The 57671-nt window shown below is 60.1% G+C and carries 49 protein-coding genes, 1 tRNA gene and 1 riboswitch (1 of these 51 only partly in view); of the genes, 30 read left to right on the top strand and 20 right to left on the bottom strand.

The window, feature by feature from the left end:
* The 3 genes in view from HMPREF2836_RS07910 to HMPREF2836_RS09335 are tightly spaced (at most 33 nt apart) and all read right to left on the bottom strand, a layout consistent with a single transcriptional unit that may run on beyond the window.
* Window positions 1–164 carry the beginning of a hypothetical protein gene (locus tag HMPREF2836_RS07910; protein WP_049346138.1) on the bottom strand. It extends 949 nt beyond the left edge of the window, so the window shows 164 of its 1113 coding nt (coding positions 1–164); it begins with the start codon at window positions 162–164; the stop codon falls past the left edge of the window.
* Window positions 165–197: 33 nt separating this feature from the next.
* Window positions 198–860, bottom strand: coding sequence for a sugar O-acetyltransferase (locus HMPREF2836_RS07905; RefSeq protein WP_070630035.1), 663 nt, complete (start codon window positions 858–860; stop codon window positions 198–200).
* Window positions 860–1009, bottom strand: a complete 150-nt coding sequence (locus HMPREF2836_RS09335; protein ID WP_005504480.1) for a hypothetical protein — start codon at window positions 1007–1009, stop codon at window positions 860–862. Before HMPREF2836_RS09335 ends, HMPREF2836_RS07905 begins: the two co-directional genes overlap by 1 nt.
* A 147-nt stretch (window positions 1010–1156) precedes the next feature.
* Between HMPREF2836_RS09335 and HMPREF2836_RS07900 the strand changes: the two genes are divergently transcribed.
* The 4 genes from HMPREF2836_RS07900 to HMPREF2836_RS07885 all read left to right on the top strand — a co-directional run bounded on the left by HMPREF2836_RS07900 (window position 1157) and on the right by HMPREF2836_RS07885 (window position 6030).
* Window positions 1157–2923, top strand: coding sequence for a long-chain-fatty-acid--CoA ligase (locus HMPREF2836_RS07900; protein WP_070630034.1), 1767 nt, complete (start codon window positions 1157–1159; stop codon window positions 2921–2923).
* Between the two features lie 324 nt (window positions 2924–3247).
* The gene (locus HMPREF2836_RS07895) at window positions 3248–4132 is read left to right on the top strand and encodes a MetQ/NlpA family ABC transporter substrate-binding protein (RefSeq protein WP_005507550.1); all 885 of its coding nucleotides are present in this window, start codon (window positions 3248–3250) and stop codon (window positions 4130–4132) included.
* 146 nt (window positions 4133–4278) lie between these two features.
* Entirely contained in the window at window positions 4279–5334 is a 1056-nt protein-coding gene (locus HMPREF2836_RS07890) for a methionine ABC transporter ATP-binding protein (RefSeq protein WP_070630033.1), read from the top strand.
* A complete protein-coding gene (locus HMPREF2836_RS07885) occupies window positions 5335–6030 on the top strand; it encodes a methionine ABC transporter permease (protein ID WP_012902834.1) in 696 nt (231 codons plus the stop codon).
* A gap of 1250 nt (window positions 6031–7280) precedes the next feature.
* Here the strand turns inward: HMPREF2836_RS07885 and HMPREF2836_RS07880 are convergent.
* The 3 genes from HMPREF2836_RS07880 to HMPREF2836_RS07870 all read right to left on the bottom strand — a co-directional run bounded on the left by HMPREF2836_RS07880 (window position 7281) and on the right by HMPREF2836_RS07870 (window position 10620).
* Window positions 7281–8036: an HAD family hydrolase gene (locus tag HMPREF2836_RS07880; RefSeq protein ID WP_070630032.1), complete on the bottom strand. Its 756-nt coding sequence runs from the start codon at window positions 8034–8036 to the stop codon at window positions 7281–7283.
* 203 nt (window positions 8037–8239) lie between these two features.
* On the bottom strand, window positions 8240–9658 hold the full coding sequence (locus tag HMPREF2836_RS07875; protein ID WP_070630031.1) for an FtsX-like permease family protein: 1419 nt from the start codon (window positions 9656–9658) through the stop codon (window positions 8240–8242).
* Complete coding sequence (locus HMPREF2836_RS07870; protein ID WP_070630131.1) at window positions 9658–10620, bottom strand: ABC transporter ATP-binding protein; 963 nt, start codon at window positions 10618–10620, stop codon at window positions 9658–9660. The genes HMPREF2836_RS07875 and HMPREF2836_RS07870 overlap by 1 nt, the downstream gene beginning before the upstream one ends.
* A 228-nt stretch (window positions 10621–10848) precedes the next feature.
* Between HMPREF2836_RS07870 and HMPREF2836_RS07865 the strand changes: the two genes are divergently transcribed.
* From HMPREF2836_RS07865 to HMPREF2836_RS07830, 8 genes are all read left to right on the top strand, one after another.
* On the top strand, window positions 10849–12138 hold the full coding sequence (locus HMPREF2836_RS07865; protein WP_070507226.1) for a histidine phosphatase family protein: 1290 nt from the start codon (window positions 10849–10851) through the stop codon (window positions 12136–12138).
* A 34-nt stretch (window positions 12139–12172) separates the two neighbouring features.
* Window positions 12173–12607, top strand: coding sequence for a VanZ family protein (locus tag HMPREF2836_RS07860; RefSeq protein ID WP_141744454.1), 435 nt, complete (start codon window positions 12173–12175; stop codon window positions 12605–12607).
* Between the two features lie 400 nt (window positions 12608–13007).
* On the top strand, window positions 13008–13799 hold the full coding sequence (locus tag HMPREF2836_RS07855) for a DeoR/GlpR family DNA-binding transcription regulator (RefSeq protein WP_005504500.1): 792 nt from the start codon (window positions 13008–13010) through the stop codon (window positions 13797–13799).
* Window positions 13799–14749, top strand: a complete 951-nt coding sequence (locus HMPREF2836_RS07850) for a 1-phosphofructokinase family hexose kinase (RefSeq protein WP_005508167.1) — start codon at window positions 13799–13801, stop codon at window positions 14747–14749. Before HMPREF2836_RS07855 ends, HMPREF2836_RS07850 begins: the two co-directional genes overlap by 1 nt.
* Window positions 14750–14940: 191 nt before the next feature.
* A complete protein-coding gene (locus tag HMPREF2836_RS07845) occupies window positions 14941–16947 on the top strand; it encodes a PTS fructose transporter subunit IIABC (RefSeq protein ID WP_070630030.1) in 2007 nt (668 codons plus the stop codon).
* A gap of 99 nt (window positions 16948–17046) precedes the next feature.
* Window positions 17047–18741, top strand: a complete 1695-nt coding sequence (gene ptsP, locus HMPREF2836_RS07840) for a phosphoenolpyruvate--protein phosphotransferase (protein WP_070630029.1) — start codon at window positions 17047–17049, stop codon at window positions 18739–18741.
* Between the two features lie 233 nt (window positions 18742–18974).
* Window positions 18975–19253 (top strand): HPr family phosphocarrier protein, encoded by a 279-nt coding sequence (locus HMPREF2836_RS07835; RefSeq protein WP_005504506.1) that lies wholly within the window; start codon window positions 18975–18977, stop codon window positions 19251–19253.
* A 416-nt stretch (window positions 19254–19669) separates the two neighbouring features.
* A complete protein-coding gene (locus tag HMPREF2836_RS07830; RefSeq protein WP_070630028.1) occupies window positions 19670–21814 on the top strand; it encodes a threonine/serine exporter family protein in 2145 nt (714 codons plus the stop codon).
* Between the two features lie 139 nt (window positions 21815–21953).
* Here the strand turns inward: HMPREF2836_RS07830 and HMPREF2836_RS07825 are convergent, their stop codons facing one another.
* Window positions 21954–22625, bottom strand: a complete 672-nt coding sequence (locus HMPREF2836_RS07825; protein ID WP_070593154.1) for a uracil-DNA glycosylase — start codon at window positions 22623–22625, stop codon at window positions 21954–21956.
* Window positions 22626–22764: 139 nt separating this feature from the next.
* On the opposite strand from HMPREF2836_RS07825, the gene HMPREF2836_RS07820 reads away from it, so the two are divergent.
* The 4 genes from HMPREF2836_RS07820 to rlmC all read left to right on the top strand — a co-directional run bounded on the left by HMPREF2836_RS07820 (window position 22765) and on the right by rlmC (window position 27279).
* A complete protein-coding gene (locus HMPREF2836_RS07820) occupies window positions 22765–23052 on the top strand; it encodes a DUF3263 domain-containing protein (RefSeq protein ID WP_070604174.1) in 288 nt (95 codons plus the stop codon).
* 261 nt (window positions 23053–23313) lie between these two features.
* A complete protein-coding gene (locus tag HMPREF2836_RS07815) occupies window positions 23314–23904 on the top strand; it encodes a LytR C-terminal domain-containing protein (RefSeq protein ID WP_012902849.1) in 591 nt (196 codons plus the stop codon).
* A 411-nt stretch (window positions 23905–24315) separates the two neighbouring features.
* Complete coding sequence (gene groL / locus HMPREF2836_RS07810) at window positions 24316–25938, top strand: chaperonin GroEL (protein ID WP_005504512.1); 1623 nt, start codon at window positions 24316–24318, stop codon at window positions 25936–25938.
* 207 nt (window positions 25939–26145) lie between these two features.
* On the top strand, window positions 26146–27279 hold the full coding sequence (gene rlmC / locus HMPREF2836_RS07805; protein WP_070630027.1) for a 23S rRNA (uracil(747)-C(5))-methyltransferase RlmC: 1134 nt from the start codon (window positions 26146–26148) through the stop codon (window positions 27277–27279).
* 204 nt (window positions 27280–27483) lie between these two features.
* On the opposite strand, the gene HMPREF2836_RS07800 is transcribed toward rlmC, so the two are convergent.
* On the bottom strand, window positions 27484–28845 hold the full coding sequence (locus tag HMPREF2836_RS07800; RefSeq protein WP_246824527.1) for an MFS transporter: 1362 nt from the start codon (window positions 28843–28845) through the stop codon (window positions 27484–27486).
* Window positions 28846–29057: 212 nt separating this feature from the next.
* Window positions 29058–29585, bottom strand: coding sequence for a mycothiol transferase (locus HMPREF2836_RS07795; RefSeq protein ID WP_070630026.1), 528 nt, complete (start codon window positions 29583–29585; stop codon window positions 29058–29060).
* A 247-nt stretch (window positions 29586–29832) separates the two neighbouring features.
* On the opposite strand from HMPREF2836_RS07795, the gene HMPREF2836_RS07790 reads away from it, so the two are divergent.
* The 4 genes from HMPREF2836_RS07790 (at window position 29833) to HMPREF2836_RS07775 (ending at window position 34181) form a co-directional block, all read left to right on the top strand.
* Window positions 29833–31242, top strand: coding sequence for an FAD-dependent oxidoreductase (locus tag HMPREF2836_RS07790; RefSeq protein WP_070599685.1), 1410 nt, complete (start codon window positions 29833–29835; stop codon window positions 31240–31242).
* Window positions 31243–31548: 306 nt separating this feature from the next.
* Window positions 31549–32250, top strand: coding sequence for an isochorismatase family protein (locus tag HMPREF2836_RS07785; RefSeq protein WP_070630025.1), 702 nt, complete (start codon window positions 31549–31551; stop codon window positions 32248–32250).
* Window positions 32247–33014, top strand: coding sequence for an SDR family oxidoreductase (locus tag HMPREF2836_RS07780; RefSeq protein ID WP_070630024.1), 768 nt, complete (start codon window positions 32247–32249; stop codon window positions 33012–33014). The genes HMPREF2836_RS07785 and HMPREF2836_RS07780 overlap by 4 nt, the downstream gene beginning before the upstream one ends.
* A 63-nt stretch (window positions 33015–33077) precedes the next feature.
* Window positions 33078–34181, top strand: a complete 1104-nt coding sequence (locus HMPREF2836_RS07775; RefSeq protein WP_070630023.1) for an isochorismate synthase — start codon at window positions 33078–33080, stop codon at window positions 34179–34181.
* A 120-nt stretch (window positions 34182–34301) separates the two neighbouring features.
* Here the strand turns inward: HMPREF2836_RS07775 and HMPREF2836_RS07770 are convergent, their stop codons facing one another.
* On the bottom strand, window positions 34302–35291 hold the full coding sequence (locus HMPREF2836_RS07770) for a 4'-phosphopantetheinyl transferase family protein (RefSeq protein WP_070630022.1): 990 nt from the start codon (window positions 35289–35291) through the stop codon (window positions 34302–34304).
* A gap of 159 nt (window positions 35292–35450) precedes the next feature.
* On the opposite strand from HMPREF2836_RS07770, the gene HMPREF2836_RS07765 reads away from it, so the two are divergent.
* Window positions 35451–36860, top strand: a complete 1410-nt coding sequence (locus HMPREF2836_RS07765) for an RNase H family protein (RefSeq protein ID WP_070630021.1) — start codon at window positions 35451–35453, stop codon at window positions 36858–36860.
* A gap of 232 nt (window positions 36861–37092) precedes the next feature.
* On the opposite strand, the gene HMPREF2836_RS07760 is transcribed toward HMPREF2836_RS07765, so the two are convergent.
* The 4 genes from HMPREF2836_RS07760 to HMPREF2836_RS07745 all read right to left on the bottom strand — a co-directional run bounded on the left by HMPREF2836_RS07760 (window position 37093) and on the right by HMPREF2836_RS07745 (window position 40337).
* Window positions 37093–37383: a WXG100 family type VII secretion target gene (locus HMPREF2836_RS07760; RefSeq protein ID WP_005504526.1), complete on the bottom strand. Its 291-nt coding sequence runs from the start codon at window positions 37381–37383 to the stop codon at window positions 37093–37095.
* Window positions 37384–37784: 401 nt separating this feature from the next.
* Window positions 37785–39284: a sensor histidine kinase gene (locus tag HMPREF2836_RS07755; RefSeq protein WP_070630020.1), complete on the bottom strand. Its 1500-nt coding sequence runs from the start codon at window positions 39282–39284 to the stop codon at window positions 37785–37787.
* A gap of 1 nt (window position 39285) precedes the next feature.
* On the bottom strand, window positions 39286–39990 hold the full coding sequence (locus tag HMPREF2836_RS07750) for a response regulator transcription factor (protein ID WP_005504528.1): 705 nt from the start codon (window positions 39988–39990) through the stop codon (window positions 39286–39288).
* Window positions 39991–40064: 74 nt separating this feature from the next.
* A complete protein-coding gene (locus HMPREF2836_RS07745; RefSeq protein WP_005504529.1) occupies window positions 40065–40337 on the bottom strand; it encodes a hypothetical protein in 273 nt (90 codons plus the stop codon).
* A 141-nt stretch (window positions 40338–40478) separates the two neighbouring features.
* On the opposite strand from HMPREF2836_RS07745, the gene HMPREF2836_RS07740 reads away from it, so the two are divergent.
* From HMPREF2836_RS07740 to HMPREF2836_RS07730, 3 genes are all read left to right on the top strand, one after another.
* Window positions 40479–41228 (top strand): DUF3027 domain-containing protein, encoded by a 750-nt coding sequence (locus HMPREF2836_RS07740; RefSeq protein ID WP_239661599.1) that lies wholly within the window; start codon window positions 40479–40481, stop codon window positions 41226–41228.
* Between the two features lie 209 nt (window positions 41229–41437).
* The gene (locus HMPREF2836_RS07735) at window positions 41438–42142 is read left to right on the top strand and encodes an iron-dependent transcriptional repressor DtxR (protein WP_070630019.1); all 705 of its coding nucleotides are present in this window, start codon (window positions 41438–41440) and stop codon (window positions 42140–42142) included.
* Between the two features lie 608 nt (window positions 42143–42750).
* Window positions 42751–42910: riboswitch (cyclic di-AMP (ydaO/yuaA leader) on the top strand.
* Window positions 42911–43597: a C40 family peptidase gene (locus tag HMPREF2836_RS07730; RefSeq protein WP_049346093.1), complete on the top strand. Its 687-nt coding sequence runs from the start codon at window positions 42911–42913 to the stop codon at window positions 43595–43597.
* 167 nt (window positions 43598–43764) lie between these two features.
* On the opposite strand, the gene HMPREF2836_RS07725 is transcribed toward HMPREF2836_RS07730, so the two are convergent.
* Window positions 43765–44793 (bottom strand): DUF4031 domain-containing protein, encoded by a 1029-nt coding sequence (locus HMPREF2836_RS07725; protein ID WP_070630018.1) that lies wholly within the window; start codon window positions 44791–44793, stop codon window positions 43765–43767.
* A 119-nt stretch (window positions 44794–44912) separates the two neighbouring features.
* Between HMPREF2836_RS07725 and HMPREF2836_RS07720 the strand changes: the two genes are divergently transcribed.
* A tRNA-Arg gene (locus HMPREF2836_RS07720) sits at window positions 44913–44985 on the top strand.
* A 110-nt stretch (window positions 44986–45095) separates the two neighbouring features.
* On the opposite strand, the gene HMPREF2836_RS07715 is transcribed toward HMPREF2836_RS07720, so the two are convergent.
* Window positions 45096–45956 (bottom strand): VOC family protein, encoded by an 861-nt coding sequence (locus HMPREF2836_RS07715; RefSeq protein ID WP_070630017.1) that lies wholly within the window; start codon window positions 45954–45956, stop codon window positions 45096–45098.
* Between the two features lie 143 nt (window positions 45957–46099).
* Here HMPREF2836_RS07715 and HMPREF2836_RS07710 point away from each other — a divergent pair, with 143 nt between their 5' ends.
* From HMPREF2836_RS07710 to HMPREF2836_RS07695, 4 genes are all read left to right on the top strand, one after another.
* Complete coding sequence (locus tag HMPREF2836_RS07710; protein ID WP_070630016.1) at window positions 46100–49084, top strand: UvrD-helicase domain-containing protein; 2985 nt, start codon at window positions 46100–46102, stop codon at window positions 49082–49084.
* 461 nt (window positions 49085–49545) lie between these two features.
* Complete coding sequence (gene sucC / locus HMPREF2836_RS07705; RefSeq protein WP_005504561.1) at window positions 49546–50712, top strand: ADP-forming succinate--CoA ligase subunit beta; 1167 nt, start codon at window positions 49546–49548, stop codon at window positions 50710–50712.
* Window positions 50713–50741: 29 nt separating this feature from the next.
* Window positions 50742–51659, top strand: coding sequence for a succinate--CoA ligase subunit alpha (gene sucD, locus HMPREF2836_RS07700; RefSeq protein ID WP_005504562.1), 918 nt, complete (start codon window positions 50742–50744; stop codon window positions 51657–51659).
* A 237-nt stretch (window positions 51660–51896) separates the two neighbouring features.
* Complete coding sequence (locus tag HMPREF2836_RS07695) at window positions 51897–52844, top strand: amino acid oxidase (protein WP_070630015.1); 948 nt, start codon at window positions 51897–51899, stop codon at window positions 52842–52844.
* Between the two features lie 225 nt (window positions 52845–53069).
* On the opposite strand, the gene HMPREF2836_RS07690 is transcribed toward HMPREF2836_RS07695, so the two are convergent.
* The 4 genes from HMPREF2836_RS07690 to HMPREF2836_RS07675 all read right to left on the bottom strand — a co-directional run bounded on the left by HMPREF2836_RS07690 (window position 53070) and on the right by HMPREF2836_RS07675 (window position 56756).
* A complete protein-coding gene (locus HMPREF2836_RS07690) occupies window positions 53070–54248 on the bottom strand; it encodes a VIT1/CCC1 transporter family protein (protein WP_070630014.1) in 1179 nt (392 codons plus the stop codon).
* Window positions 54249–54567: 319 nt separating this feature from the next.
* Complete coding sequence (locus HMPREF2836_RS07685) at window positions 54568–55065, bottom strand: Dps family protein (protein WP_070507180.1); 498 nt, start codon at window positions 55063–55065, stop codon at window positions 54568–54570.
* Between the two features lie 332 nt (window positions 55066–55397).
* Window positions 55398–56054: an HAD family hydrolase gene (locus HMPREF2836_RS07680; protein WP_070630013.1), complete on the bottom strand. Its 657-nt coding sequence runs from the start codon at window positions 56052–56054 to the stop codon at window positions 55398–55400.
* 18 nt (window positions 56055–56072) lie between these two features.
* Window positions 56073–56756, bottom strand: a complete 684-nt coding sequence (locus HMPREF2836_RS07675; RefSeq protein WP_070630012.1) for an NAD(P)-dependent oxidoreductase — start codon at window positions 56754–56756, stop codon at window positions 56073–56075.
* Between the two features lie 274 nt (window positions 56757–57030).
* Here HMPREF2836_RS07675 and HMPREF2836_RS07670 point away from each other — a divergent pair.
* Window positions 57031–57671 (top strand): Clp protease N-terminal domain-containing protein (locus HMPREF2836_RS07670; RefSeq protein WP_305793663.1); only part of this gene is annotated, 641 nt, incomplete at its 3' end.

Below are 57671 nucleotides of genomic sequence, written 5' to 3'. Positions count from 1 at the left end.
TCGCGCGCCTTTTCGTGGGCGCGGCGTGCCGCGTTCAGCTCCTCATCGGTCAGAACCACGGTGGGGTCGTCGGAGGAGAATGCCGCCTCCCACAGGTCACTTTCGGTGGGGGAGGACGCCGCGGCGGCCGGATGCTGCTGCGGGGTGTTGTTCTGTGCGTTCATTAAATCCTTTGGATTCTAGTCCTGGGTGCTGATTTAGCGGTTGCGGTCAGCGTAGAAGGCGCGTGCTTCTTCCAGGGCTTCTGCGGAGTAGGTGTGCGGGTATGCCGGGCGTTCGTTCTCGTCCAGGGTACGGACCACGCGGCCGGGGTTGCTCACCACGAGGGAGTTAGCCGGGACGTCCTTGGTGACGACGGTGCCCGCGCCAATCACGGAGTTCTTGCCGATGGTCACACCGCCCAGGATGATGGCGCCGCCACCGATCCAGACGTTGTCTTCAACGGTGATGGGCTCGCCACCTTCCCAGTATGCGGCGCGGTCGATCGGGTTGAGCGGGTGGGTGGGGGTGAGGAACTGTACGTTGTTGCCGACGAGCACGGTGGAGCCGATGCGGATCGGGCAGACGTCCAGGAAGACGCAGCCAAAGTTGAAGAAGGAGCCGTCACCAATATAGGTGTTCACGCCGTAGTCGAAGCGTGCGCCGGGGCGGATGTGCGAGTGCTCGCCCAGGTGGCCGAGGTGTTCACGGTAGACGTGCATTGCCTGTGCCTGCTCGCCGCGTGCGTAGTGTTCTTCGGCGAGGACGGTTGCAGCGTGGATGCGCTTAGTCTGCGCGACGCATTCGGCGTCGGGCATGTAGGCGGCGCCGGAGACCATGCGGTTGAAGATGTCGCCGTTGGGGCGCTGCGGGGTGTGCATTAGTGGGCTCCTCCCAGAAGGTAAGCAAGTGCGATGATGGCCATTCCGAACAGGATAACGACTCCTCCGGCGATAGCGAATCGTTTGGAAATTTCGCGGAGGAGCTTCTTGAACTGCTCGTCAGTGATGTCTTGCTGTCGTTTACTCATGCTTTAAGTATCCCAGAGTTGCGGGGTTCTGCCTTAGTGTTTCGATGTTTATTGCGGTATCTGGGGCGGGTGTACCGTGTGATTTTCAGCGTGGAAAGAAACGGTGCTGAGTTGAAGCGTGAGGGTGTGGGAAGGCACAATCAATGCATGACTGAGGCTCAGAAGAACACGAATCTGCAGGATGCGGCGGCACCTGCATCCCCCGCTGGCGTATCGGCTGGTGCGCATCCGTTGGCGCATCGCCCCTGGTTGAAGAATTATTCCCCGTGGACTGCCCGCGATATTGAGCTGCCCGAAACCTCGCTGAGCCACCTCATTGACGAGGCGGTTCGCACCGTACCCCACAAGGTGGCGCTGGAGTTCTTTGGCGCGACCACGACCTACGCTGAGTTGGGGGACCAGATTGAGCGTGCTGCGGAGGGTCTGCGTGTGGCTGGTGTGCAGGCGGGTGACCGTGTGGCGCTGATTTTGCCGAACTGCCCTCAGCATATTGCGGCGTTCTACGCGATTCTGCGCCTGGGCGCGATTGTGGTGGAGCATAACCCTCTGTACACGGGCGCGGAGCTGCGCCACATGTTTGAGGACCACGGCGCGAAGGTCGCGATTGTGTGGGATAAGATCGCCTCGCATATTACGGGTCTTCCGGCGGATATCCGCCCGAACCATATTTATTCGGTGAACATGATTTCGGCGATGCCCGCGCTGATGCGTACCGCGCTGAAGCTGCCGTTGAAGAGTGCGCGTGCTTCGCGTGAGAAGCTGACCGGTCCTGCGCCGGGTACGGTGCCGTGGACTCAGCTGGTGAAGAGCGAGCGTATTGACCCGTCGCATCGCCGCCCGACCGCGCACGATATTGCGCTGCTGCAGTACACCTCGGGTACGACTGGCCTGCCGAAGGGCGTGATGCTCACGCACCGCAACCTGGAGTCTAACGGTCGCATGGGTGAGGCATGGATTAACCCGGGCGATGACGAGGTGATTTACTCGGTTCTGCCGCTGTTCCACGCGTACGGTATGACCCTGGGCGTGACGATTGCGTCGTTGTGCCGTGCCCGCCTGGTGCTGTTCCCGACCGTGGACATGGACCTGATTTTGAAGGCGATGAAGAAGACCCGCCCGACCATTCTTCCTGCGGTTCCGCCGGTGTATCGCCGCCTGATGGATGAGGCGAAGAAGCGCGGCGTGTCCCTGGAGGGTATCCGTTACGCGGTTTCTGGTGCGATGAACCTGCCGCCTGAGCTGGTTGCCGAGTGGGAGGAAGCGTCCGGCGGTTTCATGGTGGAAGGCTACGGCCTGACCGAGTGCGCGCCGCTGGTGTCCTGCAACCCGCTCAATGACACTCGCCGTGCCGGTTTTATTGGTGTTCCGTTCCCCTCCACCGATATTCGTGTGGTGGACCCGGAAACTGGCGAGGACGTGCCTGATGGTGAAGAGGGCGAGCTGTGGGTGAAGGGCCCTCAGCGTTTTGCTGGTTACTGGAAGCGTGAGGACGAGACGGCGAAGACCATCACCCCCGAGGGTTGGCTGCGTACCGGCGATATTGTGCGCCTGGATGAGGACTACTTCATTCAGATTGTCGACCGTATTAAAGAAGTTATTATTACCGGCGGTTTCAACGTCTCCCCGACGGAGGTTGAGGTCGCGCTCAAGCAGCACGACATGGTCGCGGATGCGGCGGTAGTCGGTATTCCGCTGCCCGCCGGTGGCGAGATGGTGGTCGCCGCTGTAGTTCCCGCCCCGGGCCGGGTGGTGCAGGAGCATACTCTGCGTGAGCACTGCTATTCGAAGGTGACTCGTTATAAGGTTCCGCGCCGCATCGTGGTGGTGGATGATCTGCCCCGTTCGATGCTGGGTAAGGTTCTGCGCCGTAAGGTGCGTGAGCAGCTGATTGCTTCGGGCGAGTTCGATCAGTAGGTTGATTCCCCGCCCGCCCGTAACGGGTGGGCACTATGGACGCCGGCTTGGGTTTTCTTAACCCGGGCCGGCGTTTTGTGTGTGCCTGAATACACTGGCAATGACACCGTCAATGACGCTTTGTGACCTGGAAATAATCAGCGTGTGACGAATTATGACAAAATATGACGACCTTGACGTTCTGTGTCTCATGAATAGCCATTAACTTCCACACCCGCCCTTGTGCGTGCTGTAATTGTCCCATCATCATTCCCATCGGATGTGCTAGTACCAACGTGAGCACCCGGTGGAACGCATCATCATTCAACAGAAAGATTCATAGCCGTGAAGAAGTTTGCTGCTGCACTCGCAGTTGTCCCCATGGTCTTTGGCCTGGCAGCCTGCGGTTCCACCAACTCCTCCTCTTCCTCCTCTTCCGCATCCAAGAAGGTCACCATCGGTGTGGTTGGCTCTGAGAAGTTCAACAAGACCCTGAAGGAAGAAGCTAAGAAGCAGGGTATCGACATTGAGTTCAAGGAGTTCAGCGCGTACACCGAGCCGAACCCCGCACTGGACGCCGGTGACATCGACATGAACCGCTTCCAGCACATCGCGTACCTGTCCAACTACAACGTGAGCGCTAAGAAGGACCTGCAGATTGTCGGCCCGACCGTCATCTACCCGATGGCCCTGTTCTCCAAGAAGCACTCCAAGTTGGCTGACATCCCCCAGGGCGGCGAGATCGTTATCCCGAACGACACCGTGAACGAAGCACGCGCGCTGAAGCTGCTGAAGACCAACGGTCTGGTTACCTTCAAGAACGCCGATGTTGACGCACCCACCATCGACGACGTGGACACCGCTAACTCCAAGGTGAAGGTCACTCCCGTCGACGCAACCCAGACCGTGGTTGGCATGGAGTCCGCTGACGGCGCGGTCGTCAACAACGACTTCCTCAAGGATGCAGGTCTGAAGCCCGCAGACGCACTGGCTCAGGACGACCCCAAGACCGACCCCTCCGCTATCAAGTACGTGAACCTCTTCGTTGCTCAGAAGGACAAGGCTGACGACGAGACCTACAAGAAGATTGTTGAAATCTTCCACACCAAGCCCGTCATGGATGTTGTTCAGGAAGAGACCCGCGGCACCGCTGTTGAGGTCAACGTGAGCACCGACGAGCTGCGTCAGTCCCTGGCTAACGAAGAAGCCAAGCTGCGCGCCAAGAAGTAATCTTCTGAATACACGCCTCCTCTAGGCATACGCAAAGGCGGTAAGTCTAAGCACCCGATGCGGGTCACGACAGGCTTACCGTCCTTTGCGTAACGGCGTTAATGCCCTTTAGCGCCCCAACCACGACATATAACGGATACAAACTTATGAGTGAACTGGTACAGAGCTTCGGTGACAGCACCGAGCCCATGGTGGTTCTGGACGGAGTCTCCAAGGTCTTCGGCAACGGCCCCAAGGCGGTAGTTGCTGTGGACAACGTCTCCCTCAGCATTAACCGCGGCGAAATCTTTGCAATTATCGGCTACTCCGGCGCCGGTAAGTCCACCCTGGTCCGCCTCATTAACGGCCTGGAAACCACCACCAGTGGCACCCTGACCGTTGGCGGCTTCGAAATTTCCGGCAAGCGCGACTCCGAACTGCGCGAAGCACGCACCAACATCGGCATGATCTTCCAGCAGTTCAACCTGATGAACTCCCGCACCGTGCTCGGTAACGTTGAGTTCCCCCTGAAGATTGCCGGCTGGTCTAAGAAGGACCGCCGCGCCCGCGCCCTGGAAATGCTCGAGTTCGTGGGTCTTGCCGACCGTGCAGGCCACTACCCGAACCAGCTTTCGGGCGGTCAGAAGCAGCGTGTGGGTATTGCTCGTGCGCTCGCGACCAGCCCCGCCCTGCTGCTAGCTGATGAGTCCACCAGCGCGCTGGACCCGGAAACCACTCATGAAGTGCTCGCTCTCCTCAAGCGTGTGAACCGTGAACTGGGTGTGACCGTCGTGGTGATTACCCACGAGATGGATGTGGTCTCCAGCATCGCTGACCGTGTGGCTGTCATGGAGTCCGGCCGCGTGGTGGAGCAGGGCAACGTCTACGACGTCTTCTCCAACCCGCAGACCGACGTGGCAAAGCTGTTTGTTGCGACCACCGTCAAGCTCGCCCCCACCGGCAAGGAAGCGGCTGAGCTGCGCGCAAACCACAAGGGTTACCTCATCAACGTTGAAATCGTGGAGGGTAACCAGGAGCTCGGTAAGGTGCTGTCCTACCTGGGTGCCCGTAACGTCCGCTTCAACATTGTGGGCGGCGGTATTGAGACTCTGCAGGGCAAGGCGTACGGTACCCTCACCCTGGAACTCCTCGGCGAAATCACCAGCATTGATGCCGCCGTTGCCGAACTGAAGACCGTTGCCCGCGTGCAGGAGGTGCGCTAAATGTTTGCTACTACTCTTCCGCTGGCTGCGTCTAAGACGGACTGGTCCGAGTTCCTGCCCGAGAAGCTGCTCCCGGCTATCGGCGATACGTTCTACATGGTGTCTATCACCATGCTGTGTGCCGGTCTGGTCGGCCTGATTGTGGGTGCTCTGCTGTACACCACCCGTGAGGGCAACATCTTCCAGAACCGTTTCGTGTACACGATCCTGAACATTCTGGTGAACGTGATTCGCCCGATTCCGTTCATTATTTTGATTGCGGCTTTGGGCCCGCTGACGAGCGCCGTGGTGGGTACCCGCCTGGGCGTGAATGCGGCGGTCTTCGCGATGAGCTTCGGTGCTGCATTCGCTATTGCCCGTATCGTGGAGCAGAACATGGTCTCCATTGACCCGGGCGTGATTGAGGCGGCGCGTGCGATGGGCGCTTCAAAGCTGACCATCCTGTTCACCGTGATGATTCCGGAGGCGCTTGGCCCGCTGATCCTCGGTTACACCTTCCTCGTCATTGGCGTGGTGGATATGTCCGCTATGGCCGGTTACGTGGGTGCCGGTGGTCTGGGTAAGATCGCGATTGTGGACGGCTACCAGCGCTTCAACGATGAGATCACCTGGGCTGTTGTGGCGATTATTATCGTCCTGGTTCAGCTGGTTCAGTTCATCGGTAACTTCCTGGCGAAGAAGGTTATGCGCCGATAAGCTCGTGCCCCTATAGGTACAGCTGATAAAGCATAGAAGACCCCCGGTCTGCTCTTGAAGAGCGGGCCGGGGGTCTTTCTTGATGCTGCTACGAGGTGGAGGGCGGATGCCACTTAGTTCTGCGCCGCCTCCAGGTACATATCCGGGGCAGGCTTACCGGTGGGAACGTCGTTGCTGCTGACCCAGGTGCGCACCAGCGAAAAAAGCATACGCACGTAGGAAAGAAGAAGAGAGGTGGGTGAAAGCAGCAGGGGAAGTGAAGACTGTTTACCGCTGTATCTGCGATAAGAACCTAGAAATGTGTAAGGCAGAGGAGCATCCGAAGCGCAATAAGACGACTTAGGATGTAAGTTTGCTGAGGAGAGAGAACGGGCTGGGAGCTTTAGCAGCTAAATACTATAGTGTGCAGTGGCGCAAATTGTTATTGAATCATTACTAAAATAATTTTGACTCCCATTTTGCTGATTGATATCATAAAAGTGTTCTGTTTCACATCAAACTAGAGATATTATCAACAGCTATTGTCGGAGCCGGTATAGAAGGACGTGGAATCGCGTTCTACGCAGATTGGGGTATACCACCGCTGACAGCAAAAATTGAATAAATATCTGAGGTGATTAAGTTGGTCGACACTAGATACATACCGGTACCTGAATTATGTTTCGCAGGTTATTCTTTCTATTATTTTACATCTTCGCATGATTCAATGTTTTATAATGTTGCCGGTATTTTAATTCTTTGTGGATTTGTTGGGTACTCTGCATATCGTGCAAATAAGAACTACGTACAACCTGCGGCATCCTTCATAAAATCCGTATTTTTTATGTTGGCTGTGGTAATTTTACAAGTGTATTGGCTTGACCCTTTGGCTCAGGTTGTAGTTCTACTTATGAGTATCCTGTACGCTTTTGTTTTCTATAAGCAACAGCCGAAATAAGCATCCTTGGAGTTCTAAAACACCTAGCATCACGAGAACCTGCCAATGTTCAGGTTCTCGTGATGTTTTGTATTGGTACCGTTTAGTGAGACTTTGGAAAAGTAGCGCTCCGCGAGAGTGCTGATGAGGTCAAAGGGCTACAAGAGCGGGTGCTAGAGAGGCAGCTGATAAGCATAGAAGACCCCCGGTCTGCTCCTTGAGGAGCGGGCCGGGGGTCTTTCTTGATGCTGCCTATCAGGTGAGGCGGTGGCGCGGTGAGGTGTCTACGGTAGGTGCTTAGCCCTGCTGCTTAGCCCTGCGCCGCCATAGACTGCTATACCTCAGACTGCTGTGCCGCCTCAAGCTTGGCGATCCAGGTGCGTGCCGCCTCCCAGAGCTGCGGGTCATTGAACGAATCGAAGCGCCCAAAACCGGCCGGTGCCTTTGCCGGGTCGGTGCCTTCCGGAACGTAAATCATGACCTTCGTACCGGCGTCACGTGCCGCCTGCGCGCCCGCGGGGGAGTCCTCGAACGCCAGCGCCTCGTGGCCTTCAAAGCCGAGGCGACGTGCCGCCTCCAGGTACATGTCCGGGGCGGGCTTACCGGCCGGAACGTCGTTGCTGCTGACCCAGGTGCGCACCAGCGGGGCGTAACCGTAGCTTTCCATCTTCAGGGTCAGAATGTTCGCGGTGGAGTTCGACGCCACCGCAACCGGCATGTGCTCGCTCAGGAAGCCCAGGAACTTCTGCGCACCCTCAATCAGGTCCACGCCGGAGCTGATGACCTCGTGCTCGGTGGTGAGCAGGTCCTTCATCACGCGTTCATGGTGTTCGGCGTACTCTGCGGAGGCAACATTCGGCTTCTGGCCGTTCTGCGCCTCGTAGGAGAGCAGTGCAAGCTCCTCGGCGACATCGGCTGCTGCCAGGCCGGTGAGGCGATGCTCCACCTCCTCGGTGAAGGGAACAGACCAGCGGGCGAAAAGCTCACGCTGCACATCGTTCCAGACGGTCTCGGAGTCGAGGAGGATGCCGTCGCAGTCGAAGATTGCGCAGCGGGGGAACCAATCGGAGGGTACTGTGTGTTCAAACATAATGTCAGTCTCTCACAGGGTTTTAGGCTATGGAAGCGGTGGCTCGGTGCGTGAGAAAACATGCAGGGCGCGAACCGGGTGAGGGCACAAAAGCACGCAGTATAAGCACGCAGCACAAAAGTATGCAGCACAAACGCGGGCATAAAGAAACCCTCCCGCCGCATCCAGAACGGACGCAACGGGAGGGCAGAAGCTAAAACAGCTTAGAGAGCGGACACCGGCTTGTGAGTCACCTGACGCATAAACGGAATAGTCGCCAACAGGCCCACATAGACCAGCGCCAGACCCAGCGCAATAGCGCCGAAGGTCATACCGAACATCTTCGCCAGAATCTCACCGGAAAGACCCTGCGCCGCAATCAACGCCGTCAGCGGCAGACCCAGTAGCGCAGAAACCACGCTAATGAGCACCAGCGGACCGAAAACCACGGTAAGGCGCGAAGCCTGCAACATCCTTGTGGGGGTACCCATCATATTCAGCGAAGAGTACAGCGAACCACGCTCGTAAATGGCGGCGCTCTGATTCAGCACTGCGGAGAGGGTGACTAGCAGGTACGAGAAGAACAGCATGAGCAGCATGCCCTGGAACATGTCCGACATGATGGTCATGAAGGGGCCGGCGGCGGGGCCTACCTCCTTCGCCGTTTTGTTCATCTCACCCGCCAGAATCAGGATGGGGCCGAAGAAGGTCACCAAGAAGGTCGACAGCGCCACACCCGAAACCTGACGCCACGCCCCGCGCGGGGACTCTAGCACCGCACGGTAACCCAGCAGAACCGACGCCTTCTGGGTCATGCGCACACGAATCTTTGCGTATGCCCACACCAGGAAGGTACCAATCAGGTCGATAGCAACCATCATCAGCAGACCCGGCAGAGCAATGAAAATCGCTAGGTTCTTAATCGCACTATCGGCACCGCCGTCCTGGAAGGGTGAGAACATGCTAAAACCCTTCGAGGTCGAAGCCAGAATCATCACGGCAATGACCAGAACAACACCGATACCCAGAGCAATGTAACCGGCGGAACCAGCCTTCGCGCGGGTACGCACACCCAGCGGGCTGATGCTGACCTTCGCCAGACCGAAGAGGGAGCTGAGAGCCGCCAAAACCATACAACCCAGGAAGCAGTAGAAAATCACGCTCACCGGCAGGAGCATATTCTCAGCACCCAGCGGAACGTTCATGAAGTGTAAAGCGCCAAAGGGGAAAATCAGCACCAGGTAGAGCAACAGACCGATGATGAAACCCACAAGAGAGTACACCAGCGCGTCCGCAACAGACAGACCCACAATCAGGGTTGTGGAGGCACCAATCAGGCGCAGGGACGCCAGACGCTCATCACGGCGGCGGGCACTCAAACGAGCAGCCGAAGCGCCCAAGGTAAAGAGCGGAACAATCAGCACCAGAGCGGCAACCCACGCCAAACCCATGTAGAGCTTCTGAATGCCCATCAGGTTGATCATTTCGTGGTCAACGTTGGCGTGCTCAAGCCAAGTACTCAGCGCCTGAACACCACCGGCAACCGTCAAAAACAGTGCCGAGGAGGCGGCAAACGCCAGCACGGGAAGAATCGCCTGCGAACTCCATAGGGTTCGCTTGGCGAGTAGAGCATAGATTTGCATTATGCACCTGCCTGAGACTGAGCGCCGAAGCTCTGAGCGTGGTTCTGGGAAGCGGGAACACCGCCCTGGTTATTGCGCTGGTCGCTCACAATCTGACCGTCCTGCAGGTACACCACGCGGGAGCACGCCGCCGCCACGTTCGGGTCGTGAGTAACCACCAGCAGAGTCTTACCCTGCTGCGGAATCATGGTCAGCAGCAGCGCCATCACCTCACGCGCGGTCTTCGAATCCAGCGCGCCGGTCGGCTCATCCGCGAAAGTCACGGGGGCACCGTTCACCTGGGAGCGGGCAATCGCCACACGCTGAGCCTGACCACCGGACATCTCACCCATACGGCGGTCCAGCATCTGCCCCAAACCCAGACGGTTCAGCAGATCAGCCGAAATGGAACGCGCCTGCTGGCGGGGAACACCGGCAATCATCGCGGCGAGGGAGACATTCTCCTCCGCGGTCAGCTCGGGAACCAGTAGACCCTGCTGGAACACGAAACCAAACGAGTTAGCGCGCAGGGAGGTGCGCTCACGCTCGCTGAGGGACTCCACCGCCACCTGACCGGTCGGGCCATTGAACAGCACAGAACCGGCATCGAGCTTGATAATGCCCGAGAGCGCGTGCAACAGGGTGGTCTTACCGGAACCGGAAGGACCCATAATCGCCACGGACTCGCCGGGGTAAATATCGAGGCTCACGTTACGCAGCACCGGGTTATTGCCGTACGACTTGTGCAGGTTACGGGCAGAAATAATCGCGCCGCGCGCGAAGGGCGCCTGCTGCATCTGCTGAGGTGCCTGAGCCGGGTAGCCCTGCGGCTGGCCCTGATAGTAGCCCGCCTGGCTCTGCTGGTTAGGCTGACCCTGCTGAGCGGAATACTGACCGGCAGGCTGCGCCGCCTGCGGAGGGGTCATTGAATACGGGTTCTGAGCCTGGAACTGCGGGTTCTGAGATTGAGGATTCTGCGTCATGACAACCTTCATTGGGTATGAACTAACGGAAGTACACTTCTATCATCTCAGCTTCTCGGCGGCTCACCCCTCCGTCTGGGGGCTGAAAAATATGGGAAAACCCTGAAAAAATTTGCCCGACCGGGTACTCAACCGCCCCGCAGCTCATACCGCGGTATGAGTGCGCTTCATGAGAGAATACGCCTCTTGCCCCCTTGAACTGCGCGGGGGCAATGCCATACTAGAAGGATGACCGACGCACAGAACACCCCTATCATCACTCCGGTAGCCGACCCCGAGGCAGGAACCCGCATCATCTTCCTGCGCCACGGCCAGACCGACTGGAACATCGACCACCGCTTCCAGGGCGGCACCGACATCCCCCTCAACGACACCGGCAGAGAGCAGGTCCGCACCGCTATCGGCGCCCTGCAACAGGCAGCAGCTGAGGGCACCAGGGTGGACGCTATCGTCTCCTCGCCCCTTTCCCGCGCCGTAGAAAGCGCCGAAATCGTAGCCGAAGGCCTGGGCGTACCCTACCGCGGTGCCATTGACGGCTTCCAGGAACGTTCCTTTGGTGACCTGGAAGGCCAGATTGCTACCCGCGAGCTGATTCTCGCCTCCCGCCAGTCCAACAATGCTTTCAATGTGGAGCCGAAGAAGGACTTCCTCGCCCGCTCCCTCGCGGCGCTGAACCGTGTCCGCCGCGAATACGAGGGTCAGACCGTTGTGGTCGCCGCGCACGGCATGCTGATTGCCATGACCATGACCGCCCTGATCGCTGAGCGCCACCCCGAACTGCTCAACGAGGACGGTATCTACCCGATCCCGGTGAACGCCTCCCTGACCGAGGTGCCCCTGCAGTACCTGGACGACGCGATCGACCGCCTGGTCGTGCAGCATCTGGAACCCGAGCTGGGCCCCGAGGAAGTACCGGCGGGTGCCGAGAACACGACCCTCACCCTGATCCGTCACGGCCAGACCGACTGGAACAAGGCGAACCTGATGCAGGGCATCACCGACATTCCGCTCAATGACACCGGCCGCGAGCAGGCACGCACCACCGGCAAGAAGCTCGCCGACATGGGTCTGGAGTTCACTGTGCTGGTGTCCTCGCCGCTGTCCCGCGCCTACAAGACGGCGCAGCTGGTCGGTGAGTACTTCGACCTGCAGGTGCACAAGACCTACCCCGAACTGGTGGAACGCGCCTACGGTGCCGGCGAGGGCCTGGACATTCCCGCCCCCGAACGCCGCGCCCCGGAACGCTACTACCCGAACGTGGAATCCGAACGTGACGTGTACATTCGTGCGGTGCGCACCCTGCGCAATATCGTGCGTGAACTCTCTGAAGCCTCGGGCGACCAGAAGATTATTGCCGTCAGCCACGGCAGCTTTATCCGCCGCGCCCTCTCCGCCGCAGCCGGTGAAGAGTGGACCGTGACCGTGCCGAACGCCGAACCGCTCACGATTGACGTACCGGGCCTGTTCGCGTGGGATTCGACCAAGCAGTTCGACGAGGTGGGCCGCCTTGTTTGGTAAAGGACAACCCGGTAGCGGTCGCTCTAGCGCTCGCGTGTGGCGGCTGATTCTCTGGCCGGTTACGGCGCTGTACTGCGCGGTGGTGGCGAGTATCGTGTTCGCCCCCGTACACGTGGACGATAACGAGATGGGCGGCCGCCTGGCGCAGCTGCTGGATACCGGCCATGCCGAGGGCTGGCTGCCTGCGTTCATCACCTATTCGAGCATTGAGCAGCTTTCGAACGTCATCATGTTCATTCCGGGCGGTTTTCTTTTCGCCCTGCTGCTCAAGCCGAAGGCTCGCCCGCACGTGCTGTACTCGGGATTTTTGGTCAGCGCCTGCATTGAGACGATTCAGAGTTTCATGCCTGATCGCACCGGTGACCCGGTGGATGTGCTGATGAACGGTTCGGGTGCCCTGCTGGGTGCGGCGGGTGCTTTGGGCGTGCATCGTTGGCGTCGTGAACGTCGTGAGCGTCAAGGTAAATAAAGTTTTGTGCCCGGTGGAGGCGCTGGTTTCGAGGATTCTCGCTGAGGATTTTCGGAGCTGGCGCCTCCACTTTTTACCCTGTGAGGGCGCCGTGTAGGTGTTGGATACTGTGCGGATGAGGGGGGAGCGGGAAAACCCAACAGTTCATTAGGTCAAACAGACATAAACAGGCAGTGACCTCCGATATAGTGTGGTTTCTGTAGGGAACATTCGGGTAATATTCCGGTAAATACAGCGTTTTATATTGACTTACCCACAAAAACCCACATAAAATCAAGTATTACCCTCAAGTGTTCTGCTGGCTCACTGAAACCATGTCTCTCACGGTTATAAAAGCCGAGCAGAGCACAGAAAAGAACGCACAGATTTCCTCCCACTAGCCCAAAGGAACACCAGATTTATGTTCGCAGAAGAACGCCGTGCCGAAATTGCAAAGCTTGTTGCCTCCGCACGTCGTGTCAACGGCGCTGACCTTGCGCGCCGTTACGATGTGACCATGGAGACCGTGCGTCGTGACCTCGCCGCACTGGAAGAGGCAGGTAAGCTCCGCCGTGTCCACGGTGGTGCTGTCACCATTGAGCAGTCCACCTCCCTGGAGTCCTCCATCTCCTCCCGACAGGGCATGAACACCCCCGAAAAGCGCCGCATCGCCACCAAGGCATACCAGATGCTGCGCGACTCCGAGGCGGGCTCCATCGTCCTGGACGCAGGCTCCACCATCGAAATTCTCGCCGACCACATCGGCGCTGAGAACTTCAGCCTCAAGACCGGCAATGACCGCATCGTCATCACCCATGCACTGCACATTGCAGTCAAGCTCGCCGAAGCCGAAGGCGTGACCCTTGAACTGGTTGGCGGCCAGCTGCGCAAGATGACCTGGGCTGCTGTTGGTGCACGCGCCGCAGAGCACTTCGGCACCATGCGCCCCGATATTGCTTTCATTGGTGCCAACGGTATTGAAGCCCACTTCGGCATCTCCACCCCCGGCATGAACGAAGCCATCGTCAAGACCGCAATTTGCAAGGCGGCCCGCCGCGTGGTCTTGCTCTGTGACTCCGCGAAGTTCGGTCAGGAATCCCTGGTCCGCTTCGCTGGATTTGAGGATATTGACACCCTCATTACCGATCGCGAGCCCGAAGGTGCCCTCCGTCAGGCACTCGAGGCCGCAAACGTTGAGATTGTGATTGCCTAATGATTATTACTCTGACCGCAAACCCCAGCCTGGACCGCACCATTGAACTGGGTGCGCCTTTGGCTCACGGTGCCGTGCAGCGTGCTGTCGGCGCCGTACAGGATCCCGGTGGCAAGGGCGTGAATATTTCGCGTGCCCTGCAGGTTTCCGGCGTGCCGACCCTCGCCATTGTGCCCGGTGAAGCCACCGACCCGGTGCTGACCGCACTGCAGGCTGTGGACGTTGAGTTCGCTAACCTGCCCACCGGTGAGCCGATTCGCTCGAACATCACCGTGGTTGACCCGGATGGCACCACCACCAAGCTGAACGCCCCCGGTACCGTTTTTGATGCTGAACTGCGTCAGAAGCTGGACGAGCTGGTGGTTGAGCGTTCCAAGGGTGCCGACTGGGTGGTTCTGGCTGGTTCGCTGCCTCCGGGTCTGGAACCGACCTACTACTCCGAGCTGGTTGCGGCACTGCGCGCCTCCGGCTACGAGGGCAAGATTGCTATTGATACCTCTGAGGCGCCGCTGATTGCGACCGTCGCCGGTGAGCACAAGCCCACCCTGATTAAGCCCAACTCGGAGGAGCTGGCTCAGCTGACCGGTAGCGATAACTGGGAGGAGCTGGAGGCTAGCCCCGAGCTGACCGCCCGCACCGCCCAGAAGCTGCTCGGCGACGGCATCGAGTACGTGCTTGCCACCCTCGGCGGCGGCGGTGCAGTGCTGGTCACTGAGCAGGGTATCTGGCATGCTGTGCATGAGCCGATTCAGGTTCGTAGCACTGTGGGTGCCGGTGACTCGTCGCTGTCTGGTTTCTTGATTGCTCACACCCGTGGTGAGGATGCCCCCGGTTGCCTGGTTCAGGCGGTAGCTCACGGTTCGGCTGCTGCTGCTCTGCCCGGTACTCGCATGCCTTCGCTGGAGCAGACCACTCCTGAGAAGGTCACTGTTCGTCAGCTGCAGCTCTAATTCGGGCTGTTTTCGCACCTCCAGCTTTTATTCTCAGAAGGGAATATAAGCTGGGGTGCTGTGCGCATATGTACACACATATACGCACGCTGCACACGCAACACACACTGCGCACACTTTGAACTCATATAGGGGAGAAGTCCAGCACCGCTGAGTGAATCCCCGCCCCAACACATACCCGAGGAGGGAATATGTCTGATCTGATCACCGCAGATCTCGTCCTGCTGGACGAGAACCTCGGCGAGACCCGATTCGACGTAATTGCCAAGCTCGCCCAGGCAGTCGTAAATGCCGGACGCGCTACCGACTTCGAGCAGCTCTACGCGGCTGCCGAGGCACGCGAATCCAAGACCGACACCGGTATCCCCGGCGGTATTGCGATTCCGCACTGCCGTAGCGCCGCCGTCACCGAGCCGACCCTGGCAATGGCACGCCCCAACCCGGCAGTTTCCTTCGGTGCAAAGGACGGCCCCGCCGACCTGATTTTCTTCATTGCTGCACCCGATGGCGCTGACCAGGCCCACCTGAAGCTGCTCTCCACCCTGGCACGCTCCCTGATGAAGAAGAGCTTCACCGCGTCCCTGCGCGAAGCCTCCTCGGCTGAAGAGATTGTTGAGCTGGTCAACGGTGCGCTCGGCGTGGGCGAGAAGAAGGCAGAGGCTAAGCCCGCCGAGGCTGCACCTGCCGTAGCTGCCACCTCCGCTCAGGAAACCCCCGCCGCTTCGGCTCCGGTGAAGAAGATTGTTGCTGTGACCGCGTGCCCCACCGGTATCGCTCACACCTACATGGCTGCGGACGCCCTCAAGTACGCTGCTGAAGAGCTCGGCTACGACCTGAAGGTTGAAACTCAGGGCTCCTCGGGTAATGAGAAGCTGACTCAGGCTGATATTGACGCCGCAGACGCCGTGATTTTCGCGGTGTCCGTGAACGTGCGTGAGCGTAACCGCTTCGCGGGTAAGCCCTTCGTTGAGTCTCCCGTCAAGCGCGGTATTGACGAGCCTAAGGAAATGATTGCGGAGGCTCTAGCTGAGGCTGAGAACCCCAACGGTGCACGCGTTGCCGCTGCCGCATCCAGCGGTGAGGACAGCGCAGGCGCTACCGAAGGTGCATGGGGCTCGCGCATCTACAAGGCCGTGATGACCGGTATCTCCTACATGATTCCGTTCGTTGCTGCCGGCGGTATTCTGGTCGCCCTGGGCTTCGTTTTCGAGGCAATTACGGTGCCGAACCTTGGCGATGTGAACACCAAGGCGATTCTCGACTCGGCAACCCTGTTCAACCTCGGTGACGTGCACTGGACCCTGTACCTGGGTGCTGTTCTGCAGACCATCGGCGGTTTCGGTCTGAGCCTGATGGTTCCGGCTCTTGCCGCGTACATTGCGTACGGTTTGGCTCAGCGTCCCGGTATTGCTCCGGGCTTCATCGCCGGTTCGGTGGCTCTTGCGGTGAACGCGGGCTTCCTTGGCGGCATTGTTGGCGGTATTCTCGCCGGTCTGATTGCGTACGCTCTGGGCACCCTGAAGCTGCCCCGCTGGCTTGGCTCGATGATGCCTGTGGTCATCACCCCGCTGGTAACTTCTCTGGTTGCCGGCCTGGCAATGTACCTGCTGCTCGGTGCGCCCCTGGCGTGGGTTATGACCACCCTGCAGGATTGGCTGACCTCCATGTCTGGTGGCTCCGCTCTGCTGCTGGGTCTGATCCTGGGTGCCATGATGGCTTCTGACCTGGGTGGCCCCATCAACAAGGCTGCTTACCTCTTCGCAACCGCTGGTCTGTCCTCGGGTGCGACCGTGAACCAGGAAATCATGGCTGCCGTCATTATTTCCGGTATGGTTCCGCCGCTGGCTATGGCTCTGGCAACCACCCTGCGCCCCAAGCTGTTCAACGAGAACGAGCGTGAGAACGGTAAGGCTGCGTGGCTGCTGGGTGCATCCTTCATCTCTGAGGGTGCTATTCCCTTCGCTTCGGCTGACCCGGCTCGCGTGATTCCTTCGACCATTGTTGGTGGCGCTATTGCCGGTGCAATCTCCATGGGTGCGCACGTGGCTTCCCCGGCTCCGCACGGTGGTATTTGGATTATTGGTCTGGCACAGAACCCGCTGATGTTCCTGGCGGCTGTTGTTGCCGGTACCGTTGTTTCGGCGCTACTGTACGTGGTGCTGAAGTCCCTGGGTGCCCGCTCTAAGGCATCCGCATAAAGGCCGTATAACCTCACCTTCATTTGATCGTCTGTTTGCAAGCGTGAGCGTGAAAAAACACGTTACACTGTAGACAAACCACAGATAGGACATGAATTTATGACTACCTACAAGGGCGTCGGCGTATACGCCGGCCGCGTTATTGGCCCCGTTCTTCAGATGCCTAAGCCCATCGAGGAACCCAAGGATGGTCTGCGTCTGAGCGGTGAGACCGCTGAGGCTGCAGCGCAGCGCATCAAGGACGCTTCGGTCCGCGTGAAGGAAGACCTGCTCGCTCGTGCAGAGCACGCTAGCCGTGACGGCAAGGCTGTTCTGAAGTCTACCTCTCAGATGGCTACCGACCGTGCACTGATTAAGAGCGCTATCAAGCTGGTTGAGACTCAGGAGATGGCTCCCGAGCGCGCAATTTGGGAGGCTGCAACCTCCTTCGCTGACCAGATGGCTGCCCTGGGTGGCTACATGGCTGAGCGCGTCACCGACATCCACGACGTGCGTGCCCGCATCGTTGCTGAGCTGACCGGCCAGCAGGCTCCCGGCATCCCCGTTTCTGATGAGCCGTTCATCCTGGCTGCTATTGACCTGGCACCGGCTGATACCGCGACTCTGGACCCCGAGAAGGTTATCGCTCTGATCACCTCTGACGGTGGCCCCCAGGCACACACCGCTATTCTGGCTCGCGGCCTGGGCCTGCCCGCTATTGTGGCGGCTAAGGGCGTGACCGAGATCGCTGACGGCACCGTCGTATACGTGGACTCCAACGAAGGCATCGTTGATACTGAGCCGACTGACGCTGACCGTGAGGCAGCAATCAAGTACGCAAACCGTAAGCCCGTCGCTGACTTCGACGGTCAGGGCGTGCTGGCTGACGGCACCCGCGTTGAGCTGTACGCAAACGTTGGTGACGGCAAGTCCGCTGAGAAGGCTGCAAGCCTAAAGGCTGAGGGTGTTGGCCTGCTGCGCACCGAGTTCGGCTTCCTGGGCCACGACTCTGAGCCTTCTATCGAGACTCAGGCTAAGACCTACAAGTCCGTGTTTGACGCATTCCCCGGCAAGCACATTGTGGTTCGTACCCTGGACGCTGGCGCTGACAAGCCCCTGCCGTTCCTGAACGTGAACCCCGAAGAGAACCCCGCGCTGGGTGTTCGCGGTTTCCGTACCGACTGGACTGTTCCGGGCGTTCTGACCCGCCAGCTGGAGGCTATCAAGGCTGCTTCTGAGGACTCCGACGCTGACATCTGGGTTATGGCTCCGATGATTTCGACCACCTCCGAGGCACGCAACTTCGCGAACATGCTCAAGGAGATCGGCCTGCCCGTTCACGGTGTGATGGTTGAGACCCCCGCAGCTGTGATGAACGCTGAGGCTATCCTGGGCGAGGTCGACTTCGTGTCCATCGGCACCAACGACCTGACCCAGTACACCATGGCGGCTGACCGTCTGCTGGGCGACCTGGCGCACCTGAACAACCCCTGGCAGCCTGCAGTGCTGAAGATGATCAAGATGACTGTTGAGGGTGCTCAGCGTGCATCGGTCACCGCGGGTAAGAAGAAGTACGTGAGCGTCTGTGGTGAGGCTGCGGCTGACCCGGCTCTGGCTGTTGTTCTGATTGGTCTGGGTGTTGACACCCTGTCCATGAACGCTGGCGCTATCCCCGCTGTGGCTGCGGTTCTGAAGTCCGTGACCAAGGAGAAGGCACAGCAGATTGCGGCTATCGCTCTGCAGCAGATTTCTTCTGCTGAGGCGAAGGAGAGCGCACGCAAGGCTCTGCCGATTCTGGACGAGCTGGGCCTCTAAGCCTTAAAACGATTTCGGGGCTGCCTGCCGCTTCTTGATGGGGTGTGCTGGGCGGTGCCTGAGTCCATGAAAATGCCGGGTGTAGAGTTTTATTTCTGCATCCGGCATTTTTTGTACTTGTTAGCGTATGGCTGAACGGTACAATTTATAGAGTAAGGGCGGGTCCTGAAGCGCCCCGTTCATTTAGAATAGGTACTGATATATTTCGGTTCCTTGATCAAAGGAGAAACATAATGGCAGAGCGCGAAGCCACTATTGCAAGCCGTGTTGGCCTGCACGCACGTCCGGCAGCTATCTTCGCTGAGGCAGCTGGCGACCTCCCCGTCGAGGTCACCATCGCAGCTAAGGGCGAGCCCGCAGATGAGGCTATGGACGCTGCATCGATTCTGTCCCTGATGTCCCTGGGCGCAAAGCACGGCGACGTTGTTGTCCTGCGCGCTGAGGGTGAAGGTGCTGAAGAGGCTCTGGACTCGCTGGTTAAGATCCTCGAGACCGACCACGACGCTGAGTAATTGACTTTCGCCTCTGAAGTGACCCCGAGCGGTGCGCTTCGGATGCTGTGAAGGCTACAGCCTTAAAGCGTGAATATCCCGTCACTTCGGTGGCGGGATATTTTTTGTTATGAATAATTCATTTTTTATTGAGGTGTGAGTGGGGATAGATGGGGGATATTTCTCTGCAAATCTTAATGTATATATAACCTTTATTTTTCCTCGAAAATAGCTCTAGAAATATCTCCCAAAATATCTTCTGTGCAGTAATGACCTGGATTTCTCTTCATATCAATGAAGCCTTCTGCCGTAAGTGCCGCAGAGCGCTTTTTGCTCACAAAATCACCGGGCAGAAAAGTGATATTTCTGCTCTTCAGTGCTACCGCAGAATCGTGCCCTTGTTAGACTAAAAAGGCACTGTCTATCTGGGAGGGACATTGGCAGAATCGAGGAACACCCCCGCGACCCCCACATCGCGGGAAGCTTCGCATGCAGGCGAAGCAAACACTGCCGCAACGGAAGGAAGCGAGCAGAATACCACCGCGGGCTACATCGCCGGTAAACGCGGTTTTCCCCTGGTTTCACTAGACCAGGTCACCGACGAGAAATTGCGCCGCGTGCTGGCTCAGCATGCCGCCTCCGCGAAGAACTCCGAGGGCACCGTTAAGGCAGAAGCAGTGAGTGAGGTGCTCCAGGAAGCTGCTGCCGACATGGGCATTACCCCGCAGGAGACCGCAGAGCCCGATTGTGGCCCGGAACTGTGCCCCCACGAGCACGATCATGGGGCGCGCACCGTCATTGACCCCTCCCTCGTGCCTGATCATGAGCTGGACGCGTACCGTGAGGACCCGAACCCCGTCACCTCCAGCAATATGGTGACCGAGGAGGCGCTGACCCGCCCCTCCCAGCCGGTGCCCATGACCGGCATGATTCCGCAGGTGCCTAACTCTCACGCAGCCCGACGCTACGGTGCGGATCCTACCGCAATGCCGAAGACCGGGCCCGTCTCGATGCCCACCACCTCCGTACCGCTGGTTGAGGGCGGCTCTCGCGGCCTATTTGGGCGCGGTAGCGGTGGTCGCTGGGGTTCACGTCGCTTCCGCTCCTTCGTGCGCACTGAGGAGGCGGCACCCGCCGCCCCGCGCGGTGCCCAGCGCATTGCGCAGCGCCAGTTCGTGCCGACTATCCGGTCTGACGAGCATGAGCGTCGTGAGGCGTTCCGCCGTGAGAAGGAGTACGCACGCGATACCCTGAACTTCACCCTGCGCCTGGCGGAGGCGATGTTCCACTACGGTGCGGACGCAATGGATGTGGACTCGGCGATTATTGCGGTGTCTTCGGCGTACGGGCTGGATTCGGTGGAAGTCGACATTACGAACCAGTCGGTGACCATCAACTACACTTCGGACCCCGATATTTACATGGAGTCCCGCATCGCCAAGCGCAATGCGAACGCTGAGGAGCGCTTCACCCATACCCTGGTGCGTGTGGTGCGTTCCTCCACGGAGAACTATGAGGCGCTCTCCGAGGTGTACGGCCTGATCTATAAGATCACTCGGGGCGGTATGACCCTGGAAATTGCCGATTTGAAGCTGAACCAGATTACGCACCGACCCAAGCCGTTCCCGCCTCTGGTGGTGTGGTTGGCGAACCTGGCGTGTGCCGGAACCCTGACGGCGGCGCTGGGTGCAAGCTTTGCGACGGCGTTGAGCGCGGCGATTATTTTTATTCCCGTGTACCTGCTGATTCAGTGGTTGAGTTCGATTGGTATTCCGGCGTTCTTCCGTATGGCTGCTAGTGCCGGTCTGATGACCTTCTTGGCGATTTGGCTGGGCGGTGAGGGATCCATTCTTTCGGTGTTGCAGCGTCAGGGGGAGGCGATTTCGGCGCCTCTGGTGGTGGCTGCGGGCATGATTATGTTCTTGCCAACGCCGCGTCTGGTGGGTGCCGTGCAGGACGCGATTAATGGCTTCCCGGTGACGGCTGCGGGTCGTTTCGTGTCTACGGGCATGAGCTTCTTGGGGCTGGTGGTTGGTATTGCGACCGCGGTGAGTGCGATCAATATTTTCAACGGCCCGACCCTGGATATTGAGCAGCTGCGTTTTGAGCCGACGACCCCGCTGGTGGCGTCGTTCTTCTTCCTGGTGGCGATTGCGACCTTTGCGATTACCTTGCAGACGAAGCTGGTGAAGGTCGGGTGGCTGATGGTCATTACGGGCTGCGGTCTGGCGGCGTATTACGGTTATGAGCTGCTTGCTGGCCCGAGTACTGGTCGCGGTCCGACGGCGTGTGCGGCGGTTGTGATTGGTGCGTTGAGCACATATTTTGCGTACCGTCTGCATGTGCCCCAGGCTATTTTCTCGATTCCTGCGATTACGTTCTTGCTGCCGGGTCTGTCGTTCTTCCGCGGCATGTATTTGTTGACGGTTGAGACGGACGTGATTCTGGGTATGCAGAATATGATTACGGCGGTTTCGATTGTGGTGGCGATGGCTTCGGGTGTTGCGTTGGGTAATTACACGATGCAGTATGCGCTACAGCGTTTTACGACTCCGCGAAATGTGGAACCGGCTGATTCTTAGCCGTTTTTCAAGGGTATATAGCCGATATTGCATATATTGGTGGCGAAAAAGAGGCGGTAGCTTGCGAGTTCAATTCACAAGCTACCGCCCCTTCACTACGCCCAATGCGCCAGCTCTCATACTGGCTCATGTGCTGCGCCTAGCGGACCGTCCAATCCACCGGCTCAGCACCCTGCTGCACCAGCAAAGAATTCACCGTCGAAAACGGGCGCGAACCAAAGAAACCACGACGAGCAGATAGCGGCGAAGGATGCGCCGACTCCACGCTCGGGTACGGCTGCAGCATAGGTGCGCACTTGCGTGCATCCGCACCCCACAGCAGACCCACCAGCGGCTGATTACGCGCCACCAGTGCACGGATAGCGCACTCGGTAATCTCCTCCCAACCCTTGCCGCGGTGCGAACCCGCATCAGACTCGCGCACCGTCAAAACCCTGTTGAGCAGCATGACACCCTCATCAGCCCAACAGGACAGGTCGCCGTGATCAGCCGGGGCGATACCCAAATCGTCCTCAAGTTCCTTGTAAATATTGTTCAGCGAACGAGGCAACGGCATACCGCGGTGCACCGAGAACGACAGACCCATCGCATTGCCCGGAGTAGGGTAGGGGTCCTGACCAATAATGAGGACCTTCACCCCGCTCATCGGGCGGCGGAACGCATTGAAAATATCGGCAGCAGGCGGGAAAGTACGGTACCCCGCCGCGTGCTCCTCACGCAGAAAAGCGCCCATGGCGTGAATCTGCTCTTCGACGGGGGCGAGTGCTACCGCCCAATCCTCGCTCATAATGCTGCTGAGGGGCTGGTTCATGAATCTCCTCGGGCTGATGCGGCTCCGGCGGTCACGGTGCCGGGCGCGCTGCGGTTACTTCTCTTCTAGACTAGGGGATGACGAATACTTGCGGTAGGCGACGCCAACCGCGGCAGACGAGCTGCAGACAGGAGGGAACGTGTCAGAACAGGAACGAGCTGAAACCGCTGAGGCCCAGCCGGAAGCACAGAACCAGCCGGAAGTAGAGAACCAACCCGATGGCCTGACCCCGGTGGAGCGCCGCATTCTTGAGGTGGAGCGCCGCCGCTTCAAGCACCAGGGCTCCAAAGAGAAGGCGATTATCGCCGCCGGATTCACCCCGATTGCCTACTATCAGCGCCTGAACGTGATGCTGGATGATGAGCGGGTACGCGCCGCAGCGCCGCAGATGATCGACGTTCTGCGTGCCCGCCGAGACGCTGACTAGGGGCTCAAACTGGGGGAGTCGTGCGAGCTTTCCAACTCCTGCTTTCACCCCCGCGCACCTAAAGTTCAGCTAGAGATTGAACACTGTGCGGTGCCCGTCTCTTTCACAGTCGGTTGCGGGGCGTTCACGTTGGTTCTCGCTAGTTGAGACGGTACTCTAGGTACTAGAACACCAAGACCGCACCTTCCGCAGCCGCGCCCGCGCGCCAGGCAGGACGGTACGGTACCAGCCGGTAAACAGAGACCCGTGAAATGAGGATAAATGAGCTACCCCCGCGACGAATTTGATGAGGTAGACGAAAATACCGCCCGCCGCGGAACCTACCGCGCGGTCAATGCTGACCCGGCAAAGAGCCCCAAGGGCGCTATCCCCCTGGTAGCTGCAGGCGTAGTTGGTCTGCTCATCGGCGGCGCAATGTACGTGTACGCGCCGCGCACCGCCTCCCCGCAGTACTCGGCGTCCACCGCGAAGAGCAGCTCCGCCCCCGCAAGTGCGTCGGCGTCCTCTGCGCCGGCTAAGGCTTCTGCGTCGGCAAGCGCCACGAAGACCGGTCTGGCTGAGTCCATCTCTGTGGCGGTCTACAATGCGGCGGCTCCGGCGGGTAGCGCATCCGGTGCGGCGGCGCAGCTGACCGGTTACACCATCAGCGAGACGGCAAACTACACGGGTGTGGCACCGGCAACCAGCGTGGTCTACTACGCTGAGGGCTACCAGTCGCAGGCGCAGAGTATCGCCTCGAAGCTGGGTATTGCTCAGGTGCGTCAGGCAACCTCCGACGTGCGGATGGGCAACCACGAGGTCATCGTGATTCTGTCCTCGGATTACACCGGCTCCGCTACTGCAGCGGAATAGGTTCGGGCGGTTGCCCCAGTGAATCTAAGTCCGCGAATCTAAGCCCGTGCCCACTGTTTCTGCCATAACGACTTCTGCTCAACCCCATCCGCGCAATTCCACTGATGCGCCGGGTGGGGTTGATGCTTTTAACACCCCTCACGCGCCCCCGGTAGGCACACCGGTAACGCCCCTTTTGGCGGGCTTAATGAGTGCAGATTAAGCACTGGGCGATTAACCCTTCAACCTTGGGCTTAAACGTTTGCTCCATGCCGGTGCGGGTGCCACAATTGATGTAGCGTTCGGGTGCTTTATGCCCTACTCTGCCCGCGCCTCCGTAACCGGGGTGTTGTGGAGGGGCAGCCACCCGATTTTAGATGTACCGCACCCGCAAGGGTGAAGGAAGAAATCCGATCGTCCAGGAGGACACTTATGGCAAAGCTCATTGCTTTTGACGAAGAGGCACGCCGCGGCCTTGAGCGCGGTTTGAACACCCTCGCCGATGCAGTGAAGGTGACCCTCGGCCCCCGCGGCCGCAACGTTGTGCTGGAGAAGGCGTGGGGCGCCCCCACCATCACCAACGACGGTGTCTCGATCGCGAAGGAAATCGAGCTGGAGGATCCGTACGAGAAGATTGGTGCGGAGCTCGTCAAGGAAGTTGCTAAGAAGACTGACGACATCGCAGGTGACGGTACCACCACCGCTACCGTTCTGGCTCAGGCACTGGTTCGCGAGGGCCTGCGCAACGTGGCTGCTGGCGCTGACCCGCTGAGCCTCAAGCGCGGCATTGAGAAGGCTGTTGAGGCTGTGACCGAGGCTCTGCTCTCCTCCGCGAAGGAAGTTGAGACCGAGGAAGAGATTGCCGCAACCGCATCTATTTCCGCTGGCGACGCTGAGATCGGCAAGCTCATTGCTGAGGCAATGGAGAAGGTTGGCAAGGAAGGCGTCATCACCGTTGAGGACTCCAACACTTTCGGTCTGCACCTCGAACTGACTGAGGGTATGCGCTTCGACAAGGGCTTCCTGTCCGGTTACTTCGTGACCGACCCGGAGCGTCAGGAAGCAGTCCTGGAGGACCCCTACATCCTGGTTGTGAACCAGAAGATTTCGAACGTCAAGGACCTCGTCCCCGTCCTGGAGAAGGTCATGCAGTCCGGCAAGCCGCTGCTGATTGTTGCTGAGGACGTTGAGGGTGAGGCTCTGGCTCTGCTGGTGCTGAACAAGATGCGCGGCTCCATCAAGTCTGTTGCTGTGAAGGCTCCGGGCTTCGGTGACCGCCGTAAGGCTCAGATGGCTGATATTGCTATCCTGACCGGTGGCCAGGTCATTACCGAAGAGGTTGGCCTGTCCCTGGACGCAGCAACCCTGGACATGCTCGGTTCCGCTCGCAAGGTCGTTGTGACCAAGGACGAGACCACCATCATCGAGGGTGCAGGCGACGCAGCGGCTATTGAGGGTCGCGTTGCTCAGATCCGCGCAGAGATCGCTAACTCTGACTCCGATTACGACCGTGAGAAGCTGCAGGAGCGCCTGGCTAAGCTCGCCGGTGGTGTTGCTGTGCTGAAGGCTGGTGCCGCAACTGAGGTTGAGCTGAAGGAACGCAAGCACCGCATTGAGGATGCTGTGCGTAACGCTAAGGCTGCTGTTGAGGAGGGTATCGTCCCCGGTGGTGGCGTTGCTCTGATTCAGGCTGGCGTGAAGGTCTTCGACAAGCTGGAGCTGACCGGCGACGAGGCGACCGGCGCGAACATTGTGCGCGTGGCTATTGACGCACCGCTGAAGCAGATCGCTGCTAACGCTGGCCTGGAGCCGGGCGTTGTGGTTGACCGCGTTCGTTCCCTGCCTGCTGGTACCGGCCTGAACGCTGCGACCGGCGAGTACGAGGACCTGATGGCTGCTGGTATTGCTGACCCGGTGAAGGTGACCCGTTCGGCTCTGCAGAACGCTGCGTCTATTGCCGGTCTGTTCCTGACCACTGAGGCTGTTGTTGCCAACAAGCCGGAGCCCGCTGGTGCGGCTGCTCCCGGTGCGGACGGCATGGCAGGCATGATGTAGTAGAAATTTATCCCTGATGGGGTAAATTTCTACGGAATCCGTGGCACGCGAAGCGTGACACGGTGGTGACCCGGCGCTGGTACTCAAACCGGCGCAGGTCCACGCATCCGTATGAGGCGGGGGCGGCTACCCATGAAGGGTGGCTGCCCCCGCTTTTGTGTGCCCGTGCGTCCTGTCCCGGCGGTGGAGGCGGTAGAATGGCTCCTTATGGAATGCGCCTATTTTCGTGATGACCTCTGCTCCTCCTGCCCCAGCATTGAGACCGCCTACACCGCGCAGGTGCAGGCGAAGCAGGAGCACGCCCGCGCCCTGCTTGCCGCCCACCCGCAACTGCAGTGGCTGGACCCGGTGACCAGCGCGGAGGCGGGCTTCCGCAACAAGGCGAAGCTCGTGGTGGGCGGTTCGGCGAAGAACCCGACCCTCGGCATTGTGGATTACCGTACGGGCGCATCCACCGATCTTGGCGAATGCCCGCTCTATATGGAGCCGATTCAGGCGGCTATTCCGGTGCTGCGTGAGCTGATTCAGCGTGCAGACCTGACCCCTTATGACATTCCGAACCGTCGCGGTGAGCTGAAGAATATTCTGGTGACTGCTTCGGCGGCGGGTGAGCTGATGGTGCGTTTCGTGCTGCGTTCGAAGAAGCTTCTGGTGCCGATTCGCCGCCAGATGGGCTGGCTACAGGAGCGGCTGCCGAACCTGGCAGTGCTGTCGGTGAACCTGCTGCGTGAGCCGGTGGCGCGCGTTGAGGGTGATGAGGAGATTATTCTCTCGGAGCGTCAGACCCTGCCGATGCAGGTGAATGACCTGACTCTGCATTTGCGCCCGCAGAGCTTCTTCCAGACGAACACGAAGGTTGCTGAGGCGATGTACGCGCAGGGCCGCGAGTGGGTGCGTGAGGTGGCTCCGCGCTCGCTGTGGGACCTGTACTGCGGCGTGGGCGGTTTTGCCCTGCATGCCGCTTCGGTGATGGATGGCGGCTCGGTGACCGGCATCGAGATTAGTGCGGAGGCGGTCGCCTCGGCGCAGCGCACGGTGGCTGAGTACGGGCTTGAGAGCGTGGATTTTTCGGCGCAGGATGCGCCGGAGTTCGCGGTGTCTTCGGGTACGGTGCCGCAGATGCTGGTGGTGAACCCGCCGCGCCGCGGTATTGGTGAGAGCTTGTGCGCGTGGATTGAGGGTTCGGGTATTGACCGTGTGGTGTATTCGAGCTGTAATGCGGTGACTTTGGCGAAGGATCTGGAACGCATGCCCGTGTATGCGCCGGTGCAGGGCCGTGTGCTGGATATGTTCCCGCATACGGACCACTATGAGGTTATGACGTTGCTGAAGCGCGGGTAGGTTTCTCGGGTCAAGCGCTCATTCCTATCCCAAGTCCGCGAGCAGATACATAACACTAGGGCGCGAGCAGGTGATTTTTGGCCGAGCAGGTAGTATTTTTCCTGCATGCTCGGCCAAAAATCACCTGCTCGCGGTGTTATCAGGGTTGCCCGCAACGTGGCGGAGGTGAGGCGATGATGCCCCGAGGCGATATACAGAGCACAGTCATGCACCCGCACGGCTCTTTGCCTCATTCCGCGATTCCTGCGCCCGTATCGCTCGCGCAGTCGGGCCGAGAATGAACGTGAATACGGTGGCGATGATGAAGAGTGCCCCTCCGGTAACAATGGTGTTGATCGCGCCGAACGCTGGTACCGCCCATCCGGTGATGAGGTACCCGACCATACCCGCTAGGGAGAAAACCACACCCATGAAGCTGTAGACGCGCCCGCGCATGTGTTCGTCGATAGCGTCTGCGAAGAGGACTTGCCCGAGCACTTCTTCGGGTCCGTAGAACATGCCCCAGATGAACCAGAGCACGAGTACCGCCCACAGCGCCGGGTGTAGTCCCATACTCAGACAAACGGCGCCGTAGCCGAGTCCGGAGATGCACATCCACCCGCGTTTGGTCATACGCACCCGCCCGGCGCCTGTACCGACGCCGAGTTTGGCTGAAAGCCAGGAGCTGATCACGCATCCGGCGGCGTAGACGGAAGTTGCGATTCCGAAGGCGGTGTAGTCGTGCCCGAGGCCGCGGGTGAGGTATTCGAGCATGGGCAGGGTGGTGATGGGTACGGCGGCGATGGAGAGGAACCAGAAGGTGAGCATACCGCGCACGATGGGGTTGTGTGCGGTGTAGGCGGCGCCTTCGCGCAGGAGTCTGCCGGTGTGGTGTTCCTGCACGGTGGCGGTGCGTTCGGCGTGGGTGAGGTCGTAGTTGCGTATGGTGGCGACGGTGAGGGCAGCGAGCAGGTTGAGGGTGCCTGCGAATCCGACGGCGAGGGCTGGGGTGGTGAAGGATGCGACGGCGGCTGCGATGGTGGGGCCGAGGGTTTGGGCGAGGAAGATGAGGCTGCCGCGGCGTGCCATGTATTTTTGGTAGTCGTCGCCGAGCAGGGAGGGCATGGCGGCGGAGGCTGCGGGGGATGAGAAGGTGCCGAAGGTTGAGACGAGGAATGCGATGGTGAGGAAGGCGGGTAGTCCTGCGGCGGCGTAGAGGGCTGGGGATGCGATGAGTAGGGCGGCGCTGGCGAGCCTGAAGCTGACGGTGAGGGTTTTGCGGTTGAATTTGTCGGCGATAGCGCCTGCGAATGGTGCGAAGAGGATGACGGGGACTGCCTCGACGACCATGACGATAGCGGAGTGGGCGAGGTCGCCGGTGGCGCCGTAGGTCAGCAGGGGCATGGCGATAGCTTGGATACTGGACGCAAGAGCATCAGAAACCTGCGCGGTCAGGAGCGTGAGCTGCCCGCGTGCGTTCAGCGGCGTTGCTGATGTGGGTTTTGCGGTCGCGTCTGGTGTGTTTGTTGGAATGCGCGACGCAGGTGATTCAGGGTGCTCAGGCGAAGGGTCTGTGGTGCGTCTCATAATACTGTGGATTCTATCACGGGTAAGAACGCTGTAACCGAGGCGAAACAAGACACAAGATGCGCGAGCAGATAACAGTCCGTTATCTTCTCGCCGAAATATTATCTGCTCGCGGTGTTATCGGGGTTGCCCGCAACCGGGCGGTGGCGTCTCGGGCTGGTTGTGTCCGAGGCGCCACCGCTTTTTCGTTCCCCTCTAGCGGGCGTGAAATTCTATCCCTGCGCCGCGAAATCCTGTGCCGCGAGAATACCCGCCGCGTACGCCGCCTGACCCACGTGCTGGGTTGCGTCGTCAATCAGGCTGACCAGGCGCATACCGCGAGTTACCGGCGGAGTCCACGAACGGTCAATAATCTCGCTCAAATCAGCCTCGCTCAGTGTCTGCGCGTAGTCGGCGAGCGCCTCGCCGGTCGCCACAAGGTACTCCACCAGCAGGGCAGAATCTTCAACCACGATGGAGCGTGCCTGCTCGGCGGTGTGACCGTAGCCCATGGTGTCGCCGAGCTCGCCCAGGTTGAAACGCTCCCTGAAACCCTGAGTCTCCCAGACCTGCGGCTGACCATTCAGAGCAGAAAGCTGCATGTCCATTTGTCGTCCTGCATGCCAGAGGAGCCAGGCGATAGAGTTCGGGTGCCCGCACGGGTGGGCGTTGAGCGCCTCCGCTGATAGCCCTTTGACGGCTACGGCGGCCTCGATGCCGGGGCGGCTGGCGGCGTCACGCAGAATATCGTGGGTTTTCATGGAATCCTCCTGAATTTGCTGGCTTCCTTTAGGCCGGCTTCTTGTAGGGAGCCGGGTAGTTTTAGTCTACGCCTGCGCGGGCTCTGAGGGGTGGCTGTGGAAGAAGGGAGGGGGGCTTTGCTCATGTCCTAGCGGTGGGGGCGTGAATTGGGGTGGCAAGAAAAAATGTGGCGCACGGGAATAATACTTATTTCTTCCCGTTGAACTCTGTGAAGACATCATCATCTAAATTTCACAGGAGAATAGTATGACCACCCCCGCTCAGCTGCACTTTGACATGGTTGTCATCGGCTTCGGCAAGGGCGGCAAGACCCTCGCCGGCGCATACGCCAAGACCGGCAAGAACGTTGCCCTCATCGAACAGTCCACCGGCATGTACGGCGGCACCTGCATCAACATCGGTTGCGTGCCCACCAAGGCGCTGGTTCACCGCGCCGACGAGTTCCGCGCCAGCGGCGAGCGCACCCTAGAAGAGGCAAACGCCGCCTACGAATCCGCCGTGGTTTTCCGTGACAAGCTGACCGGCATGATGCGCGCCAAGAACCGCGAGATCCTGCTGTCCAACGAGACCGCTAAGCTCATTGACGGTCACGCACGTTTCATCTCCGACACCGAGGTTGAGGTCACCGCGGGCGAGGACACCCTGCGCGTTACCGCCGACTACTTCATCGTCAACACCGGTGCCGTTTCTGTTATCCCTCCGATTGAGGGTATCCGCGAATCTGAGCGTGTGCTCACCTCCACCGAGCTGCAGAAGCTCACCCCGCGCCCCAAGCGCCTGGGCATTATCGGTGGCGGCCCCATCGGTGTTGAGTTTGCCGGTATTTTCTCCTCCTACGGTACCGAGGTGACCATTCTGGACGGCGCACCCGCCCTCTTCGGCCGCTACGACGAGGATGTCGCCCAGGTTGCCCGCGAGATTATCGCAGACCAGGACATTACCGCTCACACCGGCGTGCGTGTGCAGTCCTTCAAGGACGGCGCTGACTCGGTGACCGTGACCTACCTCGACTCCGAGGGCGCTACCCAGCAGCTGGAGGTGGACTACGTGATGGTTGCAACCGGCCGCAAGCCCGCAACCGAGGGTCTGGGTCTGGAGAACACCAGCATCGAAACCAACGACCGCGGCGCAATTGTCGTGGATGAGCACCTGCGTAGCACCGTGCCGAACATTTTCGCGCTCGGTGACGTGAACGGCGGCCCGCAGTTCACCTACATCTCCATGGATGACTACCGCGTGGTGCTCTCCCAGCTGGTCGGTGACGGTTCCCGCTCCACTAAGGACCGCAAGGCAGTGGCTTCGACCATTTACATGAACCCGCCGCTGTCTTCCGTGGGCCTGACCGAGCGTGAGGCAATCGAGGCTGGCCACAAGGTGAAGGTCGCTTCGAAGCCGGTTGCCGCGGTTGCCGCGATGCCGCGTGCGAAGACCCAGGAGAACCCGCGCGGCATCATGAAGTTCGTGATTGACGCGCAGACCGACCAGATTCTGGGTGCCCAGCTGCTGGTAATCGAGTCCATGGAGGTTATTAACCTGGTGGCTCTGGCGATGCGCCACGGCATTACTGCTTCGCAGCTACGCGATGAGATTTACACTCACCCCTCAATCACTGAGGGCCTGAATGAGGTTCTTGCCGTCGCGGCGCCCGTGAACTAGTTGAACTAGAATCGCGCCTGAATTCGCGGTTCGTATAGCGTTTCTGCTTGTCCGAGTGCTTCCCTGCCCATTCCGCCCGTTGTGCTGTCAACGGGGGTGCGGGCAGGGAAGCATTTTTGTTAAGGCTCATATATACCTAGTCGCTAAGCATGCCCTAAGATGGTTATGAGATAAGCGCAAGCTCACCGGTTGGGTGGTCAGCGCGAGAGGGCTCGGAGGAGACACCCACTCGCGGCTACACCCACCACAGCGCACCGCCTGCGCCGCGCATACAACCGAAAACCAAAGGCACGAACCGGGAGAATCATGGCACTGCCCAAAATTAAGCCCTACACCTACGTCGACCGTGAACACAGCAATCGCGTGAGCTGGCCTGTGGACCCCTCCCGCGCTGTACTGCTCGTGCACGACATGCAGGTACACTTCGTCCAGGCTTTCGAAGGCGCCAACCTGGGTGAGGGTAACGATAACCCGGACGCACAGATTAACATCGCCATTCGGAACCTGCGCCGCCTCATTGACGCCGCCCACGCCGCCGGAATCCCGGTCTACTACACCGCGCAGCCGCCGCGCCAGAACCCCGAAGATCGCCGCCTGCTCATCGACTTCTGGGGCGACGGCCTGCAGAACGATGAGTCCGCCCGCGTGCTCGACGAACTGGCACCCACCGACCGCGACACCGTGCTGACCAAGTGGCGCTACTCCGCGTTCGTGCGCAGCCCCTTCGAGGACCTGCTCAAGGAGTCCGGTCGCGACCAGCTCATTATCGGCGGCGTGTACGCTCACATTGGCTGCCTGACCACCGCCCTGGAGGCGTTCATGCGTGACATTCAGCCGTTTATGGTTGCGGATGCGCTCGCCGACTTCTCGGAGGAGGAGCACCGCACGGCGTGCGAGTACGCTTCGGGTCGTTGCGCCCGCGTGCTGAACACCGCCGATGTACTCGCCGACCTGCATGCTGCAGAAGGTGCTGAGAAGGCTGAGACTGCTGAGGAGGCGCGCGCATGAGCTGGGTCATTGTGACCGGCGCGAACGGCGGTATTGGTGAGGCAACCGTCCACCAGCTCATCAAGAACGGTTATTCGGTGTTTGCGGCTGACCTTGCGGAGCAGCCCATTGCTTCCTTCGGTACCTACGGGGACGCGATCTTCCGCTACCGCGCCGTAGACGTTACGAGCGAAGAGTCCGTCACCGCCCTCGCCAACGCTGTAGCGGCACTCGACGAACCCATCACCGGCGCAGTGCTCGCCGCGGGCATCGCCCACAGCCAGCCGCTTCTGGAAACCAGCTTCGCCACCTGGAAGCGCCTGCACGCGGTCAACTCCGATGGCGTGTTCCTGTGCCTGCGCGAATTCGCGCGCATCATGATTGACCAGCAGGAGAGCGACCCGGCGAACAGCCGCTCCCTGGTGACGGTCGCCTCCAACGCGGCGCGTGTGCCCCGCGCGGAGTTTGGCGCCTACGGTGCATCGAAGGCGTCGGCGGCGCGCGTGAGTTCCAGCTTCGGTCTGCAGCTTGCCGCGCACGGTATTCGCGTGAATTCGGTCTGCCCCGGCACCACCCGAACCCCCATGGTTACTGACGCCTGGGAGGGTGAGGACCGCTCCGCCCTGCCGGTTGCCGGCAACCCGCAAACGTTCCGCCTGGGCATTCCGCTGCGCCGTATTGCCGACCCCGCCGATATTGCGGCGGTCAACGCTTTCCTCATTTCTGAGGCGGCACGCCACATCACCATGCAGGAGATTGTCGCCGACGGCGGCGCGACCCTCTAACGGCACCCCGCGTCCGGCGTTTAGATGCCCGGCGCGAACCCACACACCACTGATAGAAGTACGATGACGAACCTTCCCGACTTTATCTTTGCCACCGGCACCCGCGTCCTGCGCGCATCCGGTGCGATGACCCCTGTAACCTTCGATAATGCCCTGGACGAGGCGAAACGTGCCGGTAGCGCCGTCGTGGGTCTGATTCCTTTTGACCCTGATATGCCCGCCTACCTCTTCGTGCCTGAACGCATGGAGGAGCAGCAGGTGCCGGTCCCCGAGCAGACCGTGGCGCTTGCCGAACCGGTATCGGTCACCGGCCGCCAGAACGACCGGTTCCGTGCCGCCGTGGCGACCGCCGTGGAGCGCATGAAGGCGGGTGAGCTGAGCAAAATCGTGCTTTCGCGTGTGCTCACCGCCCGCTACGCACCCGGCGCTCTCAACCTGGAAGCGCTGTACAACAACCTGCGCGCCCAGCAGCGTTCCGCATTCAACTTTGCGGTGCGCCTGCCCGAGGGCGAGCGCGGCATGAGCGGAAGCTACCTGATGGGTGCCTCCCCGGAGCTGGTGTTCCGCACCGAGGGCCGCGCCTTCAAGACCCACCCGCTTGCCGGTAGCGCCCCGCGCATTGCCGAGCCCGGTAGCGCCGAGGACGAAGCGATTCGTGACCGTCTGTTCGCCTCGCCGAAGGACCGCCACGAGCACGCCTACGTCATCAACGATATTGCCGAGCGCCTGGCACCCATCGCCGAGGAGCTGAACGTGCCGCAGGTGCCCTCGCTGCTGCAGACCCCGCAGCTGTGGCACCTGGCGACCCCCATCGACGGCGTGCTGAAGGAGGGGCTGACCTGCCTGGACGGTGCCCGCGCGATTCACCCGACCCCCGCGATTTGCGGTGCCCCCACTGAGAAGGCGCTGGAGCTGATTCGCCAGCTGGAGTCTTTCGAGCGCCGCTACTTTGGCGGCCTGGTCGGCTACATGGATGCCGAGGGTAACGGCGAGTGGGCGCTGGTGCTGCGCTGCGCCCAGGTCAGCCCGGACGAGGCGGTGCTGTACGCGGGTGCGGGTATTGTGGCTGAGTCCGACCCGGAGCTGGAGCACACGGAGACCGGTACGAAGCTCGGTAGCTTTGGCCGCGCCCTGGGCGTGGATACCCTGGGTGAGGATACCCCTTAGGCTCTGTCTTGAACGCCTTGACGAGGCAGAATACAACGACTGAATAAAACGACGGAACGCGCTCGCTGGCATGGCGGGCGCGTTCCGTCGTTGTATCAGGTGTTAGGGGATTGAGCGCGACTAATCGGTGAGCAGGCGCTTGAGCTCCAGGGGAGTAGCCACCGGCAGAAGCTGAGCCTCAATCTGCGCGGGCTCACCCTCGGTCGGGTTCTCCACTGCCAGGGCGATGAGCATCTTCTGCGCATGCTCGGGGTTCTCCGCGTCGGGCAGTGCCACGGGTACCCACTGCAGGCTAAAGCTTCGCTCGATAGCCTCGCCGCCGCCCTGAGGTGTGGGTGCGCTAAAGGTAGCACGCGCGGTCAAGCTGTCCTGAGTCAGTACACGTAGGGCGGTCGGCTCGGGAGTGCCGCTGCCCAGAAGGTCCCCCGGGACCTCCTCGTTCATGGCAAGTTCGAGCGCATCCAGCAGTGCATCGGTGAGCTGCACCCGAACCAGGGACGGCACCGCGCTCAGACCGTGGCCGGTCGCCTTGAGCACCGCCTCCTTAGCGGTCCACAGTGCCACCGAGAGCAGGTGCAGTACGGGCGCGGGGCGTTCCTGCGCCGCCCGCTCATAGAACGAGCGTTCTTCATTGGAGAGCGCTAGGCGCGCAAAACCAGAGAACAGGCGCGCATCCAGGGTCTCAACATCCACGCCGAGCACCGCCGAAGAATTACGACTAAACGCACCCACCACCAGCGGGTTTACCTGCGACATATTGAAATTCACGCCCGCAATACGCGGCTTACCGTGCTTCTTGCCGCTGGTGCACAGGGTGCAGGAACGATCCACCTCAATCTCAGAAGCGGCACTGGACGGCACATCCAGACGAGCCGCCGCCATGGCGCGCATGAGCGCCTGAGTGCTCAGGTAGCTGACCGCCGCCGTGGAGGTCGGCAACTGCGCCGCATGCTGCTGCTCGGCAAGACCCAGGTAGCTCAACCAGCTAAAACGCAGGGAACCGTACATGGTGCGGGTGGGAAGAGCGAAAATCTGCACGCGCTCGCTCGGACGGGCGGTAGGGTGCTCCGGGTGCTGTGCGCTGGGTGTTTCGGTGGCAGAATAGCTCATAGGTTTAGTGTACCCGCCCGGCTATGGTGGGCTCCTATAGGTTGTCCACAGCCGTGACCGCGCGCTACGCACCCTTGCCGCCGGTGCGGTAAAGTCATCACAGACATCATTACGGACAGCCGCCCGCACGATAGAGCGGCGGCGCAGAAAGAAGGTACCGTGAACAGCACGCAAGAGATCATTGCCGCCGCAGACGGCTCGGCGCTGGGCAACCCCGGACCGGCGGGCTGGGCATGGTATATCGACGACGACCACTGGGCGAGCGGCGGCTGGGCGCACGGCACCAACAATATGGGTGAGCTCAAGGCTGTCCTGGACCTGTTCGAGGCGACCGCATCCCGCCCGGAGGCGAAGCTGCGCGTGTACTGCGATAGCCAGTACGTCATTAACTCGCTGACCAAGTGGATGCCCGGCTGGAAGAAGAAGGGCTGGAAGAAATCCGACGGCAAGCCCGTGCTCAACCGCGACCTTCTGGAGGCGCTGGATCAGGCGCTGACCGGCCGCGACTACGAGTTTATTTGGGTGAAGGGCCACGCGGGTCACGCGCTCAATGAGAAGGCGGATTCCCTGGCGAATGGTGCTGCGCGCGCCTATCAGGAGGGTCGTGAACCCGCGCACGGCCCCGGCTTCGGTGCGGCTGCTGAACCCGCTACTGCGGCTGAGCCTGTGGAGGCTCCGGCTGTTGAAGTGCCGATTGTGAATGCTCCGGCTGCAGAACCTGCACTCTCGGACGTTGCCCTCTCTAAGCCGGTGCCTTCCGAGTCTTCCGCGGACGCCCACCTGCCCGTGCAGGAATTCACCGCAGCCGAGATTGAGAACGCCCAGCGTGGCGTGGAGAGCCTGCGCCTGTCCGGTCTGTTGCGCCCCGCCTCCGCGGTGAACGCCCCCGATCCGGAGGTGGTTCGCACCCGCAAGGAGCAGCTGGCGCTCGCGGCGGAGCGTGCCGCCGAGCGTGACGCAAAGGTGCTGGCTCGCCAGCAGGAGACCGCTCAGCAGGCATCCAACGCCGCGCAGGCGGAAGAAGAGGATGACCTGACCGGTCTGGAAGAGTTCGCCGGCATGGATCCGAACGATGTTGACCCGGCGGAACTGCTGGGTGAGACCGAAGGACATGCAGAAGAGCAGGCGGTAGATCCGGCCGCGGAGCCCGTTCAGGATGCTCCCGCTCAGCCTGCTCCTTCCCAGCCCGCTGAGCCCGCACCGTCTGCTCCTGCGGCACCCGCTCTGAACCCCGAGGAAGCCGCCGCCGCAGAACAACTACTCGAAAGCCGCGGCTCCGTCATGGAGGCGGCGCAGCTGGAGTCCATGCTGCACGAGCGTCTGGTGTGGGTGACCGCTACCGGCAAGTCGGTGTCCCGCTCCTCGGTGCTGCAGTACCGCGAACGCGCCTTCACTCAGCAGGGTGCCCCGCTCAAGCAGGGTGTGCAGGTACTGGATTCTTCCAGCGTGCTGGTCATGGCGGCGGTTGCGACCGCGCGTGGTCGCGTGAGCCGTTCGAGCATCTGGCATTACGACGCTGAGCGCGGCCTGTGGCGTCTGCGTTTCCGTCAGGAGACCCCTGCTTCCTAAAGCTCAGCTCCTAAGGCTCTGCTCCTAAGGAATGGGCTCTTGGGCCCAAAGATTTCTGTACATTAAAACCCCGCCGCATCCTCACTTTCGAGGATGTGGCGGGGGTTTCTCAATAGATGTTCGCCGCCTTCTGGCGAATCTAGCGGGCGGTGTGCTGTGCGTCCGGGACCTTTTAGCTGCCCGGTCTGCCGCCTGCCTGCGGGTGGGCCTTAGAATCTGTAGCCCGGACCCCTTAGCCGACGAACATGGAGGCGTTAGCCTGCTCGGTGTCTGCGTAGTTTACGCCTGCGCGGGTGAGTGCCTCGTTGATCTGGGTGATGGATGCTTCGACCTGGCGCTGGGTTGCATGCCACTGGTCCAGTACGCCCTGGAAGTTAGCGGATGCGGAGCCGGTCCAGGAGCTCTGCAAATCGTGCAGGGATGCGGTCATACCGTTGACGTCTGCGGTGATGGATGCGACGTAGGATCGTGCCTGTGCGCTCTTGGCTGCGATGACTTCGGAATCGACATTGAACTGTGCCATGGTTTTTCTCCTTTGAGATATGTGAGATAGGTGGGGCGGTTGCCCCGTGGTGGTGCTTGGGGTTTGGATCTCTGGAAGGGTTGAGTTCCTGACCGGAAGCTTGTTATCACTATATCTTTCAAAATGCATCAAATGAGCTGAAAAGTGATTATTAAATAAATCTGTGGATAAACCCGATAGAATCACTCCGGCATCTCGAAAGAATCGAAAACCCTCCCGAAAATGACGCCGCCATGACGCGCACTCGGTTGCTCCCGCTGTTCTTTAGCCGCGCCGCTCCTTCTTACTCACGCTCTCTTTACTCGCGCCGCCGCGAGTTATCATCCCGCCTCCAGGGCACAGCAAAACCCCCGAACCGTAGAACACTCAAGTTCCACAATCCGGGGGTTTATGCATCAGTGCTACTTCATCAGCTGATCGTCCGAGACGGGCGGCGGATAGAACGGCAAAGAAATCACGAAGGTAGCACCGCCACCATCGGTCTCGTCAATGTGAATCCTGCCCTCATGCTGTTCAATAATCGCAGCCACAATGGACAGACCCAGACCCGTACCGCCGGTCTCACGCGAACGTGAAGCATCGGTGCGGTAGAAACGCTCGAAGACGCGCTCGCGGTCCTCGCCGTGAATACCGGGGCCATGGTCGCGTACCTCTAGCACGGAGAGCGGGAAGCCGGGAACCTCTTCGCGCACGCCCACCGCAATCTCCAGGGGAGAGCCGTCGGGGGTGTAGCGCATGGCGTTGGTCAGCAGGTTCGCTACGACCTGACGCAGGCGCGATTCGTCGCCGAGCACGGTTGCGGAGGTCGGCGCCACCTCTTCGTTCAGACCCACCAGGGACACTGCACGATCGGGTGCCGTAGCGTAGGCGTCGTTACTAGCGTCCACCGCCAGGTTGAACAGATCGAAGGGTGCCAGCTTGGATTCGCGGCGCTCATCAATACGCGCCAGGGTCAGCAGGTCTTCCACGAGCTGACCCATACGCTTGGACTCCGATTCGATGCGGCTCATCGCGGTAGCGACAGCCTCATCGGTCGGTAGCGCGCCCTGACGGTACAGTTCCGAGTAGCCTCGAATACTGACCAGCGGGGTGCGCAGCTCATGCGAAGCGTCACCCACGAAGCGGCGCATTTTCGCCTCGCTCTTCTCGCGGGCTTTGAAGAGCATTTCAATCTGGGTGAGCATCGTGTTCAGCGAAACCGCGAGGTTACCGATCTCGTTGCTGGGGTTGTAGTCCTCAATACGCTGAGAGAGGTCACCGGCAGCAATCTTGGCGGCGGTCTGCTCCACGCGAGCCAGCGGCTCGAAGGTGCGGGTCACAATCACCCAGGTCATCGCAATGGCGGAGGCGAGAGTCGCCAAACCAAACGCGAAGGTCAGCACGCCCACGAGGGCAACCACCTGGTTCGTTTGTTTCAGCGGCATGGCAATGATGAGGGAGGCCGCCTCCGGCAAACCTGAAGAGTCGTTGGCTTCAATGGGTACGGCGAGCACGCGCCAATCGGAGGAGCTGCCCACCGAATTGACGGTGACCGCCTCTTCGTTTTGCTTGCGAACCTTCTCTTCGGTCCAGCCTTGCAGTGCCGGCTCGCTGAACTGTTCGCTGTCCTCGGACTTGAGCGAGTACAGTACGTTGCCGTCCTTGTCGAGCAGGTACAGGCGGTAGGTGCTCAGGGATTGTTCCTGATTGCCGGAGGGGCGCACGGTCGCCAGCTGCACGAGTGAGGGGGCGCTGTTCTTCATCTCTTCGTCCAGCTGGTGCACCATCTGGGCGCGCAGAGCGGAAATCGCCACCAGGCTCGTCACCGCAATGGAGAGGGCGATGAGCATGGAAGTGATGAGCACCAGCTGGGTGCGAAGGGAAAGAGACTGGGGGATCCGGTCGAGGGGTTTGAGCGCCACGTTAGCCTCGAGAACCGCGAATCATGTAGCCCACACCGCGCTTGGTGTGGATGAGCGGCTCGTGGTTTTCACGGTTGTTGTCGATCTTGCGGCGCAGGTACGAAATGTAGGACTCAACGATGGAGGAGTCGCCGTTGAAGTCGTACTCCCACACGTGGTCGAGAATCTGCGCCTTGGACAGCACACGGTTGGCGTTGAGCATCAGGTAGTGCAGCAGGTTGAACTCGGTGGGGGAGAGGTCAATCTCTTCGTCACCGAGGAACACTTCGTGGGTGTCCACGTTCAGGGTGAGGGCATCAACGCGCAGTACGGCGTCGTCCTCTTCCTGGACGCTGCGGCTACGGCGCAGAATGGCGCGGATGCGGGCGATTACCTCGTCGAGGGAGAAGGGCTTGGTGACGTAGTCGTCACCGCCGGCACCCAGACCGGTCACCTTGTCTTCGGTGGCGTCCTTTGCGGTCAGGAAGAGCACGGGGGTGGTGGTGCCGTTTTCGCGCAGGCGGCGGGTCACCTCGAAGCCGTCCATGCCGGGCATCATGACGTCCAGGACGATGAGGTCAGGGTTTTCGGCGTGCGCCTTTTCGAGGGCTTCGCGGCCGTTGCCGGCGGTAACTACTTCAAAACCGGCGAAACGCAGGGAGGTGGCGAGCAATTCAAGAATGTTGAACTCGTCATCGACGACTAGGAGTTTTGCTTCAGCAGACATACTCTATCTTTCTCTCTGAATGGCAGGCTGTACTTGATAAGTGAATGATGTGTGTGAGCTTGGGGCTCAAATCTTTATGCCTTGTTGCGGCGCATGACCGACAGGATGAGTGCGGCCATGAGGGCGATAAAGGCGACGGGGAGGAGGACCAGCGGAATCTGGCTCATGAGGGCGGGCGGCGCTGCCCCAACCCACTTCATCACGAGCATGGCGACTCCGGTGAGCAGGCAAATCAGGGCGAGAAGCGCACCTGCCGCGCCGAGCCAACGGATAGCTCCGGCGTAGGGAAGGGGAGCGGGCGCCTGGTCTGCGGTACTGCGCGTGTCCTGTACGGGTTCATTACTCATAAATTTAACCGTATCAGCTCACACACAGCTGTTAATGGGTGAAGCCCCAGATTTAGCGGTTTGAGACTCAAATTCACAGCGTATGCGAAGCTTGGGGCGGGCGCCGCAATGTTTGCGCACGCGAGATGCTTTAATAGGGGTATGTCTGAACAGGTTATTGAACTGCTCCCCGAAACTACGCCCGCTACTGACGCGCCCGCAGAGTCCGTTGTGCCTTCTGCCGCGCCTGAGAGCACCGACGAGGGTAGCGCTGTACCTGCTGAGACTCAGCCCTCCGTGAACGCTGAGGAGACTGAGGCGGCTGATACGCCCGCTGAGGAGTCTGCCTCCGAGGAATCTGATGCCGAAGAAACCGCACAGAACGAAGACTCCACCCCCGACCCCTTCACCCCGCTGGATGAAGAGGTGGGCGCCCCCTCCCTGGGTGTTCCGCACAAGCTGCGCCGCACCTCCAAGGTGGATGAGATTCTTGCCGCCGCCAAGGATGTGGCGTTGCAGGGCGTTCAGGAAATCGCCCCGGCACACGCTATCGGCCTGGTGCACCACGTGCGCGCCGAGGAAGAGCGTCTGAGCACTCACCTTTTCGAGTGCACCCTGCCCGGTTACCGCGGCTGGTTCTGGTTCGCGACCCTCTCACGTGCGCCTCGCTCCCGCGTGGCAACGATCTGCGAGGTGGGCCTGCTGCCCGGCGACGACGCACTGATTGCGCCGGATTGGGTGCCGTGGGCTGACCGCGTTCGCCCGGAAGACCTGGAGGAGAACGCCGCGCAGGAGAACGCAGAGTCTGCTGAAACCGCTGAGGCAGAGGAGTCTGCTGAGCTTGCAGAGAACAAAGCGGAAGAGAACGAATCTGCCGTGGAAGAAACCGCTGAGGCTGAGTCCGCAGAGTAAGCCTACCGTCTACTCCTCTTAATAAGGGGTGGGTTAGCAAAAGCGTATATATAAGGTGTCTTGAGTCGTCCAATGAGTTTTCATTGGACGACTCAATGACTTAAGCCGTGGCAAAAGCCGCTGAAAAAGTACATAATAGATTATTGAATTAAGTAACGACTTAGGCAGTGCTATCTAAGTACTGTTGCGGTGATAGCTGGGAGAGATATATGACAGACCTCATCGATACCACAGAGATGTATTTGCGCACCATCCTCGAACTGGAGGAAGAGGGCATCGTCCCCATGCGTGCGCGCATCGCTGAACGACTCGAGCACTCCGGCCCGACCGTTTCCCAGACTGTGGCACGCATGGAGAAGCACGGCCTGCTCACCGTTGAGCCGGACCGCCACCTCGAACTGACCGAGGAAGGCCGCCACAAGGCGGTCGAGGTGATGCGTAAGCACCGCCTGGCTGAGCGCCTGCTCTCCGACATTATTGGTCTGGAACTTGAGTACGTGCACGAAGAGGCATGCCGCTGGGAGCACGTCATGAGTGACAAGGTGGAGAAGCGCATCCTGGAGATGCTCAAGGACCCCAAGTTCTCCCCGTACGGCAACGCTATCCCCGGCCTGGAGGATCTGGGCCACACCAGTGAGAAGAACGACGAGCGTACCGTGCCCATGTCCCTGGCGGCACGCGACTCTGGTCCCGAGGACCGTTTCACTATCTCTCGTTTCCCTGAGTCCATTCAGACTGACATTGAGTTGCTGAAGCTGCTGGCTGACGCAGGTATTGTCTACGGCGCTTCGGTGTCCGTGGTTGCCGGTCAGAACGATGACGTGATTGTTCACGCCGACGGTGAAGAGGACACCCTCTCCCTGGACATGGATGTGGCAAACGCGATCGTGGTCAAGCGCGGCGGCAACCTCTAAGGTCTAATTCTGAGAGTCCGCTAACCCAGTTCACGCTAAACGGTGGTATCGCCTCCCTTTGTGGAGGAGGTGCCACCGTTTTTGTGCACTTGTTTAGGGCTGCTCGGCCTTGCGGGGGAGGCTTCGGGGAGCTGAGGTGCCTAGTGAGTGGGGTATTTCAGAGTTTGGTCATGTGCGCGGGCGCATATACTCCTCTCTCAGAGTTTTAGCAACTGCGCTTGAGTGCATTTTTCGGGTTTTTCGCTTAAATCTAAGGTTGAAACTGAGGGAAACGCCGATGTTTGAGCAATCTCTGAGAACGGACATTTAAGAGATAAGGGTCATTTTTAAGAGTTTTGAACCCTGTCCTTAAGGGGTGCTGGTGCATTAAAAGCGAATGTGCATCCTTGTGAAACACCTAGTCAAGAGCCTTAAACGGTAGCTGTTGGTTCCATTGAGAGGGGGTCAAATGCCTGGAGTGCCAAGTTTTCCCCCCAGGGTGAAAGTCCAAAATTTAAGCCCGAATGAAGTGACAACTGGGAGTTTTCTGTGTATTCTCGATTTGTGCCCAAATCCTCATCGTAAGAGGGCACCGTCGAAGCGGTTCCGCTGAGTTCTGCCAACGCTTCGATGTACGTCTACCCAATATGGCAGAAGCGGGGGACCCAATCCCCAAGCTGGGATACGGCATCTCAATCGAGAAGCCTCGGGGCTAAGTCACTTCGGTGGCCGAGCGAATCCATGCTCGAGCCCGACAGCTCACCTCGTCAGGCAATGGAGGAATTACCAATGGCTAAGAAGATCGTACGTACCGCAGGTGCAACCCTCGCAGCAGGCGCAATCCTGCTCGGCTCGACCGTTCCCGCGAACGCATTCGCACAGATCCCCGCTGCGGCTGATCTGTCCTACGACTACACCAACTACGAGTTCGACTACACCAGCTACAACACCCCCGCAACCACCTACGTTGCACCCCAGGCTCAGGCACAGCAGACCTACGTTGCTCCCGCAGCAGCTCCGGCACCCGCAGCTGAGACCACCTACGTAGCACCCCAGGCTGAGGCACAGCAGGCTTACGTTGCACCCGTTGCAGCACAGACCGAGGCTCCCGCAGTTTCCTCCGCTTCCACCGGTAACGCATCCCGCGACGCAATCGTTGCAACCGCAATGAGCGGTCTGGGCGGCGCATACGTTTGGGGCGGCAAGACCTTCGGTGCATGGGACTGCTCCGGCTTCACCTCTTGGGTTTTCGCTCAGCACGGCATCAAGCTGACCGCTTTCACCTACGCAATGAAGAACGAGCTGCGCCCGACCGCTAACCCCCAGCCCGGCGACATCGTCTTCCAGAACGGCTACAGCCACGTTGGTATCTACCTGGGCGACGGCAAGATGATCTCCGCTCTGAACCCCACCAACGGTACCCTGGTGCACCCCACCTCCTGGATGTCCGTTGATGGCTACTACACCGCTCTCTAAGCCTTAGCGCATAAGAGCTGGGTTTAGCCCAACATACTTCTCAAAAGGCGCCTACCCCACACGGGGTGGGCGCCTTTTGCGTACCCGAGAGATTCCACGAAAATACCGCCGAGAACGCACCTTAGTATGGGCGCATTCTCGGCGGTATGTGTTTTAGGTGTATGCGGCTAGGACGCGAGAGCCTGCAGAAGCCCCTGCGGGTCCTGCTCCCACTCGCTGAGCTCAGCACTCAGATTAGCCCTCGCGGGCTCCTCCCAGAGCTGTAGACCCTCCTCGGAGAGGAAGATGCGTTTACGCCCCAGGATCGAACGCAGGAAGGTCGTACGACCGGCACGGAACGCCTCATCGTCAAAATGGGAGTACTCGCTACGCACCCCGTGCAGGTAGCGGCGATAGCGTGCCGAATCAGCCGCCAGGATAGCCATATCGGCATCGAGGAAAAACTGAATATCCGCCGGCTCATAGCCCGCCGGTAGGTCGACAGACTTGGGCAGCTCGTGGGTTGCCGTGGCACGCACCAGAAGGCTCACCATCTGTAGCTCGTCACCACTGAGCAGGCCCGCGGCAACCAGCGGCTCCAGGGAGGCGCTCGCCAGCTGCTCGCTACGGCGCTCATCCTCACCCGGCGCGCCCTCGTACACCGCGTCGTGGAACCACGCCGCCAGAACCAATGCCAGGGGAGTAGAACCCTGCGTGCGGTGTGCGTAGAGGCGGTCCAGGTCGGTGAGCATCTGCGAAAGGTGCCCGCTATGGTGGTAGGCGCGGTGCGGCTGCTCCCACGCCTGCAACAGGCTCTCACTCAGCTCCGCTACCTGCGCCGTGAGCTGAGCTTGGCTCACGGCAGGAGCCTCCACACGCTTGAGACGGGGTGTATTAAGGCGGGGCGCAAACGCCGCCTCCCAGGCGCGAAGCAGGCGCGGGCGAATCTTCTCGGGGCGTTCCTTCAAGGGAATCCGCAGACCGCTGGCAATGAGCGTGCGAGTCAGCTGTGCACCGCTGAGCTCCTTTGCGCCCGCCCGTACTAGATTCTCGTAGAGGTGCGCCGGAACATCGTAGTGGTCGCGGTCGAAAGCACGCTCACTGATGCCCGCCGCTGCGGCGAACTCGTGCAGTTCCGCCAGGGATACATCGGAGATGAGGTGCGAGAAGACGGTGCCGTGTGCGGGCCAGGTGGGCGGGTCAATGTAGATGCTCATTCGTACATTGTAAGAGCGATTCTGCCGCCGGGTGCGGGTGTCTTCGGGCGGTGAACACAGGGCGGTGAACACGGGCTGTGCGGACTCGCGGTGCGGGGTGCTTTATACTGGATAGGTACGCCCTCGTAGCTCAGGGGATAGAGCACTTCTCTCCTAAAGAAGGTGTCGGACGTTCGAATCGTCTCGGGGGCACACAGAACCGGTAGTCACGCCGGTACGAGAAAACCGCTCGTCGCTTGCATTAGCAGGCGCGGGCGGTTTCTCTGTTTCTGCACGTAACGAGTACTCAAGAAAACACGTTGTTATAGCTGAGACAGGTCAATCTTGCCCATCAGCAGGATCTTCTCGCGAGAGGCCTTATCTGCCATCAGCTCAGCAATATTGTGCGGGACAACCTGCCAAGAAATACCCCAGCGATCTACACACCAGCCGCAACGCTCCGCCTCAGGTATAGCCGAGAGCTGCTCCCAATAGTAATCAATCTCCTCCTGAGTACGGCACGAAAGAACTACCGAAACCCCCGGCGTGAATGTGAAATCGTGGAAAGTGCTGGAATCAGCAGCCGCCATCCAGGTGCCGTGCAGGTTGAAGTCGGTAAACATGACCGCATCTGCCTCAAAGGGGCTACCTTCCGGATAGTGGTACAGGGTGCCGCGGCGGGCATCATCAAACATGGAAATCCAGCCGTTGGTGGCTTCCTCTGCATTGCCGTGATTCGTGCCGCCAAACATGAAAGAAGGCACGACGAAGGGTCGCGGGTCGCCTGCAGGATTGGTAAGCATCAGCTGCCAGGTCATGCCGAAACGATCACGCACCCAGGCGTAGCGTGGGGAGAAAGGGTACTCACCCAGTTTCATCAGCACACCGCCGGTACTTAGCTCTTCGTAGAGTTCATCGAGGTATGCTCGCGCTTGCGCCTCACCGCCGAAGAGGAGCGGGTCAAAGTTTAGGATGCAACTGATGGACTGGTTCGGGACGTACCGGTCATCACCGTTAATGAGCGAGAGCTGGAAGCCATGGATGCTTAGAGCCGTCGTAAGTCCGGGCACCTGTTCAACGATAGAAGCATCGCGAAAAACCCTGGTATAGAACCGTGCGGCTTCGTCGGCTGAGCCATTGCACCATAGGGCTATTGAGAGGCTCGGAGATAAGGTCTGAGTCATGCGGTCATCCTAACATGACTATTCTGTGCCACCGGTGTGCCGTTGCCGATATAGGACGTGCGGCGGATGACCGAACGGGTGGGAGCCGCGGAGCAAATGCGGTAGCATGGAATATCGAACGTGTATTCTAGGCAGCGAGGTAGATGATGAGCGACAAGCCCGAACAGCAGAAGCAGCCCTTCACCGAACAGGACGGCCTGTTCGCCGCCGAACTCGTCACCCCCGCAGCACCGGTAGCGGATGATGAGCCGCCCTTCGACCCCTACTACGACGTACCCCCTGCCGAGGACGACTACTACGCCCCTCCCATGGACGCCGCAGTGATGGATGCTCCGGTGATGGAGGAACCCGCACAGGACGTACCCGCCGCCCTGCCCACCGGCATGCCCGCCTACGGTGCCCCTGCTACCAGCGCACCCGTTCCTGAACCCAGCGCACCCGCAGTCTTCACCGCCGCAGACCCGCTCGGCGACTTCATGCCGCCCGCCTACCGCGTCGGCGGCTACGGCGAGGACTTCGACCCCGCCGACCCCTACGGCGAACGCGCCCACAGCCTCAACGCGGTGGACCCCGCCTCCCTCACCGCAGGGCTCAACGAACGCCAGGAAGAAGCCGTGCTGCACTCCGGCGCGCCCCTGCTCATCGTTGCGGGCGCCGGATCCGGCAAGACCCGCGTGCTCACCCACCGCATCGCCTACCTGCTCGCAACCCACCGCGCGACCCCCGGCCAGATTCTCGCCATCACCTTCACCAATAAGGCTGCCGCCGAAATGCGTGAACGTATTGAGGCGCTGGTTGGCCCGCGCGCCAAGCACATGTGGATCTCGACCTTCCACAGCTTCTGCGTGCGCGTGCTGCGCCGTGAGGCCGCCGCCCTGGGTCTGAAGTCCACCTTCACCATTTACGATTCGACCGACTCGCAGCGTCTGCTGAGCCTCATCATTAAAGAGCTCAACCTGGACACCAAGAAGTTCACCGCCAAGGCTGTGGGCAACCGCATCTCCGCGCTGAAGAACGAGCTGGTCAGCGCCGAAGCGTACGCATCCCGCGTGGCGAGCGATAACCCGTACGAGAAGACCATCTCGCAGATTTACACCGTCTACACGCAGCGTCTGCGCGCCGCCAACTCCCTCGACTTTGACGACCTGATTGGCCGCACCGTCTTCTTGCTCAAGAAGTTCCCCGAAATCGCGAACTACTACCGCCGCAAGTTCCGTCACATCCTCGTGGACGAGTACCAGGACACTAACCATGCCCAGTACCAGCTGGTGCGTGAACTGGTCGGCGCCCACACGAAGGCACCGGCTGACCGCGGCCCCTACCCGGATGCCGCGCCCCCTGCCGAGCTGACCGTGGTGGGTGACTCCGACCAGTCCATCTACGCTTTCCGCGGCGCGGATATCCGCAATATTACGGACTTTGAGAAGGACTACCCGAACGCCCACACGATCCTGCTGGAACAGAACTACCGTTCCACGCAGAATATCCTCTCCGCGGCGAACGCGGTCATCGAACGCAACCCTGACCGTCGCCCCAAGAAGCTGTGGACCGCCTCCGGCGCCGGTGCGAAGATCATCGGTTACGTTGCCGAATCCGAACACGCCGAGGCACGCTACATCACCCGCGAAATTGACCGCCTTGCCGATGAGCACGGCGTGCAGCCCGGTGACGTCGCAATCTTCTACCGCACCAACGCGCAGTCCCGAACCCTCGAGGACATGCTCATGCGTGCCGGCCTGCCCTACCGCGTGGTCGGCGGCACCCGCTTCTATGAGCGTAAGGAAATCAAGGACGCGCTGGCGTACCTGCGCGCCCTGAGCAACCCCGATGACGACGTGAACGTGCGCCGCATCCTCAACGAACCCAAGCGCGGTATCGGTGCTAAGTCTGAGTCCGTGGTGGCGGAGTACGCGAGTGCGAACCGCATCTCCTTCTACGCCGCCGCACGCCAGGCAGCCGACATCCCCGGCCTGGGTGCCGCCGCGGTCAAGAAGTACGCCGAGTTCGTGCGCCTCATGGACGACCTGGCGCAGATTGCCCGCACCGAACCCGCCGCAACCTGCCTGGAAGCGGTCCTGGAGCAGACCGGGTACCTGGCGGCTCTGCGCGCCTCCAAGGACATTCAGGACGAATCGCGCGTGGAGAACCTCTCCGAGCTGCTCGACGCCATGGTCGAGTTCGAGACCGAGAACCCCGGCGCTGACCTGGAGCAGTTCCTCGAACACGTGGCTCTGGTCGCCGACGCCGACTCAATCCCGAACCGCCCCGCCAGCGCGGAGGGTGAGAACGCCTCCGCCGCACAGATTGCCGCCGAAGCCGCCGAGGCGAAGGCACAGGGCATGGTCACCCTCATGACCCTGCACACCGCCAAGGGCCTGGAGTTCCCCGTGGTGTTCTTGACCGGCATGGAGCACGGCCTGTTCCCGCATCAGCGTGCCCTGACCGATGAGAAGGAAATGAGTGAGGAACGCCGCCTGGCGTACGTGGGTCTGACCCGCGCCATGGAGCGCCTGTACCTGACCCGCTCGGAAACCCGCACCATGTGGGGTAAGAGCCAGTTCAACCCGCCCTCGCCCTTCCTGGAGGAGATTCCGGAGGAGCTGATTGAGTGGAAGCGCACCGCCGGTTTTTCGGGCTTTGGCGCCTCCGGTATGGGTGCGTATGGCGCTCGCGGCAGTTCCTATGGCGGTAGCTCATACGGGAACTCGTACGGTGGCGGCTATTCGGGCGGTTCTCGTTCCGGCTACGGTTCCGGCGGCTATTCGGGTGGTTACAGCTCGGGCGGCTACGGCTCGGGTGGTTACAGTTCCGGCGGCTCGCGCGGCTCATACGACCCCTACGAGTCCCGCCCCGCACGCCGTTCTGAGCCGTCCACCGCGGATATTAACGGCTCGGCAAGCTACGGGCTGGCGGCGGCCACCTCGAAGGTGACGAACCGTTCCCGCGTGCACCAGAGCAAGGAAATCCCGACTCTGGCGGTTGGCGATACCGTGCGCCACACCAAGTTTGGTGAGGGTCGCGTGCTCGCCGTTGAGGGTAGCGGCGATAAGACCGTGGCGAAGGTCCGTTTCGGTTCGGAAGAGAAGCGCCTGCTGCTGCGTTACGCGCCGCTGGAGAAGGTGAGCTAACGCGTCGGGCGTAAGAACCTGACAATGCCTATGGAGGGGCGGGTACCTGAGGGTGCCCGCCCCTCTTTTGTGCGCTGTACCGGGCGTATTGTCCGCCTGCTGAGAAGGTGGCCGGGGCTTTGCAGAGCACGGCGGTAAACGCCGCATTTTCGCCGGTATTTCGCGGCGGATCGGGGAGCGTTAGTTCGGGTTAGTTACCCGGTGCACAGCCTTTGGGTGGAATGTACCCAAAATATTTGTGAGCTGAGTCGCTAAAATCTCAGATTTGGGGCTCTGTGAGTGCGAGCTCACGCCGAATCCGATAGAGTAGAGACGAGAGAAATTCCCCGCGTCAATGATGCGTGTGCGCCGGGTGCGAGAGACCCCTATCGCACCGTACTGACCACACGGGGGAACCTCCTCTAATGAGACCAGGCCGAGTGCACCAGTACTCGGCACCACTTCGAAGAAGAAGGACACCTGTGGACCTTTTCGAATACCAGGCGCGCGAGCTCTTCGCAAAGCACGGTGTACCCGTGCTCAAGGGCATTGTTGCGACCACCCCTGAAGAAGCAAAGGCAGCAGCTGAGGAAATTGGCGGCCTGACCGTCATTAAGGCTCAGGTTAAGACCGGCGGCCGCGGTAAGGCTGGCGGCGTTAAGCTCGCAAAGTCCCCCGAAGAAGCTTACGAGCACGCTAAGGCAATTCTCGGCATGGACATCAAGGGCCACACCGTTCACCGCGTGCTGGTCGCTGACGGCGCAGACATCGCCGAAGAATACTACTTCTCCCTCCTGCTGGACCGCGCAAACCGCTCCTACCTGGCAATGTGCTCGGTAGAAGGCGGTATGGAAATTGAGCAGCTCGCTGCTGAGCGCCCCGAGGCACTGGCAAAGATCGAGGTTGACCCGCTGGTCGGCCTGGACCAGGCTAAGGCTGAGGAAATTGCTAAGGCAGCAGGTTTCTCCGCAGAACTGCAGGAGAAGGTTGTTCCCGTTCTCGTCAAGCTGGGCGAAGTCTACACCAAGGAAGACGCAACCCTGGTTGAGGTTAACCCCCTCGTTCTGACCCCCGAGGGTACCATCCTCGCCCTGGACGGCAAGGTCTCCCTGGACGACAACGCAGAATTCCGCCAGCCCGAGCACGAGGCTCTCGTGGACAAGTCCGCTGAGAACCCGCTGGAAGCTAAGGCAAAGCAGTTCGACCTGAACTACGTGAAGCTGGACGGCGAGGTCGGCATCGTTGGTAACGGTGCAGGTCTGGTTATGTCCACCCTGGACGTCGTTGCATACGCTGGCGAGAACCACGGCAACGTCAAGCCCGCAAACTTCCTTGATATTGGTGGCGGCGCGTCCGCTGAGGTTATGGCTGCCGGCCTGGAAATCATTCTGGGCGACGAGCAGGTCAAGAGCGTTTTCGTGAACGTCTTCGGCGGCATCACCGCATGTGACGCAGTGGCAGACGGCATTGTGAAGGCTCTGGAGATTCTGGGCGACGCAGCAACCAAGCCCCTGGTTGTGCGCCTGGACGGCAACAACGTTGCTGAGGGTCGCCGCATCCTCTCCGAGGCGAACCACCCGCTGGTTGTTCTGGCTGAGACCATGGACTCCGGCGCTGACAAGGCAGCAGAGCTCGCTCACAAGGCGTAATCGCCAGCAAAGGATTTCAAGGAAGTAATATGTCTATCTTTGTGAACAAGGACTCCAAGGTCATCGTTCAGGGCATCACCGGTGGCGAGGGTACCAAGCACACCGCACGCATGCTCGCAGCAGGCACCAACATTGTGGGCGGCGTGAACGCTCGCAAGGCTGGCACCACCGTCACCCACAAGGCGAAGGACGGCTCCGACATCGAGCTGAACGTGTTCGGTTCCGTAGCTGAGGCTATGGAGAAGACCGGCGCGAACGTCTCCATCGTCTTCGTTCCCCCGGCCTTCACCAAGGCAGCAGTTCTCGAGGCTATCGAGGCTAAGATTGGCCTCGTCGTCGTCATCACCGAGGGCGTTCCGGTTCAGGACTCCGCAGAGTTCTGGGCAGCTGCTAAGGCATCCGTGGACGAGAACGGCAAGCAGATCACCCGCATCATCGGCCCCAACTGCCCCGGCATCATCTCCCCCGAGGAGTGCCTGGTTGGTATTATCCCGGCGAACATCACCGGCAAGGGCAAGATCGGTCTGGTTTCCAAGTCCGGTACCCTGACCTACCAGCTGATGTACGAACTGTCCGACATTGGTTTCACCACCGCTATCGGTATTGGTGGCGACCCCATCATCGGCACCACCCACATCGACGCTCTGGAAGCTTTCGAAGCTGACCCCGAGACCGAAGCAATCGTCATGATTGGTGAGATCGGTGGTGACGCTGAGGAGCGTGCTGCAGAGTACATCAAGGCAAACGTGACCAAGCCCGTCGTTGGTTACATTGCAGGCTTCACCGCTCCTGAGGGTAAGACCATGGGCCACGCAGGCGCTATTGTCTCCGGTTCCTCCGGTACCGCTCAGGCGAAGAAGGAAGCTCTGGAAGCAGCAGGCGTGAAGGTCGGTAAGACCCCCTCCGAGGCTGCAAACCTGATGCGCGAAATCTTCGCAGCGAAGTAAACAGCATAGTATTGCGGCAGATGCCGGTAGTCGAAAGACTGCCGGCATTTTTGCGTTAAATCAGGTTTTTGAAAATAGTTCAGTGAGCTGAAGAGCCTATTTTGTTATATATATCATGCGAAACAAATGAAAAGTCTATGCTGAAGGACTATACAATAGAACGCATTGAGCCTAGTCAGATTGTTATACCAGCGGGCTCTATCTATATGTCATCACATACGAGGAGAACATTCACTCATGACTCAGTCCATTTCCCGTCGTTCTGTCGCGAAGGCAGGCGTCTGGTCTGCACCTGTTATTGCGGCTTCTGCTGCTGTGCCGGCCTACGCAGCATCCTCCAGGAGCGATGATTCTGAGGAGAAGCTGACTATCCAGAGCGGCCTGTTTGTCAGCGCTCAGTACGGTGGCGGCTTTGTTGGTTACGCTTCGTCCACCAGCACCGGCCCCATTCACCCGACCACTCCTGAGGCTTACTTCGCATCTTCTTCCAAGCCCCAATCCGACCTGAACTGGGACGATAGCGCTTCCAAGCCTACTAACCGTGACCTGTTCGTCAACGGTGAGGGTACCTTTACCCCGGTTAACAACTCCCAGACTGCATCCCCCGGCTCCTACGTGGCATCTAGCGGTTTCTGGTGGTCTGTCCCGACCACTGCGCCCAAGACTGGTACCGGCTATGTTGCAGGTTCCACCGCGACCCTGTCTGCTGGTGCAACCTTTGTGACTGATGTTGAGTACACCGTGCCTGCTAATGCTGCGAACGCTGCTAAGAGCGGTAAGGTCAACGGTCAGGCATGGACCCCCAACGGCCGTGCGCCGAAGGGTACGCTTGCAGAGCTGGTTGCTTCGGCAGGTCAGGCACGCTACCTGTCGGTTGCTCAGGCAGCAGGCAACTGGTCTGCTTCGGTCCCGACCGTGACCAAGAACTCTGATGGCACCTACACCTTCAAGGGCCGTATTACCTTCACTACCACCAAGGCATACACTCTGAAGCAGACCGGTAACAAGCTGTACGGTCAGGTCGTCATTATGCCCGGTATTGTGTTCTTCAACCCTGCACAGGGTTGGGTCTCCTACAAGCAGACCTCCAGCATCCAGAATGCAACCATCAACTACTCGGGTAACGGCTACACCGACACCAAGGTGCTCTCTGGCGCTGAGACTACCACCCAGATTAACCCCTAATCTGGTTATACTGTAGGGCCTCAGCTTAACGCCCCGTGAGGTTCGCCTCGCATTGTTGCTTGCCCCCTGCTGAGCGATGCAAGTGCAGAGAGTGATGAATCCCCCGGCGGATACACTGAATGTATCCACCGGGGGATTTCTGCACCTGTATAGTTCTCAAACGCTTGAAAACAAATTCCAAAGCGGCTATATACACTTGTCGAGAGCTTATTGGGGGTGTTGTAACTAGCCGACCGTCGTGCCGAACGCCAGACCCAGCAGGTAGGTCACGAACGCAGCGCCAAAGCCAATTAGAATCTGACGAACACCGCGCTTGAGGGGGGAAGCACCCGAAAGCAGGCCCACCACGCCGCCGGTGAAGCCCAGCGCCGCACCCACAAACAGCAGGGACACCACCATAGCGAACACACCCGACAAGCCGAAAATATAGGGCAGAATCGGAACCAGCGCACCCGAAGCGAAGAACGCAAACGACGCAGCGGCGGCACCAATATCGGTACCCAAAGCCACGTTCTCCTCACGATCCCCATCCTCGCGGTGAGACAGCGACGGATCGCAGTCACAATCCATGTAGCCGAAACGCTCCATCGCACGGTGATGCGCCGCGTCCGGCTCCATGCCGCGGGCACGGTAAATCAGCTCCAGCTCGTTCGAATCCAAATCCAAATCGTGCGCAACACGCAGGGTCACCTGGGTCGGCTGGGAGGCATCCAACAGCTCACGCTGAGAACGAACCGACACGAACTCACCCGCCGCCATCGACAGCGCACCCGCCAGCAGACCCGCAATACCCGAGAGCAGAACCATCGAGCTGGATGCACCCGATGCGGTAATACCCATAGTCAACGCCAGGTTCGACACCAAACCGTCGTTAGCGCCAAAGACCGCCGCACGGAAATTACCCGAAAGCTTCTCCCTGCCACTGGTCGCCAGGGCACGAATAATCTCCTCGTGAATCGCCTCGTCAGCCGCCATTTCCTCGGTAGCGTCCGGATCCTCAGCGTAAGGGGAACGGGACTCGGCGCGCTGAGCCATCGCCAGAATAAACACCGAACCGAAGTTCTTCGCCAAGAACTGCAGTAGCTGAGATTGCAGGGACGGGCGCACGTGCACATTCGCGTGTTCGCCGAGCATGTCACGCCAATGCTGCTGGTGACGCTTCTCCGCCTCAGCAACCTGCAGCAAGATTTCGCGGTCGGTGCCCTCGGCGCGGCGAGCCAGGTAGCGGTAGATGCGCGCCTCCGACTCTTCATCAGCCAGGTAGCGGCGCCAACGCTTAATCTGCGTGGGGGAGGGGGAGGTGACGGCGCTATGGCGGGTGGCCTGCGAAGCTTCGGTAGCGGCGTTTTCTTGCTGAAGCTTCTCGGTTTCTTCGCCGTGCTCGTGCTGGGCGTGCGTGCTCATAGTTCCCTTTCCACGGGTGCCGTGCGTGCAGGGTGGGTTCCCTGCGCCTGATGATGCGTTCATGTCTGTGTGCTCTGTCATGAACAGTGAACCACTCTAGAGCACTCCGAACAGAAAATCTAGGACGGCCTAACCCGATAAATATGTTCGCCTCAACGTACTCTAGGGTAGTACTCTAGAGTACCCCGCGGGCGAGGTGAAACGTCGGGAGAAGGCGCCGAAATAGCACAAAATCGGGCGGGTGCACCCTCCGTCAAGGAGAGCGCACCCGCCCGGTATCTAAAGCGGTGGGCTATGTTGTGCCCGCACTATTTGTGGCTTAGATGTTGCCTTCGCCGTTTTCCAGGAATGAGCGGATGAACCACTGGAACTTCTCCAGCTCAGCGGTCTGACCGATCAGCAGATCCTCGGTGACGGGGTCGGACTCGCCAGCGAATGCAATCGCGTTGCGGTGAGCCTCAATCACGCGGGTGTAGACGTCGTTCAGGGCGCGCAGGTGAGCGGGGACGGGTGCGCGGCCAACCGCGTAGTCCTCGACGGTGCGCTGTGCGACCAGTGCGCCAGCCAGACCGTTGGGGGCTGCGCCCAGGGTTGCCATACGCTCTGCGATGGCGTCGACGAATTCGCGGACGGTGTCGACCTGGGGGTCAATCATTTCGTGAACGGCGATGAAGCCGGGGCCGGTCACGTTCCAGTGAGCGTGCTTCAGCAGCAGGTGCAGGTCGTTCAGGTCGTGCAGACGTGCCTGGAGAACCTCGGAAATGCCCTTGCCTTCTTCGATGGTCAGGCCGGGTGCGGTGTAGTTTGCGAATGCCATGATGGTCTCCTTCATGATGCTGTGATGCTTGTGGTTCGGTGGGATTTGTCGCCCCGCCGAATCGTTATTATGAGTAAATCATTTTAAGGAACCATTGTCAAGGTTATTTTGAGTAATTCGTAATAAATTGTCATCTATGTGTCGCGCCGCACTTAAAAGCTCCTGCCCAAAAGCCCCTGCTCACCCCCCCACGGCTCACCGCCCAGGCGCGCACAAAGGGTGGGACGCGCAGTCTCTCATATCGCGCATCCCACCCTTTATGGTGAAGCGTATTCAGTTTTCTACAGAGCTTCCGGCCTTTCTGCAGGGCTTCCCGCGTGCGAATCGGGCGGCTACGCCAGCGCGCGAACCGCCTCCAGGGTCAGCTCCTCATGCTTGAGGCGCGCGGTGCCGAGCTCCGCCGGAACCTCCAGCTCGCCCGGCACAACAATGACGCGCATACCCGCCGCGGTCGCACTGCGCACGCCCGAAGGGGAATCCTCGAGAGCCACGCACTGAGTCGGATCAACATCCAGACGTTCCGCCGCCAAAAGATAAGGCTGCGGGTCCGGCTTGGGGTTGGTGGTCTCATCGTTGCCAATAACCACCGAGAACGTGCCCTCGGGTGCCGCGTTTGCGGTGCGGCGAGCCACGGAGGTGGTCGCATTCGTGACGATGGCGGCCGGAATCTGCGCATCGCGAACCTCCGAGAGGAAGCGCTCAATGCCAGGCAGGAATTCGACTGGCTGTTGTGCCAGGGCCTCGCGCACCTTTGCCACCAGTCGATCGTTAATCTCCTCGTTCGGCAGGTTCACGCCGCGCTCGCGCAGACGATCCAGGGTGAACTGCATCGACAGGCCCAGGCAATCGAGGGTGTCCTGCTCGGTCCAGGTGCCGCCAAATTCTGCGGTGAGAGCAACCTTTGCGGCAGCCCATACGGGTTCAGTATCGACGAGGGTTCCGTCGTGGTCGAAGAGAATGGCGGCGGGGAAGGTGTTCGTAGTCGTCATGTCATTAAGCCTACCGGTTTATTTCTGGGGCGAGTGTAGGGCAACGTCCCCAATCGTCACCAAAAAATCTGTGCCCGCATTCTGAGGGTTCTTGGCGATAGTGAGCAGTGCATTGGCAACGTCCTCACGGGCAATCGTCGGAATGCCCGGAACGCGTTCGACACTCGCCATGTTAAATACCTTCACCCCGCCCCTACCGGGCTTATCGGTCAGCCTGCCCGGATGCGCCCGCGAAATATACGGCTGATATTCGGCGACCAGGGCGTCCGCCTTAACCTTGTCGGTAAAAATGCCGCGCATGATGACCTTGCATGCCAGGCGCATGGGCAGGGATGCGGTCCGCACCGTATCGCCTACGCCGTAGGCGCTCATCAGAACGCAGTGCTTCACGCCTGCGCCCGTGACCACCTCCATGATGAGAGGCAGGCGCTCCTGCATGAACGTGGAGGAGAGAAACTCTCGCACCGTGGCTTTCTGGCCCAGGATGCTGACCATCACGTCTTGCCCGGAGGATGCTGCGGCGAGCTGTTCGGCATCGTTCAGGGCTCCCGGAACGATAGTGAGATTTTGGTGCGACCCTAGTAGTGCTCGTGCTTTATCGGGGTTGCGCACGTAGGCGGTGACGGTGTGCCCCTGTTCTAGTGCTTTGCGGGTGAAGAGGCGACCGGTGCGGCCGGTTGCGCCGAGAACCAGTATTTTCATGTGGGTCCCCATTCGTGACTGTGATTGTTGTGGGAGCCCGCAAGCGCCCAGTCCGGTCAGTATAGCAATGTGGTTTCGACTGGGGGCTTTTGGTTGAGGCTCTTTCAAGCGGGGTTTTGGCTAGGGCTCAGAGCAGTGCGGGGTGAAAAACGAAAAAAGTGGAGAAAATTTTTTGAAAACCCCTTGCGAAACATAGTTGAGTGGAGTAGACTCAAGTTATGTAATGCGAGGGGACGTAGGATAGGCCCCTGAATGCACGATACGAAAGGACATCATGGATATTAAGTTCACGACCAAGAGTCAAGAAGTTATCTCCGCCGCTAACACCAACGCGCAAACGGCGGGTAACCCCACTATTGAAACCTCCCACATCCTCAAGGCCCTGATGGATCAGCGCGAAGGCATCGCAGTCTCGGTGCTCAAGGCCGCAGGCCTGGATGTAGACGCCATCTCCGAGGCTGCTTCCGCAGAAATCAAGAAGCTTCCCAAGGCATCCGGCACCTCCGTGCAGAACGCCTCCTTCAGCCGTTCCGCACTCTCCGCCCTGCAGGCTGCGCAGACCCGCGCTCAGGGCTTCGGAGACACCTACGTCTCCACCGAAATGATTCTGCTGGGCATTGCCAGCGGAACCGATAGCACCGCGACCGCCATGCACAAGCTTGGCGCTACCGCAGAGCTCATCGCACAGACCATCCCCAACGTCCGAGGAGACCGCACCGTGGACACCCCCGACCCCGAAGGCACCTTCCAGGCGCTCGAAAAGTACGGCACCGACCTGACCGCCATTGCCCGCGCGGGCAAGCTCGACCCGGTCATCGGCCGTGACTCTGAGATTCGCCGCGTCGTGCAGGTGCTCTCCCGCCGAACCAAGAACAACCCCGTTCTGATTGGTGAGCCCGGCGTCGGTAAGACCGC

The sequence above is a fragment of the Rothia sp. HMSC065C12 genome (genome assembly GCF_001812085.1).
In the GTDB taxonomy this organism is placed as follows: Bacteria; Actinomycetota; Actinomycetes; order Actinomycetales; family Micrococcaceae; genus Rothia; species Rothia mucilaginosa.
This window is presented reverse-complemented; position numbering and strand designations above follow the sequence as displayed.

What these genes read in the sequence shown, in the direction of transcription:
- HMPREF2836_RS07785 (WP_070630025.1), top strand. Translation starts at nt 31,549, where the DNA reads ATGGCACTGCCCAAAATTAAGCCCTACACCTACGTCGACCGTGAACAC.
- HMPREF2836_RS07745 (WP_005504529.1), bottom strand. Translation starts at nt 40,337, where the DNA reads ATGAGTAATGAACCCGTACAGGACACGCGCAGTACCGCAGACCAGGCG.
- HMPREF2836_RS07790 (WP_070599685.1), top strand. Translation starts at nt 29,833, where the DNA reads ATGACCACCCCCGCTCAGCTGCACTTTGACATGGTTGTCATCGGCTTC.
- HMPREF2836_RS07800 (WP_246824527.1), bottom strand. Translation starts at nt 28,845, where the DNA reads ATGAGACGCACCACAGACCCTTCGCCTGAGCACCCTGAATCACCTGCG.
- HMPREF2836_RS07775 (WP_070630023.1), top strand. Translation starts at nt 33,078, where the DNA reads ATGACGAACCTTCCCGACTTTATCTTTGCCACCGGCACCCGCGTCCTG.
- HMPREF2836_RS07680 (WP_070630013.1), bottom strand. Translation starts at nt 56,054, where the DNA reads ATGACGACTACGAACACCTTCCCCGCCGCCATTCTCTTCGACCACGAC.
- HMPREF2836_RS07870 (WP_070630131.1), bottom strand. Translation starts at nt 10,620, where the DNA reads ATGACGCAGAATCCTCAATCTCAGAACCCGCAGTTCCAGGCTCAGAAC.
- HMPREF2836_RS07880 (WP_070630032.1), bottom strand. Translation starts at nt 8,036, where the DNA reads ATGTTTGAACACACAGTACCCTCCGATTGGTTCCCCCGCTGCGCAATC.
- HMPREF2836_RS07835 (WP_005504506.1), top strand. Translation starts at nt 18,975, where the DNA reads ATGGCAGAGCGCGAAGCCACTATTGCAAGCCGTGTTGGCCTGCACGCA.
- HMPREF2836_RS07875 (WP_070630031.1), bottom strand. Translation starts at nt 9,658, where the DNA reads ATGCAAATCTATGCTCTACTCGCCAAGCGAACCCTATGGAGTTCGCAG.
- ptsP (WP_070630029.1), top strand. Translation starts at nt 17,047, where the DNA reads ATGACTACCTACAAGGGCGTCGGCGTATACGCCGGCCGCGTTATTGGC.
- HMPREF2836_RS07725 (WP_070630018.1), bottom strand. Translation starts at nt 44,793, where the DNA reads ATGAGCATCTACATTGACCCGCCCACCTGGCCCGCACACGGCACCGTC.
- rlmC (WP_070630027.1), top strand. Translation starts at nt 26,146, where the DNA reads ATGGAATGCGCCTATTTTCGTGATGACCTCTGCTCCTCCTGCCCCAGC.
- HMPREF2836_RS07715 (WP_070630017.1), bottom strand. Translation starts at nt 45,956, where the DNA reads ATGACTCAGACCTTATCTCCGAGCCTCTCAATAGCCCTATGGTGCAAT.
- HMPREF2836_RS07685 (WP_070507180.1), bottom strand. Translation starts at nt 55,065, where the DNA reads ATGGCATTCGCAAACTACACCGCACCCGGCCTGACCATCGAAGAAGGC.
- HMPREF2836_RS07885 (WP_012902834.1), top strand. Translation starts at nt 5,335, where the DNA reads ATGTTTGCTACTACTCTTCCGCTGGCTGCGTCTAAGACGGACTGGTCC.
- HMPREF2836_RS07795 (WP_070630026.1), bottom strand. Translation starts at nt 29,585, where the DNA reads ATGAAAACCCACGATATTCTGCGTGACGCCGCCAGCCGCCCCGGCATC.
- HMPREF2836_RS07890 (WP_070630033.1), top strand. Translation starts at nt 4,279, where the DNA reads ATGAGTGAACTGGTACAGAGCTTCGGTGACAGCACCGAGCCCATGGTG.
- HMPREF2836_RS07750 (WP_005504528.1), bottom strand. Translation starts at nt 39,990, where the DNA reads ATGTCTGCTGAAGCAAAACTCCTAGTCGTCGATGACGAGTTCAACATT.
- HMPREF2836_RS07760 (WP_005504526.1), bottom strand. Translation starts at nt 37,383, where the DNA reads ATGGCACAGTTCAATGTCGATTCCGAAGTCATCGCAGCCAAGAGCGCA.
- groL (WP_005504512.1), top strand. Translation starts at nt 24,316, where the DNA reads ATGGCAAAGCTCATTGCTTTTGACGAAGAGGCACGCCGCGGCCTTGAG.
- HMPREF2836_RS07815 (WP_012902849.1), top strand. Translation starts at nt 23,314, where the DNA reads ATGAGCTACCCCCGCGACGAATTTGATGAGGTAGACGAAAATACCGCC.
- HMPREF2836_RS07675 (WP_070630012.1), bottom strand. Translation starts at nt 56,756, where the DNA reads ATGAAAATACTGGTTCTCGGCGCAACCGGCCGCACCGGTCGCCTCTTC.
- HMPREF2836_RS07740 (WP_239661599.1), top strand. Translation starts at nt 40,479, where the DNA reads ATGTCTGAACAGGTTATTGAACTGCTCCCCGAAACTACGCCCGCTACT.
- HMPREF2836_RS07730 (WP_049346093.1), top strand. Translation starts at nt 42,911, where the DNA reads ATGGCTAAGAAGATCGTACGTACCGCAGGTGCAACCCTCGCAGCAGGC.
- HMPREF2836_RS07905 (WP_070630035.1), bottom strand. Translation starts at nt 860, where the DNA reads ATGCACACCCCGCAGCGCCCCAACGGCGACATCTTCAACCGCATGGTC.
- HMPREF2836_RS07780 (WP_070630024.1), top strand. Translation starts at nt 32,247, where the DNA reads ATGAGCTGGGTCATTGTGACCGGCGCGAACGGCGGTATTGGTGAGGCA.
- HMPREF2836_RS07900 (WP_070630034.1), top strand. Translation starts at nt 1,157, where the DNA reads ATGACTGAGGCTCAGAAGAACACGAATCTGCAGGATGCGGCGGCACCT.
- HMPREF2836_RS07865 (WP_070507226.1), top strand. Translation starts at nt 10,849, where the DNA reads ATGACCGACGCACAGAACACCCCTATCATCACTCCGGTAGCCGACCCC.
- HMPREF2836_RS07690 (WP_070630014.1), bottom strand. Translation starts at nt 54,248, where the DNA reads ATGAGCACGCACGCCCAGCACGAGCACGGCGAAGAAACCGAGAAGCTT.
- HMPREF2836_RS07770 (WP_070630022.1), bottom strand. Translation starts at nt 35,291, where the DNA reads ATGAGCTATTCTGCCACCGAAACACCCAGCGCACAGCACCCGGAGCAC.
- HMPREF2836_RS07855 (WP_005504500.1), top strand. Translation starts at nt 13,008, where the DNA reads ATGTTCGCAGAAGAACGCCGTGCCGAAATTGCAAAGCTTGTTGCCTCC.
- HMPREF2836_RS07845 (WP_070630030.1), top strand. Translation starts at nt 14,941, where the DNA reads ATGTCTGATCTGATCACCGCAGATCTCGTCCTGCTGGACGAGAACCTC.
- HMPREF2836_RS07850 (WP_005508167.1), top strand. Translation starts at nt 13,799, where the DNA reads ATGATTATTACTCTGACCGCAAACCCCAGCCTGGACCGCACCATTGAA.
- HMPREF2836_RS07695 (WP_070630015.1), top strand. Translation starts at nt 51,897, where the DNA reads ATGACTCAGTCCATTTCCCGTCGTTCTGTCGCGAAGGCAGGCGTCTGG.
- HMPREF2836_RS09335 (WP_005504480.1), bottom strand. Translation starts at nt 1,009, where the DNA reads ATGAGTAAACGACAGCAAGACATCACTGACGAGCAGTTCAAGAAGCTC.
- sucD (WP_005504562.1), top strand. Translation starts at nt 50,742, where the DNA reads ATGTCTATCTTTGTGAACAAGGACTCCAAGGTCATCGTTCAGGGCATC.
- HMPREF2836_RS07735 (WP_070630019.1), top strand. Translation starts at nt 41,438, where the DNA reads ATGACAGACCTCATCGATACCACAGAGATGTATTTGCGCACCATCCTC.
- HMPREF2836_RS07710 (WP_070630016.1), top strand. Translation starts at nt 46,100, where the DNA reads ATGATGAGCGACAAGCCCGAACAGCAGAAGCAGCCCTTCACCGAACAG.
- HMPREF2836_RS07825 (WP_070593154.1), bottom strand. Translation starts at nt 22,625, where the DNA reads ATGAACCAGCCCCTCAGCAGCATTATGAGCGAGGATTGGGCGGTAGCA.